Source organism: Pseudomonas sp. 1L-C-7-B-C1 (assembly GCF_057291635.1).
Map to the genome: position 1 here is coordinate 229,370 of NZ_JBXAWH010000007.1, position 57,671 is coordinate 287,040.

Sequence of the window (57,671 nt, forward strand, 5' to 3'; positions counted from 1 at the left end):
ACACCCGGCCGCTCCCGCTTTCGCTCGCCCACGCAAAAGGGTCAATGCCTGGCATCTGGTCGGCCTGCTGGCGATCTTTCTGTTTGCGGTGTTTCCGTTCTACTGGATGGTCGCCACCAGCCTCAAGACCCAGGCCGAAGCCCTCGCCTCGCCGCCGATCTGGGCCTTCACCCCGCACCTGGATAACTACGTAAAAGTGCTGTTCGAGCGCGACGTGCTGCACAGCCTTGGCAACTCGCTGATCGTCGCGGTCTGCACCACCGTGCTCGCCGTGGGCCTCGGCACACCGGCGGCCTACGCCCTGGCGCGGTTCGAATTCAAGGGCAAGGAAGACCTGTGGTTCTGGTTCATCACCAACCGCATGCTCAGTCCGATTGTCGTGGCGCTGCCGATCTTTCTGATGGCGCGCAATATGGGCCTGATCGACACCCATCTGGTGCTGATCCTGATCTACCTCACCTTCAACCTGCCCATCGTCGTGTGGATCTGCACTGACCAGTTTCGCGGCGTGCCGAAGGACCTGGACGAGGCCGCGCGACTTTCCGGCGCGTCCCGCTTTACCATCTTCTGGCGCATCGCCTTGCCGCTGGCGATGCCGGGGGTGGCGGTGTCAGCGATCTTCTCGTTCATCTTTTCCTGGAACGAGCTGCTCTATGCGCTGGTGCTGACGCGCAATACCGCCCGCACCGCGCCGGTAACCGCCACCAGTTTCATGAGCGGCTACGACTTGCCCTGGGGCGAGATCATGGCCACCGGCACACTGATCGTGTTCCCGGTGATCATTTTCGCGTTGATGGTCTCCAAGCATCTGGTACAAGGGCTGACCATGGGCGCCGTGAAATAGACGCCTCGCGTTACCGGCCACAGTAAGGACACCGCCGTGCAGAACCTTTACCCGGACACCCCCTTCACCACCGAAACGGTGAGCGCCGAGGATCAGCTCAATATCCGCATCGCCTGGTCCTACTACGTCAACAGCATGACCCAGCAGCAGATCGCCGACCGGCTGGGCATCACCCGCGTACGGGTCAACAAGGCCCTGGCGACCTGCCGGGAAACCGGGGTCGTGCAGATTCGCATCACCTCACCGCTGGCGGCCTGCATCGAACTGGAAGAGCATCTGCAGAACCGCTTCGGCCTGCGTCGCGTCACCGTCGTGCCCTCGCCGGACGATCCGTCGAGCATCTTCCGTGTGCTCGGCGTCGGCATCGCGCCAAGCATCGAGGAATACCTCGTCGACGGCAGCATCGTCGCCGTGGGTTGGGGCCGCACCCTGCGCCAGGCCGTGCGTGAACTGTCGGCGCGGGCGTTGCCGAACCTGACCGTGCTGTCGCTGCTCGGCGGCCTGCATTACGGCTCGGCCAACAACACGGTGGAGATCGCCTCAAGTTTTGCCGGGCTGTTTGGCGGCTCTTGGTACTACCTCGCCGCGCCGGTGTTCGCACCTTCAGAGCAGTACCGCGACATGTACCTCGAAGAGGCCTCGGTGCAAGCCGTGCTCGGCAAGGCGCGGCAGGCCGACCTGGCGTTGCTCACCGTCGGTGATTTGAGCGAGCGCTCACTGATGCTGGAACTGGGGCTGGTCAACGATGAGGACGCGCGCTCGCTGCGTGCCGCCGGTGCCGTCGGAGACCTGCTCGGCCGCTGGCTGGACCGCGACGGCATCGAAGTCGATCACCCGCTGAATCGTCGCGCCGTCTCCCTGGATCTCGAAGACCTGCGGCGAATCAAAAAAGTCGTGCTGGTCTCTGGCGGGCCATACAAGGCCGACATCATTCGCGCGGTGCTGCTGCGCAATTTCGTCCACGAGCTGGTCATCGACGAAAGCGCGGCCCGGCAACTGCTCGATCAGGACAAATAAATCCCCTTCTGGAGCGATCGCGATGGCCCATTATGACTTTGCCGGCAAGCGGATTCTGGTCACCGGCGCGGGCAAGGGCATTGGCCGGGAAACCGTGCAGTGGCTGGAGCGATGCGGTGCAGAGGTGATCGCCATGGGGCGCAATCCGGAGGACCTGGCCTCTTGCGCACACTCGGCGGTGGCGGATCTGGCCGACGTAAACGCCACCCGCGCGGCCGTGGCATCGGTGCTGCCCATCGACTTGTTGGTCAACTGCGCGGGGGTGGTCGAGCTGGAATCGTTTCTCGACACATCGGTCGAGACTTTCGATCACTTGATGGCGGTAAACACCCGGGCGCCCATGGTCGTGGCGCAAGTCGTCGCCCGCGACCTGATCGCCCGCGGTGTGCCGGGCGCCATCGTCAACGTCTCAAGCCTGGCGGCCGCGGTCGGTACACGGGACCATCTGGCGTATTGCGCGTCGAAAGCCGCGCTGGATGCCATGACTCGGGTAATGGCGATCGAGCTAGGGCCCCACGGCATACGGGTCAACAGCGTCAACCCTGTGGTGACATTGACGCCGATGGCGGACAAGGCCTGGAGCGACCCGGTCAAGGCCGGCGCGATGCTATCGCGGATTCCCCTGGGCCGCTTCGTTCAGCCCGGGGAAATCGCCGCGACCATCGCCTTTTTACTCAGCGACGACGCCGCCATGATCAACGGCGTGACCCTGACCGTGGATGGCGGTTTCAGCGCAGGCTGATGCCCGCGCCTAAAGCCCCGCTCAGCCCCACAATGTGCGGCCGAAGAACGTCAGCGTGCGATCCATGGCCAGTTGCGCCCAGACCGGATCGTATTGCGTGCCCGGAATCCGGCCAGGGCCGACGGCGGTTTCGTTGGCAAAGGCGTGGTGCGCCAGGTAGCGATGGAATTCGATGTCAACGCCGCCTTCGCTGAGCTTGGCTTCGAGCTGATCGACGCCGTCCGCCGGGAAGAATTCATCCTGGGTGCCCCAGTGCGCCATCACCGGCACCTTGATCGCGGCAGGGTCGAGGAATTCCAGCGGCGGCATGCCGTAGAACACCACGCCGGCGGACAGCTCGGGGATGAAGTTGAGTGCCAGCAGGGTCAGCGCGCCGCCCATGCAGAAACCGGTGACACCGACTTTCTGGCTGTGGCCCTTGAGGTACTGCACGGCGCCGCGGATGTCCTGGTTGGCGGCATCGGCGAAGTCGAGTTTGTCCATCAGATGGTGGGCTTCTTCTTCCTCGACCGTCATTTCGCCGCGATAAAGATCAGGCACCAGCGCCAGATAACCGCACGCCGCCAGCCGATCAGCCACGCCACGGATCTGATCGTTCAGGCCCCACCATTCCTGAATCACCACCACGGCCGGTGCGCCTTCGGTCTTGGCCGGGCTGGCCAGGTAGCCACTCAGTTCTTTGCCGTCCGGGCGCTTGAACGTGATGGTCTTGCCCGTTGCCTGGGTCGATGCTTGAGTCATGGGGTTCTCCGGATAGAAAATTCAGTTGGATTAGCAGCGTGAGACGACTGACCGTCAGTTCTACGACAGCAACACGCCGGTGAACAGCGTGACGCCCATGAAATTAATGACAGGTTCGGCGTGGGCGCCGTTCAACCGTTCTGCAAATCCGTGCCCATGGCAGCGCCGGTCATGTCTCGGCCACGCTCGTCACGTGGGGCGGAGCGATGCTCGCGCAACTGCCTTTTCAGGGTGGCCGCCGAGGGCGCGTAGAGAAAGCCGAACGACACACTGTTGCGTCGGCCTTTCACCGCGTGGTGCATCAAGTGCGCGTGGTAGAGGCGTTTTAGGTAGCGACTGCGCGGCCGTGGTCGCGCAGGCCAGTGGCGATGGACCATGCCGTCGTGAACCAGCACGTAGATCAGGCCGAACGCCGCGACGCCGGCGCCCATCCATTGCAATGGATCATGGCCGCTGTTGCCGGCCACGATGAGCGCGACCGCCACCAGGCCCAGCGCCAGCAGATAAAGGTCGTTCGTTTCGAACGCGCCGAGGTGTTCTTCGTGGTGGGACTTGTGCAGGAACCAGCCCCAGCCGTGCATGACGTACTTGTGGGCGAGAAAGCCGACACCTTCCATGGCGACAAGTGTGAGGAGAAAAATCGTGAAGTTGAAGATCATAGCGTCGGGAAGGCCGATGGGTCTGGGCGTCGAGGAGCAGCATACCGGGGTCACGGGAAATTTCCAGATTCACGCTCACAACGTTTGCTTTCCTGACCAACCGATGTAAAAAATGGCCCCATGGGTGAGCGTCCCGGACGTTCACTGTATTCGTGCCCTGCCCCTTCGCGGCGCCCGGCACCGCTTTCAAGGAATCAAGAATGGCTCCAAGACACGTCATCAACGCTTCGGTCAGCCCGAAAGGCAGCCTGGAAACCCTGTCGCAACGCGAAGTCCAACAGCTCAGTGCCGCAGGCTCCGGCAGCATCTACACCCTGTTCCGCCAGTGCGCCCTGGCCATCCTCAACACCGGCGCCCATGTCGATAACGCGAAAACCATTTTAGAGGCCTACCAGGACTTCGAAGTGCGCATTCACCAGCAAGACCGTGGCGTGCGCCTCGAACTGCTGAACGCCCCGGCCGACGCCTTCGTCGACGGCGAGATGATCGCCAGCACCCGGGAAATGCTCTTCAGCGCCCTGCGCGACATCGTCTACACCGAGAGCGAGCTCGACAGCCAGCGCATTGACCTGAGCAGCTCCCAGGGCATCACCGATTACGTTTTCCACCTGCTGCGCAATGCCCGCACCCTGCGCCCCGGCGTCGAACCGAAGATGGTGGTGTGCTGGGGCGGCCACTCGATCAACACCGAAGAATACAAATACACCAAGAAGGTCGGCCACGAGCTGGGCCTGCGCAAGCTGGACATCTGCACCGGCTGCGGCCCCGGCGTCATGAAAGGCCCGATGAAGGGCGCCACCATTGCCCACGCCAAGCAGCGCATCACCGGCGGCCGGTATCTGGGCCTGACCGAGCCGGGCATCATCGCGGCCGAAGCGCCGAACCCGATCGTCAACGAGCTGGTGATCCTGCCGGACATCGAAAAGCGCCTGGAAGCCTTCGTGCGGGTCGGCCACGGCATCATCATTTTCCCGGGGGGCGCAGGCACGGCGGAGGAATTCCTCTACCTGCTCGGCATCCTCATGCACCCCGACAACCAGGACCTGCCGTTCCCGGTCATTCTCACCGGCCCGAAAAGCACCGCGCCGTACCTGGAGCAATTGCACGCGTTCGTCAGCGCCACGCTGGGCGAAGAAGCGCACAAGCATTACCAGATCATCATCGACAACCCGTCGGAAGTGGCGCGGCAGATGACCCTGGGCCTTGCGTCGGTGCGCCAGTTCCGCCGCGACCGCGCCGACGCGTTCCACTTCAACTGGCTGCTGAAGATCGAAGAGAGCTTCCAGCGTCCGTTCGACCCGACCCACGCCAACATGGCCAGCCTGCAACTGCGTCGCGACCTGCCGCCCCACGAACTGGCGGCCAACCTGCGCCGCGCGTTCTCCGGGATTGTGGCGGGGAACGTCAAGGACAAGGGCATTCGCCTGATCGAGGAACACGGCCCGTATGAAATCCACGGCGACGCCGAAGTGATGCAGCCCCTGGACAAGCTGCTGCAGGCTTTCGTCGAACAGCACCGGATGAAACTGCCGGGCGGCGCGGCGTATGTGCCCTGCTATCGGGTTGTTTCATAACACTGTATCCGCCTGTGGTCATACTTCAGGCATGACACTGCACCACGCCCTGTGGGCGCCCAATTGTGGGAGCGAGCTTGCTCGCGAAGGCGGCATCACTGCCGCCAGAGATGCGCAGGCCGAACGTGCCTCTTCGCGAGCAAGCTCGCTCCCACAGGTATTCCGTTCGCTGCAGAACAACGTTGTGCCTGGAAGAGTTATTTCCACACCAGCCTCTCCCCGAAATTCCGGAACCCACCCATGATCCACATCCGCCCCATGACCGCCGACGACTTCGAGGTCTTCTGGCCCACCTTCCAGACCGTGATCCGGGCGCAGGAAACCTACGCCTACGCCCCCGACCTGACCGTCGAGCAAGCCCGGCACCTGTGGCTGGAGTACCCGCTGCACACCCTGATCGCTGAAGAAGACGGCGTGCTGCTCGGCAGTTTTTACCTCAAGGCCAACGCCGCCGGCCCTGGCGGTCATGTCAGCAATTGCGGCTACATGGTCACCCCGGCAGCGAGGGGTCGTGGCGTCGCGCGCCTGATGTGTGAGCACTCCCAGCAGTTGGCGCTGGACAGCGGCTTTTCGGCCATGCAGTTCAACTCCGTCGTTGCCACCAACGAAGTCGCCGTCGCACTCTGGCAGAAACTCGGTTTCGAGGTGGTGGGTCGCCTGCCCCGCGCTTACCGCCATGCCCGGCTCGGGCTGGTGGATTGCCTGGTGATGTACAAATGGCTGGCCGACATGCCGGCCTCGCGCAAAGCCAAAAGCCCGCTGCTGATCGGACGCAAGAACATCGAATCAGTGATCTCCCGCCCCCGGCGCAAGCCCTCTGACGGGCCTGTCTGATCTTTCCGGCATCGACTCCCCGCGCCGGCATGGCGCGTTTGGGGCGCTGCATGGCGCTTTCAAACTTGCCGGAATGCCATCTCTCGACGATTCTCTATGCACGGCCAGACGGGCCGTGCTCACAAGAAACGCGCCGGAGAGGCCAGCATGACGACCGTAGCCGAACTACTGAAGTTGAAAGACTCACACCACGCTGACGTCCATACCGTCGGGCCCGAACAGATGGTCATCGAGGCGATCAAATTGATGGCCGAGAAAAACATCGGCGCCGTGCCCGTGGTCCGGGCCGGCAAGGTGGTCGGCATCGTCAGCGAGCGGGACTACGCCCGCAAGATGGAGCTCAAGGGCCGCGCCTCGGTCGGCACGCCGGTCAGTGACATCATGACCCACGAGGTGCTGACCGTGGGTTCGCAGCACACGATCGAGCACTGCATGAACATCATGACCGACCGCCGGCTGCGCCATTTGCCGGTGGTGGACGAAGGCCGGCTGATCGGTCTGCTGTCCATTGGCGACCTGGTCAAGGCGGCCATCGCCGAGCAGGCTAGGCTGATCGAAAAAATGCAGGAATACATTCGCGGCGAAAGCTACTGAGCCCTCAGACGAAAAAGCCGGAGCTTCATGGGCTCCGGCTTTGTTTTGCGCAGTGAATGGGTCGCTGCTTAGCGAACCTTGAAGCGATCGATCATCGCCACCAGCCGCTCGTTGGAGGCCATCAGCGCGTCAACGCTCGTGTCGGTCTGCTGACCACAGCCCACCAGTTCACCGACCATGTGCCGAATGGCGATCATGTTCTGGTTGATCTCCTCGGTCACCGCGCTTTGCTCCTCCGCCGCGGTTGCAATATGCGCGCTCAGGTCATGGATGCGCAGCACCGAACCGGCCATGCCATCCAGGCCTTCGTTGACCCGCGACGTGCGGTCCGCGGTCGACTGGCAGCTGACCTTGGTTTTTTCCATGGCGCCCACGGCGGTGCTCACGCCCTGCTCCAGCCGCGCGAGCATCTCGTTGATCTCCGACGTGCTCTGCTGAGTGCGACCGGCCAGCGCCCGCACCTCATCGGCCACCACCGCAAAGCCTCGGCCCTGCTCGCCGGCCCGCGCGGCTTCGATGGCTGCGTTCAGGGCCAGCAGGTTGGTTTGCTGGGCGATGCCGCCGATGACCCCGAGCACGTCAGTGATGCGTTTGGCGTCAACCTGCATTTCCTGCACGTATTTGGTGGCGTCTTCGACTTCCGCCACCAACGCCCGCACGCTGACCGACGCTTCGTCGACGACGTCACGGGAACGCTGGGCGGCATCGTTCGCCGATTGAGTAAAGCTCGCCGTCTGCGTAGCGCTCTCGGCGACGCTGTCGGCGGTGGCGCTCATCTCGTTGATTGCGGTCACGGCCTGATCGGTTTCCGAGGCGTGACGGTTGAGGATCTGGTTGATGTTGCGCGACTGGTCCTGCAACTGCACCAGCCCGGCCGAGATCTGCTCGGTGCCGCTGCGCACCTCGACAATCATGGCTTGCTGGAAGGCAATGAACTTGTTGACCGAATGGCCGACAGCGTCGAGCTCGTCCTGGCCCTTGATGGGAATACGGCGGGTCAGGTCGGCTTCACCCGAAGACAGCGCGTCGATGTTGGTGCGCAGCACGGTCAGGCGTGCCAGCAGACGGTGGAAGGCGAAGCCCAGCACCACCAGCAGCAGAATGACCAGCGGGATCTGCAACCAGCCCAGGGTCTTCAGCACTTCGGTGCTGCTGGCGGTGAGCATGGCCGTCGGCAGCGACGTGGCGATGACCCACGGCGTGCCCGCGACCGGTCGCAGGAAGAAGGTCAGGTCACCCAGTTGCGGGTCAATGTATTCCTGGGAATACACAGCGTCGCCGGAGATCTTGCCCAGCCCCTCCTGAATGGCCTTGGCGAACATCGACTGGCCGCTGAAGCCGGAAATGTTCTTGAGGATGATTTCGCCGGGGATGCGGCTCTGGTTGGTGAGGATCTTGCCGTCACGCTCGACGATCATCACCTGACCCTGAATGTCTTTTTCCTTCTCCTGGATCAGGCCGTTGAAGAAGCCCAGGGTAACGTCGATGGTCGAAACGCCGTACAGCGCGCCGTCTTTGTAGATGCCCATCGCGCAGTTGGTGCGCGGCTGCGGGCTGGCTTCGTCCTGATAGGCAGCGGCCCAGGCGCATTTGCCTTTGGGTGCGTTCTGCCCGGCACGGTGCCACGGCTGTTCCCAGTAGTTGGGTGCAGGGTCGGAGTTCCAGAACGTGCTCACCACCAACTGGCCGCTGCCGTCGCGGTGGACAAACGAGCTGTGCTTGTTGCGCCCCGGGGTGCGCTTGTCCGGCATCGGCCAGACGCCGCCACCAAAGACTTTCTGATCGCCATATTGATCGACCAGCCCTGGCAGCACCTTGTCGATGCCATCGCTGTCCAGCAGTGGCACCGCCTGGGTGATCGCCCGGGACTGGGCCTCGACGCGGGCCAGGTCCGAGAGGATGCGCGAACCGATCTGGTCGACCTGGCTCAGCACCACCTGCTCCTGGGTCGCGCGGACCTTGGGCGTGACCAGATGCACGATGCCCTGCTCGGTGATCACCGCGATCACCACAATCAAGGCCACAAATATGACCGTGTAGCGCGCCTGCACTGTTTTAAACATCGTCGACCCCATGCCAAATATTTTGTAATTGTTTTGCGTACTCCTGATGAGCTATCGACCGGAAGTCGACAAGGATGAGGGGCTGCGGAAAGGTTTTTTCACCGCGCAGCGGGGCGTCATTGCACTGGCAGGAAGTTCAGGAACAGCAGGCTCTGGGCGTAATTCAAGCCGATGCGTCTATATCGCTCGTCGAGCATCTGGGTGAGCAGATCAAGGCGCGCCACGATCTTGCCAAATTCGGTGGCGAAGCTGAGGTTGCTGCCCTCCTCCGAAATCTCGTTGGAGAACAGCAACAGCTCGCCATTGGCGTTCTGGCGCTGGCTCAGCAGCCAGGTCGCCTTCTCGATATTGCGCGCGGCGTTGCTGACGAAGGTCGGGTTGATCTGGTCGGTCATGAAGAATTCAAAGCGCCCGCCGTGGGCCGTGACCAGCATGCTGCCAATGGCATAAATGAAGGCGCCCACGCGATCGCCGAGAAACTCCGGGCTCAGGGCGTAGCTCAGCGCCGCAAGGTCGCGCCGGGTGCCCAGCTGCGGCAACGGCTTTCGCTGCTCAATGGCCTCGCGCACGTTGCGCTCTGCGGCGGCGGCGTCAACAAAGCCGGACTTGCGCCACTCACCAGGGTTGCGCAGGTAGAGCTTGTTCATCAGCAAATAGAGGCTGTCGAGGTTATCGCGCATGGCCAGTGTTGCCATGCGGTCCACGCTGGTCTGGAAAAACTCCTGGGGGCGCGTCTCGCTGAACTGCGTGGCGACATCCTGACCGTCCTGGCGGGTACAACCTGCCGCGCCGAGCCCAAAAATGCACAGGGCGAACAGCGCTCGAAGGCGTCGGCAAACGGAAAAAACAGTGAACACGGCGAGCATCAATCCCAAGCTTCAACGAACTGGACGCCGCGTGAATCGCCGCGTCCCGGCCAAGGTCAGAACGGCTCACGGCCAAAAAGTGCAATTCAGGCGGCAAGCTTCCATAGATCGGGCGTTGGGCCGCAGCTCAATGATCAGCAAAGTCGCCATCAATCTCGCAGTGTGACTGCCGACGCCTTCCCGGCTAAAGCCGGTCCCACAAAAGCAGCGCGTGCAGTCAGCAAGCATCGCGGCGACCTCGACTGTTAGATGGATACAACCGGTGAGGGCTGTATTCAATGATCAGCAAGGTCGCCATCAATCTCGCAGTGTGACTGCCGACGCCTTCCCGGCTGAAGCCGGCCCCACTAAAAGCAGCGCGTGCAGTCAGCAAGCATCGCGGCGACCTCGACTGAGGGACCGGCTTCAGCCGGTAGGCCGTTGCCGTTGCCGTTGCCGTTGCTTTTGATCTTCATACGCAGGAAGTCCAAACGACACCCATCGCGACTTGGGTGCAGGCTGAACGGAGGTCTCGCGCAGTGGGCCGAGCCGCAGGGATGCGGCGAGAGCTGCCCCCCGCCATGGATGGCGGATGGCAGCGGGCCCACGGAGCGGGACCGGAGTGAAGGAACCCGACGAAGTCGGGCCCAACCAGGAGCAGGCACTTTTGCTTACTTTTGGTGCTTTTCAAAAGTAAGTCGCCGAAGGCGAAACAGTCTGCCCCCAGGCAGACGACTTTGATTTTAGCGATGCCATGACTGGCAAATCACCAGCGGAACGCCACAGTGCCCAGCACCGTACGCTCTTCGCCCCAATAACACCGACCCGCGTTATTGCAGCCGCTCACATACTCCTTGTCGAACAGATTCTTCGCATTCACATCCACCGACCAATGCTTATCGATGTCATACCCCACCAACGCATCCACCAGCGTCACATCACCCGTCTTCAACTTCCCGTACAGCGTCGGCGCGGTATACGCGAACGTATTATCGAAATAACGCACCCCGCCACCCACATGGAAACCGCTCATCGGACCATCCAGGAACCGATACGTCGCCCACGTACTCGCCTGATTACGCGGTATGCCGGTCAACTGATGATCCTTGAACAGAGAACCCGCTGTGTCCTTGGTCACGCGGGCATCGGTGTACGTATACGACGCCGTCAAACTGAGGTTCTTCGTCACATCACTGTTCATCTCAAGCTCGACGCCCTTGGACTCGCTCTTGCCGACCTGACGGCTGAAACCGGTGCTATCGGGCACGACGTCATCGGTTTTGGTGAGATTGAACACCGCCGCGCTGAAGGTCGTGTTCCAGCCCCTCGGCTCATACTTCAGACCCATCTCGTACTGCTCGCTCTTGATCGGATCGAACAGCCCTCCGGTCGGACTCGACGACTGCTGTGCCGGGGTAAACGCAGTGGAATAACTGACATACGGCGACAAGCCGTTTTCAAACTGGTACATCAATCCGGTTTGCCAGCTGAACTCGTTATCCCATCCATCCAGATCGGTGCCGGCAACGGCAGCACTGCCCGCACGCGCGGCGCTGGCGCGGTTACGGTATTCGCTGTGAACCCAGTCCTGGCGGCCGCCCAGCAGGAAAATCCAGTTGTCATACTTGCTTTGCAGCTGCGTGTAGGTGCCATACATGTGCTGGTCGAGTTGCGAGTTCTGCACGTATTGCGTGGTTCTCGGAGGAACCGACGAAAACACCGGATTGAAGACGTTGTAGGTTCCGCCGAGCCCTGCATTCCAGTCCTGATTGAACGAGGTGCGGTCGTAGCTCACGCCCAACAACAGGGTGTTATCCAGGGCACCGGACGTGAAGTGGCCTTCAAACTGGTTGTCTACCGAGTAAGTGACCGATTTATTGTCGCGGTCGTACGCCGTGCTGCTCAGCGTGCTGCCGAAGCCACGATTGTTCAGGTTATTCGGCCAGGTCTCGTGACGGTCCAGACGCGATTCCATGAACCGTGAGTTCTGGCGGAACTGCCAGGTGTCGTTGAGCTGGTGCTTGAACTCGTAACCCAGGGTCCAGGTTTCGCGCTCGAAGTCGTCCCAGTTCGGGTTGCCGTTGAACTGGTCCTTGCCGATCTTGCCGTTGACGTTGTTCAGCAAGGTGCCTGCGGCGGGGTAGCCGAGCAGCAGCTTGGTGCGGTCGCGCTGGTAGGACGAGAGCAGGGTCAGCGCGGTGTCTTCGTCGAAGTTGAAGGTCATCGACGGCGCGATATAAATGCGGTCGTCCGGTACTGAATCCACTTGGGTGTCGGCGTTGCGGCCGAGCATGACCACGCGGCCGAGGACGCGGTTGTCGTCGGTCAGCGGGCCGGAGACGTCGAGGGACAGCTGGCGGCGGTTGTTGCTGCCATAGGTGAATTTGGCTTCGCCCTGGGCGGTTTCGGTCGGGCGCTTGCTGACCAGGTTGACCAGCCCGCCCGGTGCGTTTTCGCCGTAAAGGATCGAGCTCGGGCCACGGAACACTTCGGTGCGCTCCAGGCCGTAGGGTTCGGTAGTGGTGTCGTAGCGGTTGCCTTGCAGACGCAGGCCGTCCTTGAGCAGGCCGTAACCGTAGTCAGTGGCGTTGTAGCCGCGAATGGAGAACAGGTCGCCGGCGAGTCCGTCGCCGACGGCGAATGGCGGGGCGAAGATGCCGGGGACATAACCGAGAATGTCGGTCAGGGTTTGCGAGCCCTGATCCTGAATGCGCTGGCGTGTCACCACTGACACCGAGCGCGGGGTTTCCGACAGCGGTGTGCTGGTCTTGGTGCCGGCCGTGCTGTTTTTCACCTGATAGCCGACGGTTTGCTCCCCTTCGGGCGCTTCCCCGGTGACCATCGAATTCTGCAGTTCGATGGTGGCGCCCTGCTCGGCCTTGGCCGGGGCATCCGCGGCCCAGGCCGCGCCATGGCAGGCGACCGTTGCGACCAGTGCTGCCAAGGCATTGACCTTGAATTGACCCTTGTTATTGCTCGCCATCCGAACTCCCCCTCCCTTTGATATCACACGGGGCAACGCCCCAAAATTGACCGCTTATGTCAAAAAAGCGTGAAAATGTAACAAAGAACGTTTCTCATTACCATTATTATTCTTCCAAATTGGCGAAAGGCCATCCCTGGCCTTTCGCGTTGTTTCACGGGTGATACAGAGAGGTTCAGCGTTGCTTGACGGCCGCTGAAACGGCGGCGGCAAAGATGTCGCCGATCTGGTCGATCTGCGCGGCGGTGACGATCAGCGGCGGCAGGAAGCGGATGACCGACGAGTGCCGCCCGCCCACTTCGATGATCAAACCGCGCTGCAGGCATTCACGCTGGATGGTCGAGGCCAGCGCACCGCTGTGGGGGAAGTGGCCAAGGGCGTCGGGACGTCCCTCGAGATCGACCATTTCCACTCCCAGCATCAAGCCCATGCCGCGCACATCGCCCATCTGCGGGAAGTCCTTCTGCAACGAGCGCAGGTGCCCGATCAGGCGCTCGCCCATGGCGGCGGCGTGCAGGTCCAGCTGCTGTTCGCGAACGATGCGCAGCGTGGTGGAACCGGCCACCATCGCCAGTTGATTGCCACGGAAGGTGCCGGCGTGGGAGCCCGGTTTCCACACGTCCAGGGACTTGTTGTAGACCACCACCGCCATCGGCTGGCTGCCGCCGATGGCTTTGGACAGCACCAGTACGTCCGGGACGATGCCCGCGTGTTCGAAAGCGAACGGCTTGCCGGTGCGGCCCACACCACACTGGATCTCGTCGAGAATCAGCGGCACCCCGGCGTCGCGGGTGATGCGGCGGATTTCCCGCAGCCAGTTCGCCGAGGTCGGCACCACGCCACCCTCCCCCTGCAGGGTTTCCAGAATCATCCCGGCCGGCGGCAACACGCCGCTCTCCGGGTCAGTCAGCTGGTTCTCGATGTAGTGCAGGCCGATGCGCTCGCCCGCTTCGCCACCGACGCCGAACGGGCAGCGGTAGTCGTAGGGAAACGGCAGGAACTGCGCGCCGCCGGCCATGCCGTCCAGGTAGGTTTTCGGCCCGAGGTTGCCCATCAGCGCCAGCGCGCCCTGGGTCATGCCGTGGTAGGCGCCGTGGTAGGCCATCAGGTTGCTGCGTCCGGTGGCGGTGCGCACCAGTTTTAGCGCCGCTTCCACCGCATCGGTGCCGGCCGGGCCGCAGAACTGAATGCGCGCGTCCTTGGCGAATTCCGCCGGCAGCAGGGCGAACAGCTCGTTGATGAAGTCGTCCTTGGCTTCGGTCATCAGGTCCAGGGTGTGCAGCGGACGCTGGCCGTCGAGGGTGGCGCGCATGGCCTGGATCACTTCGGGGTGGTTATGCCCCAGCGCGAGGGTGCCGGCGCCGGCCAGGCAATCGATGAACCAGCGCCCTTCGCTGTCCTGCACGTGAATGCCCTGGGCGCGCTTGAGTTCCAGGGGGATGCGCCGCGGGTAGCTGCGCGCGTTGGATTCCACGGCGGCCTGGCGCTCCAGTCGCGGCGTCGGCGCAAAGCGGTAGTCGGCGTTGGCCACGGCGGCGTCCGGGCTGCTCGACAGCGCCTCGCTGTGGCGGGCGGCAATCGGCGTCACGTTGTGTTGGCTATGCATGTTCGTGCTCCTGGAAATCGTGGGAATGAGGGCGTTCGTTGACCTGCGCGAGGGCCTCGGCAAGCTGAGTGATGAACAGCTGATCACGGACGATCGAAAGGTGGTCGGCGTCGATCCAGGCCGAAACCTGCAAGCGAACACCCATGCCCTGCTCCAGAAGAGCCGGTGCGTTATCGTTATTTTCCGGCGAGCGCTCGGCCCACCAGGCGTAGACCGGCACCCTGAGGGCGTGGATCTCGCGGCATTGATTGGCCAACTGGCGCATATGCCGCTCAACGCCGAGCAACTGTTGCCAGTGGGCGTCGGCTTCCAGGCCTTCATCGCCGTCAACAGCGTCAAGGGCCACGCTTTCCGGCACCGCAGGACGCGGCTGGCCGGCGCCCGGCACGTAGCCGTCGATCAGGCCGACGAACTCGACACGCTTGCCGAGTCGGGTCAGTAGCCGCGCCATTTCCAGGACCATGGTTCCGCCCATGGACCAGCCGATCAGCCGGTAGGGGCCGGACGGTTGCTGTTCAAGCAGCGCCTTGACGTAGTCCCGGGCCATTTGCTCGATGGAACTGTCGCGCCACTGGCCGTCCAGCACCTGGCGGTTCTGGATGCCCCAGACGTCCCACTGCGCGGACAGACGCCGGGCCAGTGCGTAGTAGCCGACCACCGTGCCGCTGACCGGGTGCACGCAAAACACCGGCGGCTTGTCGCTGGCGCCGCTGCTCAGGCGGATCAGCGGATTCGGCGCGCCGTCGCGGCTGACGACCACGCTTTGCGGCGCGGCAGGTTTTGATGAAGGCAAGCCGTCCAACAACGCGACCAATGCGTCGCGATACGCCGTTTGCAGGCGTTCGATGGTCTGGCGCTGGTAACGCTGACCACTGAAACGGAAGGTCAGCCCCAGTTGCCCGGCGAAGACCTGACCGTTGATTTCCAGCTCGCGGTTCAGCGGCGTGGACGGGTCCACCAGCGCCCCGGCCGACAGCTTCGACGGCGAGAAGCGGCCATCGCCCAGGTCCTGATCGAACTGACCGAGGTAGTTGAACACCACCTTGGGTTCCGGCAGCGTGGCCAGTGACTGCCGCGCCGAATCGTCGCCCAGATAGCGCAGCAGGCCGAAGCCGACGCCCTTGTCCGGTAAGCCGCGCAGGCTGTCGCGCACGTCAATGAGGGTCTGGCGGATATCGGCAGCGGCACGCACCCGCAGCGGGAACAGACTGGTGAACCAGCCCACCGTGCGGCCCACATCCAGGCCGTCAGCCAGGGCTTCGCGGCCGTGGCCCTCCAGCGCGATGAGCGTGTCGGGCTGGCCACTCCAACCCTTTAGCGCGTCGGCGAGCACCGCCAACAGGATTTCATCGGTGCGCGCCGCCAGTGCCGCCGGAGCTTCGCGCAGCAAGCGACGGGTCAGCCCGGCGTCCAGCAGCAGCTCGCACTGCTCAAGGTCCTGTTGCGTGGCGCGGCCTTTCGGGTGGTCCACCGGCCAGAGCGGCTCGGTGCTGCCGATCTGCTCCCGCCAGTGCCGCACTTCGGTTTGGCGCTCAGGCGCTTGTGCCGCGTCGACCAGATGCCGCGCCCACCGCTGGAAGCTGCTGGATTTCGGTCCGAGATCGACCGCACTGCCCGAAGCGACCTGGGCGTACGCCCGCGGCAGATCCTCCAGCAGCACCCGCCACGACACGCCATCGACCACCAGGTGATGGGCGACCAGCAACAGTTTTTGCCCTTCCGGCATCTGCGCCAGCACCACGCGCAGCAGCGGGCCGTTTTGCAGATCAAGGCTGCGCTGGGCCTGTTCGCACAGCGCAGTCATGGCGCGGTCGTCGGCCACGTCACGCAGCCAGAGGCTGTCGGCGGCAGGCGTTGCTCGGTATTGCTGCTGCCAGCGCCCGTCAGCGTGCTGATGGAAACTCAGGTTCAGGGCGTCGTGGTGACTCAGCAGCGCGGCCAGCGCCTGGCTCAACAGCGTCGCTTCCAGAGGACGCTGCACGTCCAGCAACAACGCCTGGTTGAAGTGCGCGCGGTTGGCCATCGGTTGCTCGAAGAAGTGCGCCTGAATCGGCGTCAACGGCAGCTCGCCCGTCGGCGCGTCTTCAATCAACAGCGCTGCGCTGGCCTCAATGACCGTCAAGCGCAAAGCTAGATCCTTGAGCCGCGGATGGCTGAACACGTCCTTGGGCAGCAGCTTGAAACCGACCTGACGCAAACGGGTGATCACTGCCAGCGACTGGATCGAGTCGCCGCCCAGCTCGAAGAAGCTGTCCTGCCGGCCGATGCTCTCTACGCCCAGCAACTGCTGCCAGACCCGCGCCAGCTCGACTTCGCGCTCACCTTCCGGCGCTTCGAAGGCCTGACTGCCGAGCTGCGGATCAGGCAGCGCGTTGCGATCAAGCTTGCCGTTGGGCAACTGCGGCAAGCGCGCCATGACCACGATGTGCGCCGGCACCATGTACTCCGGCAGGGTGTTTTTCAGCTGCTGCTTGAGGCTGTCTTCAGACAGGTCATTGCCGCCGACGTAGCCGAGCAACTGCTTGCCGTTGCCTTTGTCACGGACGATCACCAGCGCTTCACGCACGCCGTCGCAAGCCTTGAGCGCCGCTTCAATCTCGCCGGCCTCGATGCGGAAGCCACGGATTTTGATCTGATGGTCGATACGGCCGAGGTACTCCAGCAGCCCTTCGCTGTTCAGGCGCACGCGGTCGCCACTGCGGTAGAGGCGTTCACCGGCGCGGAACGGGTGCGGCAGGAAGCGTTCAGCCGTTGCGCCCGGACGGTCCAGATAACCCCGCGCCACGGCACCGCCGAGGTACAGCTCACCGGCAATGCCCTGGGGCAGCGGGTTCAAATCCGCGTCCATCACATAGCCCTGACGATCCCCCACCAGATCACCAATCGGCGCGTAGGCCGTAGTGAAGTCGGCGGTTTCAGCGGAGGCCAGCCATAGCGTTGGCGTGACCACGGTTTCTGTGGGTCCGTAACCGTTGATGATCCACAGCGGCTGCAAATTGCGAATCACGTCGTGGAGCATTTCGCGGCTGAAGGCTTCGCCGGCGAAGCAGTAGGTCTTCACCCCCGGCCCCTTGCCCTGCACACCGGCCCAATCGGACAGCTGACGCAAGTAACTCGGCGGGAACGAGGCCACGGTGATGCCTTCGCGAATCAGCGTGTCGTAGGTCTGCTCGACGCTCCACAATTCCTGATCGCGCAAGACCACTCGGGCGCCATAACACAGCGGCATCATCCAGCCTTCGTGGGCGCCGTCGAAGCTGATCGAGAGGAAGTGGAACTTGCGGTCTTCAGGGGTAAACCGATAACGCTCGCCGATGGTCTGGATGTGCATCGAAATGTCAGCGTGGGCGATGGCCGCGCCTTTGGGTTTGCCGGTGGAGCCCGAGGTGTAAATCAGGTACGCCAGTTGCTGCGGATGAATCACCACATCCGGCGCTGTCACCGGCTCGGACGAGCAATCGAGCTGATCGATGTTCAGCAACGGCACATCGCCGACCGGCACACGGTCCAGCGCGGCATCGTGGCTGATCAACAGCTTCACGCCGCCGTCTTCGAGCATGTAGCGCAGGCGTTCGGTCGGGTAATCCGGGTCGAGCGGGATATACGCCCCACCCGCCTTGAGTACGGCATAAAACGCCAGCCACAGATCAATCCCGCGCTCCATGGCAATCGCCACGCGCACTTCGGTGCCGATGCCCCGGGCCCGCAAGGCATGGGCCAGTTGGTTGGCGCGACGATCGAACTCGGCAAAGGTCAGGCGCTGTTCGCCATGGACCAGCGCAATGGCGTCGGGCCGAATACGCGCATGGTCGGCGATCAGCTCATGGATCGGGCGATCAACGTAAGGCGAAAACGGCGGCGTGTTCCATTGATCCAGCGCGGCCAGGTCGGTCTCGCCCAGCAGCGGCAGGTCACCGATGGCGGCGTCGGGCCGGTCGCAAATCGCCCGCAGCAGCGTGACCAGTTGCTCGAACAAACGTGCCACGGTCGAGGCGTCGAACAGGTCGGTGGCGTAATCGAGGTAGCCACTGATCGTGCCGTCGCGGTGCTCGAAGGTGCCCAGCACCAGATCGAACTGCGCGCCCTTGATGTCCCATTGGCGGGCTTCGCAGCTCAGGTCGTCGAACTGCAGCAGCGACAGGTCCGGCTGCTGCTGATGGTTGTAGCTGACCTGGAACAGCGGGTTGACGCTGAGGCTGCGCGCCGGTTGCAGCGCTTCCACCAGTTGCTCGAACGGCAGGTCCTGATGGGCATGGGCGCCGAGCAGATTGTCCTTGACCTGGGCCAGCAGCGCGGTGAACGGCTGGTCGCCGCTGACCTGGGCGCGCAGCACCAGGGTGTTGACGAAGAAGCCGATCAGGCCTTGGGTCTGTACGTCGGCGCGGCCGGCCACCGGCACGCCGATGCGCAGGTCGCGCTGGCCGCTGAGGCGATACAGCAGGGTGTCGAACGCGGCCAGGAACAGCATGAACAGCGTGGCGTCGTGGTTTTTTGCGGTCTGGCCCAGCGTGTCGGCCAGCTCTTGCGGCAGTACGAAGGCGTGGCGCCCGCCCTTGCCATCGCGTTCGGCGGGACGCGACCGGTCCGCCGGCAGTTCCAGCACCGGTTGCTCGTCGCCCAGCGCCTCCCGCCACCAGTTCAACTGGCGCTCGCGCTCGGCACCGCTCAGGTGTTCGCGCTGCCAACTGGCGTAGTCGGCGTAGTGCACGCTTAGCTCCGTAAGTTGCGGCCCAGCCAATTGCACGTCGCTGCCCTGGGCGAAGCGGCGGTACAGCGCGGCGAAGTCTTCGAGCATGACCTGCACCGACCAGCCGTCGGAGATGATGTGGTGCATGCACAGCAGCAGGCGCCATTGATCGTCCGCCACCCGCGCCAGCGCCACCCGCCACGGCGCGCGCTCGGCGTCGAGGTCGAATGGCTGGTTCATGAACCCCTCGGCCAGGGCATCGAATGCAGCGTCCGGCGTATCGCTGTCACGCAGGTCGTGGCGGGCAATGTGCACGCTGCTGACCGGCAGAATCCGTTGCTGGGGCACCGCTTCGCCGCTGTGCATCGGCGACGGGCGGAAACAGGTGCGCAGGGTTTCGTGACGGGCCGCGAGGGCATCGAAGGTATGCTGCAGGGCGTCGAGTTTCAGCGCGCCTCTGAGGTTCAGCACGCACGGGAGGTTGTACGCGACGCTCTCGGGCTCCAGCTGCGCGAGGAACCACAGGCGTTGCTGGGCGAAGGACTGCGGCGCGAACTCCCGGTCAGTGCGACGCTGCAGAACCGGCATCGCCGTGGCGAGTGCCTGGGTGTTGAGGTAGTGGGCCAAGTCGGCGAGGACCGGCGACTCGAACAACGCTCGCAGGGGCAATTCTACCTTCAGGTCGCGGCGGATCTGCGCCACCAGTTGAATGCCCATCAGCGAATGCCCGCCCAGGGCGAAGAAGTTGTCCTGACGGCCGATCTGCGCGACGCCAAGCAGGTCTTGCCACAGCGCGGCCAGCTGGGTTTCGACGCCCGCCTGCGGCGCTTCGAAGGCCCGTTGCTGGATGTGTGGGTCTGGCAGGGCTTTGCGGTCGAGCTTGCCGTTGGCCGACAGCGGCAGGCTGTCCAGGGTGACGAAGTGGGCCGGGACCATGTAGTCCGGCAGGCGTTGTTTCAGCTCGGTGCGCAGGTGTTCTTCGTCGAAGTCCTCGGCGACCAGATAGCCCACCAGTTGCATGCCGGTGGCCAGTTCGCGGGCGACAACCACCGCTTCGCTGACCGCTGGGTGATCCAGCAACGCCGCTTCGATCTCGCCGATTTCAACCCGCAGGCCGCGCAATTTGATCTGGTGATCGAGACGGCCGAGGTATTCCACCACGCCGTCGGCACGCCAGCGCGCCAGGTCACCGGTGCGATACAGCCGCTCGCCGGTGCCGAACGGGCTGGCAACGAAGCGCTCGGCGGTCAGGCCCGGACGCAAGTGGTAGCCGCGAGCGAGGCCGTCTCCGCCAATGTACAGCTCGCCGGGCACGCCGATGAGCTGAGGATTCAGGCGGCTGTCGAGGATGTGGATCTGCAGGTTGTTTATCGGGCGGCCGATGGGCACTGAAGCACCCGGTTCATCAACGCAGGTCCAGTGGGTCACGTCGATGGCCGCTTCGGTCGGGCCGTAGAGATTGAACAAACCGGCATTCGGCAGGCGCTGCAGGGTTTCCCGGGCCAGATCGGCAGGCAAGGCTTCGCCGCTGCAGACGATGCGTTTCAGGGACGCACAGCCGGTGAGATCGTCCTGAGCCATGAAGGCCCCAAGCATCGACGGCACAAAATGCAGCGTGGTGATCTGCTGCTGATCGATCAGCGTTTTCAATACCAGCGGATCGCGATGATCCCCCGGCTGGGCGACAACCAGGCGCGCACCCACCATCAACGGCCAGAAGAACTCCCAGACCGACACATCGAAACTGAACGGCGTTTTTTGCAGCACGGCGTCCGATACGTCGAGTGCGTAGGCGTCCTGCATCCAGGCCAGGCGGTTTAACAGCGCTGCGTGGGTGTTGCCCGCGCCTTTCGGTTTGCCGGTCGAGCCGGAGGTGTAAATCATGTACGCCAGTTGTTCGGGGTGCAGCTCTACGACAGGCGCCGTGACGGGGTAACCCGCCAACGCCAGATGGTCCAGATTCAGTACCCGCAGGCCTTCCACAACCGGCAAATCATTGATCACCGCGTCGTGGCTCAGCAGCAGACCGATACCGGCGTCTTCGAGCATGTAGCGCAGACGATCGGCCGGGTACTCAGGATCCAACGGCACATACGCAGCACCGGCTTTGAACACGCCGTAGAGCGCAACCACCATTTCCAGCGAACGCAACGCCGCCACGCCTACCAGCGATTCACGCCCGACACCCTGCTCGCGCAGGTAATGGGCCAACTGATTGGCCCGTTGATCCAGCTCGCGATAACTCAACACCTCCTCGCCAAAACGCAAGGCTTCCCGCTCCGGATGCTCCCGCGCCAGACCCTCAAACTGGCGATGAACAAACGGCTCATCGGCAGCCCAATCCCGCGCCGTGTCATTGACCAACGCCAGTTGCGCGCGGTCTTCAGCATCCAGCAACTCGAAGTCACCAATCGCCGCGTCCGGCCGCTCGATCAACTCGGCGAACAGTTGCTCAAAGCGGGCATGCAAACGCTCGATGCTGCCGTGATCAAACAGATCCGTGGCGTAAGTCCACGACCCACCCACCCCGCCCTCGGCGTCTTCATGGGTGTTCAGCGCCAGGTCGAACTGGCTGCTGCCGTCGTCGAGCGGCAGCACCTCGGCGCGCAGGCCGGGCAGACCTGACAGGGATTCAAAGTTCTGCTGCTGATGGTCGTAGGCCACCTGAAACAACGGGTTGTGGCTCAGGCTGCGCGCAGGTTGCAGCGCTTCGACCAATTGCTCGAACGGCAAGTCCTGATGGGCTTGCGCGCCGAGGGTCCGCGCCTTGGCCTGCTCCAGCACCTCGCAATAGCTCAGCTCGGCAGACACCTCGGCGCGCAGGACTTGGGTGCTGACGAAAAAGCCGATCAGCCCTTCGACTTCCAGCCGCGAACGGCCGGCAATCGGCACGCCAATGCGCAGGTCGTCCTGCCCGCTCAGGCGATGCAGCAACACTTGGTAGGCCGACAGAATCGCCATGAACGGCGTAACGCCCTGCTGTCTGGCGAACTCGCGCAGGCGCTGACTGAACGCGGCATCGAAGGCGAACAGCACGCGATCGCCGCGATAGCTCTGCTGGGGCGGACGCGGTCGATCGGTCGGCAGTTCCAGCACCGGATGCTCGTCGCCCAGTTGCTCGCGCCAGTAGTTCAACTGCCGCTCGCCCTCGCCCGCCGCCAGCCATTCGCGCTGCCAGGCGGCAAAGTCGGCGTATTGCACCGGCAATGGCGCCAGCTGCGGCGCGCGGTTTTCCACGGCCGCGCGGTACAACTCGCAGAATTCCTGCAGCAGCACGCGCACCGACCAACCGTCCGAAATCATGTGGTGCAGGCACAGCAGCAAGCGCTGTTCGTCGTCTGCAACACGCACCAGTGCCAGCCGCCAGACCGGGCTGCTCGACAGATCGAAGGGGCGCCTGACGAAGTTTTGGGCCAGGGTGTTGAACGCGGCGTCGACATCCCCTTCATCACGGATATCCATCCGCTCAATCTGCACGGACTGGGCGGACTCGATCTGTTGCATCGGCACGCCGTCGACCGCCAGGAACCGCGTGCGCAGCACTTCATGGCGCGCGGCCAGGCCGTCGAAGGCCGCCTGCAACGCAGCCTCGTTCAGGTCGCCGCACAAGCGCACGGCGCCCGGCAGGTTGTAGGCGTGGCCGCCGGGTTGCAGCTGGTCGAGGAACCACAAGCGCTGCTGGGAAAATGACTGCACGGCGCGGTCCTGCTGGCGTGAAGTCAGCTCAAGCTGGAGCGCATCGGAGCCTGTCAGCCCGGCGATGCGCTGGGCGAAGTCACTGAGGCGCGGCGCGTCGAACAGCGCCCGCAACGGCACGCTCAATTGATGCTCATGACGCAGACGGGAGATCAGCTGCATCGCCAGCAGCGAGTGGCCGCCGAGTTCGAAGAAGTGATCGTTGCGGCCCACGGCGTCGATGCCCAGCAACGGCTGCCACAGCGCCACCAATTGCTGTTCAAGGAGCGTTTGCGGCGCCTGATAGTCACTGGAGATCACCTGCGGGTCGGGCAGCGCGTTGCGGTCCAGTTTGCCGTTGGGCAACTGCGGCAGGCGCTCCATGACCACGATGTGCGCCGGCACCATGTATTCCGGCAGGGTGTTTTTCAGCTGCTGCTTGAGGCTGTCTTCTGCCAGGTCATTACCACCGACGTAGCCGAGCAACTGCTTGCCATTGCCTTTGTGGCGCACGATCACCAGTGCTTCACGCACGCCGTCGCAAGCCTTGAGCGCCGCTTCGATTTCACCGGCTTCGATGCGGAAGCCGCGAATCTTGATCTGGTGGTCGATACGGCCGAGGTATTCCAGCAGCCCTTCGCTGTTCAGCCGCACGCGGTCGCCGCTGCGGTAGAGGCGTTCACCCGCGCGGAACGGGTGCGGCAAGAAGCGCTCGGCGGTCGCACCGGGACGATCCAGATAACCCCGCGCCACGGCACCGCCGAGGTACAGCTCACCGGCGATGCCCTGGGGTAGCGGATTGAGGTCCGCGTCCATGACGTAGCCCTGACGATCACCCACCAGATCACCAATCGGCGCGTAGGCCGTGGTGAAATCAGCGGTCTCGGCAGACGCCAGCCACAGCGTTGGCGTGACCACGGTTTCTGTGGGTCCGTAACCGTTGATGATCCACAGCGGTTGCAAGTTGCGTATCACGTCGTGGAGCATTTCGCGGCTGAAGGCTTCGCCGGCGAAGCAGTAGGTCTTCACCCCCGGCCCCTTGCCCTGCACCCCAGCCCAGTCAGAGAGCTGACGCAGGTAGCTCGGCGGGAATGAGGCGACGGTGATGCCTTCGCGGATCAGCGTGTCGTAGGTTTGCTCGACGCTCCACAATTCCTGATCGCGGAGCACGACGCGAGCGCCGTAACACAGCGGCATCATCCAGCCTTCATGGGCGCCGTCGAAGCTGATCGAGAGGAAGTGGAACTTGCGATCCTCCGGGGTGAAGCGGTAACGCTCGCCGATGGTCTGGATGTGCATCGAGATGTCAGCGTGGGCGATGGCGGCGCCCTTGGGTTTGCCGGTCGAGCCCGAGGTGTAAATCAGGTACGCCAGTTGCTGCGGATGAATCACCACATTCGGCGCTGTCACCGGCTCGGACGAGCAGTCCAGTTCGTCGATATTGAGCAAGGGCACATCGCCCACCGGCACACGACCCAGCGCCGCATCGTGGCTGATCAGCAGCTTCACGCCGCCGTCTTCCAGCATGTAACGCAGGCGCTCGGTCGGGTAATCCGGGTCCAGCGGGATGTAGGCGCCGCCGGATTTCAGCACGGCGTAGAACGCCAGCCACAGATCAATCCCGCGCTCCATGGCAATCGCCACGCGCACTTCGGTGCCAATGCCCCGGGCGCGCAAGGCGTGGGCCAGTTGGTTGGCACGACGGTCGAACTCGGCGAAGGTCAGGCGCTGTTCGCCATGGACCAGCGCGATGGCGTCAGGTCGGATGCGCGCGTGGTCGGCGATCAGCTCATGAATCGGCCGATCCACGTAAGGCGAAAACGGCGGCGTGTTCCAGGCGTGCATGGCATTGATGTCGCCTTCGGTGAGCATCGACAGCTCGCCGATGCGCGCCTCGGGGAAGCGGCAGATCCCGTCCAGCAACGCCTGAAAATGCCCGCACAGACGCGAGATCTGTTCGGCGCTGAACACGTTGCTGTGGTAGTTGACGTGAACGTGGGCGTGCTCGCCCGCCACCACCGCCAGGCTCAGCGGGTAGTGAGTCTTGTCGCTGAGTTCGACGGAACCCAGGTTGACGCCGTTGGCCTGCTTGTCCCGCAGCACCGCGTCCACCGGGTAGTTTTCGAACACCAGCAGGCTGTCGAACAGGTCGCGACCGGCATGACCCGCGTAGCGCTGGGCCTCGAACAGCGGCGTGTGTTCGTGCTCGCGCAGCTCCAGGTTGTGGGCTTGCAGGTCATTCAGCCAGTCGCCGACCTTCTGCTGCGCTTGCGGCGCCTGCACCAGTGGCAGGGTGTTGATGAACAGCCCGAGCATGCGTTCGATGCCCGGCACTTGGGCGGAACGGCCGGACACGGTGGCGCCGAACGCGACCCGCTGCTGCCCGGTGTAGCGCTGCAACAGCAACACCCACACCGCTTGAATCAGCGTGTTGACGGTCACGCGCTGACGGCGGGCGGCGCTGTTCAGCAGTTCGCTGTTGAGGTGCATGGAAGTCACCCGCACCTGGTTCGGCAACGGCGCGCCGGTGCTCGACGTCGGCGCGGTCAGCGCTGCGGCCATCATCGTCGGCTGGTCGAAGCCGGCGAGATGGTTCTGCCAGAACATCTTGCTGCCCTCGGCGTCGCGGCTCAGCAGCCACTCCACGTAGTCGCCGTAATGCCCGGCGGGTTGCGGCGTGGCGTCGGACATTGCCGCCTGAATCACTTCGCCCAGCACTGCGGCACTGCTCCAGCCGTCCAGCAGAATGTGGTGGAAGGTCCAGACCAGTTTCCACAGCGTCTCGCTTTGGCGAACCAGCAGCACGCGCATCAGCGGCGCGGCGTGCAGGTCGAAGGGGGTTTCACGCTCGTTCGCCAATACGTCGACCAGTACCTGATCGCTGCCGCGCAGATCAAGTTCACGCACCACCAGCGCCGCATCGCGACGAATCAGTTGCACCGGCTGTTCGCTGCCGGGGACGCGCAGGAACGCCGCACGCAGGATCGGATGCCGCTGAACCGCCGCCGCCCACGCCGATTTGAAGCGGGCCACCGGCAGGTGTTCGATGTCCAGCGCCACCTGATTGATGTACAGATCGCGGGCGCTGCCGGGATCGACGACCTCGCTGCCGCTCAACTCGGTGTGAAACAGCAGGCCTTGTTGCATCGGGGTCAGCGGGTACAGTTGTTCGATGTCCCAGGCGGCGACCGGCAGTGCGTCGAGTTGCACCTGAGTCAACGCCAACGCCGGGAAGTCCGACGGGGTGACCGCAGCGTGGCGACGGCAGTGTTCGATCACCTCGTCCAGCGCTTCGCCGTAGGCATCAAGCAGGCGTTGAATCGACGCCGACTCATGGCGCTCGCCGCTGAAACTACAGGTCAGGCTGAACTGGCCGTCACGGATTCGCGCATCCATGGACAGTTCGCCATTGAGCGGCGCATCGGCGGCGCGCTGGGCACCGCTGCCCTCCTCGGCCAGGCTGAAAAGCCCGCTGCTGTTTTGCAGCCGGCCCATGTAATTGAACAGCACGCAGCCGTCCAGCGCCGGCAAGGCTTCGCCACGCAGGTGGCGCAACAGGCCATAACCGAGGCCGCCGTTGGGCACGGCTCGCAGGGTTTCTTTGGTGTGTTTGAGGGCGGCGTCGAGGTCGTCGTGGGCGTGCAGGCTGACCGGGTACAGGCTGGTGAACCAGCCGACGGTGCGCGCCGGATCAATCCCGTTGAACAGGTCTTCGCGGCCATGGCCTTCCAGAGCGATCATCACCTGTGATTCGCCGCTCCAACGCTTCATCGCGCGGACCAGTGCGGTCAACAGCAGGTCGTTGATCTGCGTGCGGTACGCCGCCGGCGCCTCGCTGATCAGCTTTTCGGTACGAGCAGCGTCCAGTTGCAAATGCAGCTGAAGCAGGTTGCCTTGTCGCGCTTCGCCCTCGGGATTGGCGCAGGGCAACGCAGGTGCTGGCGTCAGGTTGCGCCAGTAATCGGCTTCGTCCAGCACAGCGTCGCTGTAGGCGAAATCGAGCAGGCGGTTGGCCCAGCGCTGGAACGACGCGGTTTTGTCACCGAGGTCGATAGCGAGGCCCGCTTGCGCCTGGGTGTAGGCGTTTTGCAGGTCTTCCAGCAGGGTGCGCCACGACACGCCGTCGACCACCAGGTGATGCACCACCAGCAACAGACGCTCACCGCCTTCGGCCAGGGTGAAATGCACGGCGCGCAGCAACGGGCCGTCCCTCAAATCGAGGCTGGCCTGGGCTTCGTCGCCGGCTGCGGTCAGCTCGTTCAGGGGGATTTCACGCTGCCAGATCAAGCCGTTTTGGGTCTGCTCGTCCGTAGAAAGCTCTGCACGATAGCGTTGCTGCCACTGGCCGCTGTCCTGCTGCACAAAGCGCATCCGCAGGGCGTCGTGATGGTTGAGCACCGCAGCCAGGGCCTGGGTCAGCGCCGGAAGGTCCAGGGCTTCGCTCGGGTTCAACAGCAGCGACTGGTTCCAGTGACTGCGATTGCGCATTGGCTGCTGGAAGAACCAGTGCTGAATCGGGGTCAGCGGGATGTCGCGGTTCAGCTCGATGCGCTCGACAGGGGCGGCGTCCTGAATGACCACCTGCGCGACCTGAGCCAGCTCGGCGATGGTCTGGCGTTCGAACATCTGCCGCGGCGACAGCACGATGCCGGCCTTGCGGGCGCGGGAAATGATTTGCAGGCTGAGAATCGAGTCGCCGCCGAGGGCAAAGAAGTTGTCCTGGCGACCGATTTGCGCGACGCCGAGCAGGTCTTGCCACAACGCCGCCAGTTGGGTTTCGACCCCAGACAGCGGCGCTTCGAAGGCACGCTGCTGGATCTGTGGGTCGGGCAGCGCCTTGCGGTCGAGCTTGCCGTTGGCCGACAGCGGCAGGCTTTCCAGGGTGACGAAGTGCGCCGGGACCATGTAATCCGGCAGGCGTTGTTTCAGTTGGTTGCGCAGGTGTTCTTCGTCAAAATCGTCGGCGACCAGATAGCCGACCAGCTGCATGCCGGTGGCGAGTTCACGGGCGATGACCACGGCTTCGCTGACCGCCGGGTGATCCAGCAACGCCGCTTCGATCTCGCCGATTTCAACCCGCAGGCCGCGCAGTTTGATCTGGTGATCGAGACGGCCGAGGTATTCCACCACGCCGTCGGCACGCCAGCGGGCCAGGTCACCGGTGCGATACAGCCGCTCGCCGCTGCCGAACGGGCTGGCAACGAAACGCTCGGCAGTCAGCCCCGGACGCAGGTGATAGCCGCGAGCCAGACCGTCGCCGCCGATGTACAGCTCGCCCGGTACGCCGATGGGTTGCGGGTTGAGGCGGCTGTCGAGAATGTGGATCTGCAGATTGGCGATGGGGGCGCCGATGGGTACGGAAGCGCCCGGTTCATCAACGCAGGTCCAGTGGGTGACGTCGATCGCCGCTTCGGTCGGGCCATACAGATTGAACAGGCCGGCGTTGGGCAGGCGCTGCAGGGTTTCCCGCGCCAGATCGGCAGGCAACGCTTCGCCGCTGCAGACGATGCGTTTCAGGGAGGCGCAGCCGCTCAGATCGTCCTGAGCCATGAAGGCACCGAGCATCGACGGGACGAAGTGCAGCGTGGTGATCTGCTGCTGATCGATCAGCGTCTTCAACACCAGCGGATCGCGGTGATCGCCCGGTTGAGCGACCACCAGACGCGCGCCCACCATCAACGGCCAGAAGAACTCCCAGACCGACACGTCGAAACTGAACGGTGTTTTTTGCAGTACCGCGTCGGATGCGTCGAGGGCGTAAGCCTCCTGCATCCAGGCCAGGCGGTTGAACAGCGCTGCGTGGGTGTTGCCCGCGCCTTTCGGTTTGCCCGTCGAGCCGGAGGTGTAAATCATGTAGGCCAGTTGCTCGGGGTGCAGCTCTACTACGGGCGCCGTGACGGGTTGCGCGGAGAGATCAAGCTGATCCAGATTCAGCACCCGCAGCCCTTCAACAATCGGCAGGTCATTGATCACGGCATCGTGGCTCAGCAGCAAGCCAATGCCGGCGTCTTCGAGCATGTAACGCAGACGGTCCGCCGGATATTCCGGGTCCAGTGGCACATACGCAGCGGCTGCCTTGAGCACCGCATACAGCGCAACGACCATTTCCACCGAGCGCAACGCCGCTACGCCCACCAGGGATTCCCGCCCCACGCCCTGCTCACGCAGGTAATGGGCCAGCTGGTTTGCCCGCTGATCCAGCTCGCGATAACTCAATACCTCATCGCCAAAGCGCACTGCCTCCCGCTCGGGATGCACCTGCACCAAACGCTCAAAGTGGCGATGAACAAAGGGTTCGGAATCCCACTCCCGTGCCGTGTCATTGACCAACGCCAGTTGCGCGCGGTCTTCAGCATCCAGCAACTCGAAGTCGCCAACCGCTGCATCCGGCCGCTCCAGCAACTCGGCGAACAGTTGCTCAAAACGCCCATGCAGTCGCTCGATGCTGCCGTGATCAAACAGATCCGTGGCGTAATTCCAGTTACCCGCCAGTTCACCCGCCGCGTTTTCCCAGGTGTGCAGCGCCAGGTCAAACTGGGCGCTGCCGTTGTCCAGTGGCATCAGCGTCGCGTTGAGGCCGGGCATCAATTGCAGCGCTTCGTCCTGGCGTTGCTGGTGGTTGTAGAGCACCTGAAACAGCGGGTTGTGGCTCAGGCTGCGTTCCGGCGCCAGGGCGTCCACCAGTTGCTCGAACGGCAGGTCCTGATGGGCTTGTGCGCCTTGGGAGGCCAGGCGAACGCCGTCGATGATCTGGTTGAAACTGGCGTCGGCCTGGACCTCGCCGCGCAGGATCTGAGTGTTGACGAAGAAGCCGATCAGTCCCTCGGTTTCGGCGCGCTGACGCCCGGCAATCGGCACGCCGATGCGCAGATCCGTCTGCCCGCTCAGCCGTTGCAACAGCACTTGATAGGCCGCGAGCAGGACGGTGAACAGCGTCACGCCGCGCTGGCGGGCCAGTTCACGCATCCGCCCGGACAATGTGGCGTCGAAGCTGAACGGCAGGCGCGCGCCGCGGAAACTCTGGCGCGCGGGACGCGGACGGTCCGCCGGCAGTTCCAGCACCGGCGGCTCGTCGCCCAGTTGTTGCTGCCAGTAGGCGAGCTGCCGATCACCCTCGCCCGCGTCCAGGCAGGCACGCTGCCACAGGGCGACATCGGCGTAGCTGAGCGGCAGCGGTGGCAGTGAGTCAGTATCGTTTTGAATGGCGGCGCGATAGGCCTCGACGAAGTCCAGCAGCAACATTTGAATCGACCAACCGTCAGCGATGATGTGGTGCAGGCACACCAACAGCACGTGATCGTCTGCCGCGCGCTCGATCAACGCCACGCGCCACAGCGGGCCCTGGGCCAGGTCGAACGGGCGTCGGGCGAAGGCATCGGCCAGTGCCTGCACCTCGGCTTCGTCACCTGCGTGCAGCCGTTCAAATGGCAAACCTTGAGCACCGCAAATCACCTGTTCGGGCGTACCGTCTTCCGCAGTGACGAACACCGTGCGCAGGCTGGCATGTCGCTCGGCCACGCGCTCGAACGCCGTTCCCACGGCTGCAACATTCAGCTCGCCCTTCAGGCGCAACGCACCCGGCAGGTGATACGTGCTGTTGTCCGGTTCCAGTTGCTCCAGAAACCACAGCCGTTGCTGGGAAAACGACGCCGGGCTGCGCTCGCCCGCCACGCCCGGCGGCACCGGCAGCGACGACGCGTCCAGGCCCTGCTCGCGCAGCTTATTCAGAAACACCCGACGCTGAGCGCTGCCAAGGCTGAGGAAACGCGTGGCCAGGGCCAGCAGCTTGCTCTGTGAAGTCATGCTCGGTTGCGACATCAGTTGCTTTCCTCCAGCTCATTCATTAACTCGTCCAGGGCATCGAGCCGGTCGAGTGTCAGGGTCTGCCCCTGCAAGGTGTCGATCAGCGCCGCCTGGGCGGCGACGGTGGTGGCTTCGAAGGCCTGGGCCAGCGGGATGCTCACCCCGAGGCGCTCGCGAATCCGCGACAGCAGTCGCGTCGCCAGCAACGAATGGCCACCGAGTTCAAAAAAGTTGTCGTGACGACCGACCTGCTCGACCTTGAGCAGGCTCTGCCAGAGCTCGGCGAGGACTTCCTCGCGCTCGCCCTGTGGCGCTTCGAACTCGCGCTCTTCCAGGCTCGGCGCCGGCAGCGCCTTGCGGTCGAGCTTGCCGTTGGCGTTGCGCGGCATCTGCGCCAGCACGACGATGTGCGCCGGCACCATGAACGCCGGCAGCGTCTGCGACAGCGCGGTTTTCAGCACGTCGCTGGACAACGCCTGCTGCGCCTCGGCGACCACGTAGGCCACCAGTTGCGGGCCGTGGGCCGTCGGTTGCGCACTGACCACGGCGTCGTGCACCGAGGGTTGCGCCAACAGCAGGTTTTCGATTTCGCCCAGCTCGATGCGTTGGCCGCGAATCTTCACCTGGAAGTCCGCACGGCCGACGTATTCCAGCGCGCCGTCGGCGTTCCAGCGGGCCAGGTCGCCGCTGCGGTACAGCCGCGCACCGGTGTCGCCAAACGGGTCAGGCAAGAAGCGCTCGGCGGTCAGGCCAGGCCGCGCGGCATAGCCACGACCGACGCCGACGCCGCCGATGTACAGCTCGCCCACCACACCGGGCGCGGCCAGTTGCAGGTTGGAATCCAGCACGTACAGGCCGTTGTTATCGGTAGGCCGGCCAATCGGCATGTTGGCGTTGAGGGCCGGCGCGGCGGTCAGGGTGTGCAGCGCGACATCGTCGGCGCACTCCGCCGGGCCGTAGGCGTTGACCAGCGGCACTTCGGGGTAGCGCGCAAACCAGCGCGCGGCGAGGTCGGTGGTCAGCGCTTCGCCGGTCGGCAGCAGCCAGCGCAAGGCATCGAGCCGCTGGGGCGCGACCGCGAGCATGGCGTCGATCACCGCCGGCACGCATTCCAGCACGCTGACCTGATTGGCCGCGACTTCTTCCAGCAGGCGCTGCGGGTCCTGCACCACGGCGTCCGGCAGGATTTCCACGCGCCCGCCGAACAGCGGCGCGGTCAGGAACTGCCACACGGAAATGTCGAAGCCGGTGGCGGCGGTCTGGGCAATAACATCGCCCTCGCCCAGGCGCAGATACGGCAGCTTGGACATCTGGTTGTTGAGCATGCCGCGCTGGTTGACCATCACCCCTTTCGGCTCGCCGGTGGAGCCGGAGGTGTAGATGACGTAGGCCAGTTGCTCGGCCGTCGCGTAGCGGCCCGGGTTCTCATCGGCGGCCTCATCGGCGCCAGTCAACAATTCTTCGAGCACCAGCACACGGGGTTTGCGCTCAGCCAGGGCAACGATCGCCTCGACCTGAGGCAAACACTCCCGCGGCGTCAGCAACACCGGGGCGGCGCTGCTCACCAGCATGCGCGCACTGCGTCCGGCCGGATGACGTTCATCCAGCGCCAGATAGGCCGCACCGGCCTTGAACGCGCCGACGATCATGCTCAACAACGGCAGGCCGCGCGGTGCGAACAATGCCACCACATCGTCGCCCTGCACGCCCGCGGCGATCAGGCCGTGACCAACGCGGTTGGCCTGACGATTGAGTTCGCGGTAGCTCAGGCTTTGACCCTGACAGCGGGCCACTTCCTGGGCCGGATGGGCCAGCACCCGCGCCTCGAAACGCTCCAGGTAGCTGATGTCGTACCAATGCGGTTGCACCGGGCCGAGACCCTGGGCGAGCAACTGCTCGCGCTCGTTGTGCTCGAGGACCTGCAACTGGCTCAGGGTCTGCTGCGGGTTGTCGATCAACTGGGTCAGCAAGCGGCGGAAATGGCTGACCAGCGTGGCCATGTCGGCGTCGTTGAAGTGCCGGGTGTCATAGGTCAGCTGCAATTGCAGCGACTCGCCCGGCAGCAACACCACGGTCAGCGGGTAGTTGGTGTGGGTGCGGTTGGCCAGCGGATTGATGCGGTATTCGTTCACGGCCTGCTGCACCTCGGCGCCCAACGGAACGTTCTCGAAAACAAACAGGCTGTCGAACAGCGGCTGGCCGCGCGGGGTGTCGGCGAGCAGCTGAATATCGGCCAGGGACAGGTGTTCGTGCTGGCGCATGTCGGCGTTCTGCCCCTGCAATGCATTGAGCAGCTCCAGCGCCGACGCGCCCATGCCCGGCCGCCGGATGCGCAGCGGCAAAGTGTTGATGAACAGCCCCAGCGCGCCTTCGATGCCTTCCAGCTCGGTCGGACGACCGGCCACGGTGACCCCGAACAGCACTTCGTCGCGGTCGGCATGGCCCATCAGCAACAAGGCCCAGGCGGCCTGCACGAAGGTGTTGGCGGTCAGGCGATGCTGACGGGCTTGTTCGGCCAGCTTCGCAGTCTGCTCGACACCCAGCGCCAGGGTGACGTCGCGCATCTGCGTTTCACCCTGCTGGTTACGCTGCACACTGTGGCGGTACGGCAGCGGCGTGACGTCGGTGAAGCCCGCCAATGCGTTGCGCCAGTAATCGCGGCTCACCGCTTCGTCCTGCTCGGCGAGCCAGGCGAGGAAGTCGCGGTACGGCCGCGCCGGCGGCAGGCTGACCTGACGACCTTCGAGGAACCCGCGGTAATGGGCAAAGAATTCAGTGAGCATCAGGCCGCGGCACCAAGCGTCGATCAAGGCGTGGTGGTGGCTCTGAACGATGCGGAAATCCGCCTCGCCGAACTTGATCAGCCGCAGGCGCAGCAACGGCGCCCGGGCGAAATCGAAGCCCTGTTCGCGCTCGCTTTTCAGCAAGTCATCAAGCTCGGCTTCGGCGGCGGCGCGAGACAGATGACTGAGGTCGATCAGTTGCACCGGCGACGGCACGCGACGCATGACAATCTGACGCTGCACGCCGCTCTCCAGGCCGTGAAACGCCGTGCGCAACGCAGGGTGGCGCTGCACCACTTGCTGCCAGGCGAATTTGAACGCGTCGAAATCCACGTGGCTGCCGACGTCGTACTGGTCCTGCATCAGGTAGATGCCGTTGCCCTGCTCCAGCAGGCTGTGCAGCAAAATGCCCTGTTGCATCGGCGCCAGCGGCAGGATGTCTTCGATCTCCCGCGCAGGGATACCCAGCGCGTCGAGCTGCGTTTGACTCAACGCCGCGAGAGGGAAATCCGAGGGCGTCAGGCCAGCGTTGGATTCATCGCCGCAATGGGCGATCAGCTGCAGCAACTGTGCTTCATACAGCGCCACCAGTTGCTCGATGCTGTCGCGGCTGAAGCGCTTGCGGCTGAAGGTCCAGTCCAACTGCAACTGGCCGTCACGGACCTGGCCGTCGACCACCAGGGCATTGGCCAGCGGCCCTTGGGGGTCACGCAGATTCCCCGGCGTGCGGCTCGACAGGGAGAACAGCGCGCCCTCGCTGTCGTCGAAACGGCCGAGGTAGTTGAAGGTCACGCCCTGGCCGATCAGCTCGGGCAAATCGGCGCCGGCCAAGTGCTTCAGTATTCCGTAGCCGAGGCCTTTTTCCGGTACCGCGCGCACGGCTTCCTTTACCGACTTGAGTGTCGCGATTGCGTCATCCGCGGCGTCCAGCGCCAGCGGGTACAGGCTGGTGAACCAGCCGACGCTGCGGCTCAGGTCCAGGGTGCCGGTGGCGTCCTCGCGGCCGTGACCCTCGACGCTGATGACCTGCCGACGCCGACCGCTCCACTGCCACAGCGCCTGGGACAGCGCCGCCAGCAGCAGGTCGTCGATGCGCGTGCGATACGCCGCCGGCGCTTCGCTGAGCAGGCGACGGGTGTTGGCTGCGTCGAGGGTCAGGTGCAGGGTTTCACTGTCGCCGACCCGGCTTTGCACCGACGCATCGCCCGGCAGGATGGCATCGGCAGCGTTCAGCCCTTGCCAGTACGGCAGTTGCTTTTGCAGGTCCGGGCTGTGCGCCAAGGTGCTCAGCGACTGCGACCAGGCCTGGAAACTGGCGGTTTTGTCGGCCAGGGCCACGCTCTCTCTAGCCGCCAGTTGGCTGTAAGCCAGTTGCAGGTCTTCCAGCAGCACCCGCCACGACACGCCGTCCACGGCCAGGTGATGGATCGCCAGCAGCAACCGAGCCTCGCCCGACGCCAGGCGCGCATGGACCACCCGCAGCAGCGGACCGGTGTCGATGTTCAGGCTGCGCTGGGCCTCGTCGTTAAGCGAATCGAGGTCGTCTTCGCGGCTCAGTTCACAGGTCCACAGCACGCGCTCGGCACTTTCGCTGTCGCGGTAACGCTGCTGCCACTGGCCTGCATCGTTCTGATGGAAGCTCAGGCGCAAGCTATCGTGATGGGCCAGTACGGCCGCGAGGGCCTGCTGCAACCGCGCGGTGTCCAGCGCCTCGGGCACGTCGAGCAGCAACGACTGGTTCCAGTGCTGACGCTGGGCGATGGGCAGGCTGAAGAAGCGCGCCTGAATCGGCGTCAGGGCAAACTCGCGGGGTGCGACCGCCGCCGTGACGGGCGCGGCGACAGGTTTGGCTTCGGCCACCGTGGCGACCTGGGCGAGTTCGGCGATGGTCTGTTTTTCGAACAGTTGCTTGGGCGTCAGGCGAATGCCCTGACGGCGGGCGCGGGCAATGATCTGCAGGCTGAGGATCGAGTCGCCGCCGAGGGTGAAGAAGTTGTCGTGACGGCCCACCGCCTCGACGTTCAGCGCCGCTTGCCAGAGTGCGGCGAGTGCGGCTTCGACCCCTTCGTGGGGCGCTTCGAAATCGTCGGAGGTTGTGGTCGGCGTCGGCAGCGCGCCGGCGTCAAGCTTGCCGTTGGCGGTCAGCGGGAAAGCATCGAGGGTCAGGATGTGGCTCGGCACCATGTAGTCCGGCAGGCTCTGGGCCAGCTGTGTGCGCAGCGTCTCGCCGCCCACCGTTGCACCACTCGCCACCAGCGCATAAGCAATCAACTGGCCGCGATCGTCGACGCGCACATGGGCGTCACGCACGCCGTCCAGCTGGCGCAGGCGCTGGGCGATTTCACCCAGGGCCACGCGGTAGCCGCGCACTTTGACCTGATCGTCGGCGCGGCCGAGGAACTGAATCTGCCCGTTGGCCAGCAAGCGCGCGCGGTCGCCACTGCGGTACAACCGCGTGCCGTTGCCGCTCGGATCAGGAATAAACGCCGCAGCGGTCATGGCCGGACGCTGGTGATACCCGCGCGCCAGCCCCGGCCCGCCGATGTAAAGCTCACCGACGTCGCCCTGCACCACCGGCTGCAGTTGGTCGTTGAGAATCAGCGCCACGGCATTGGGCAGCGGCCGGCCGACGGGCACGCTGTCGCCCATCGACTCTTCAAACGCCTCATTGCTCAGCACGCCGACGGTGGTTTCGGTCGGGCCGTAGTGATTGATGACCCGGCAGCCGGGCTTCAGGCGTTTCACCTGCGCCACCAGCTCCCACGGCAGCGCATCACCTCCAAGGATCAGCGCGTGGTCGGGCAGCACATCGGCCGCATTCGTTGCCTGCAACAGGCCGTTCAGATGGGTCGGCACGATCTTCAGCACGCCCACCTTGTGCTCGGCCATGTAGGCGGCAAAGCGGTCGGCGTCGTTGGTGCGGTCGGGGCTGATCAGGTGCAGCGAACGCGCCGAGCACAGCGCGCCAAACAGCACGGTGTGGCCCAGGTCGGCGCCGACGGTGGAGACCATCGCCATGCTCGCCTCGGGCGCCAGATCAAGCCGTGCGAGCAAGCCCTGGACGTAATCGGCCAGGGCGCCGTGGCTGATGACAACCCCTTTCGGCGTGCCGCTGGTGCCGGAGGTGTAGATCAGGTACGCGGCCTGATCGAGGTGTACGGGCACGTCCAGTTTTGTCGCCGGCAGCGAACGCCACGCGGCATCGGCAGCCACATTGATAACGTCGCCAATGAAGTCGCCCGGCGCCGCCACATCGCTGATCAACCCGCTTGCGCCACTGTCCGCCAGCACAAACGCCTGACGTTCGGCCGGCCATTTCGGGTCCATCGGCACAAACGCGGCACCACTCTTGAGCACCGCCAGCAGGCCGACGACGAACTCCAGCGAGCGCTCCAACAGAATGCCCACGCGGCTTTCCTCGCCCACACCGGCCTGGCGCAAATGCTGCGCCAGTTGATTGGCCTGGGCATCGAGCTCGGCAAAAGTGGCGCTGCGCTGTTCGTCTTGCAGGGCCAGACAATTCGGCTGTGCATGGACGCTGGTATTCCACAGGCTCAGCACATCGGTGGCCGGGAACACCGCGGTTTCGGCAGCGATGGATGACGGCTCGGCACCGATCTGCAGATCAGCCAGATGCACCTGAGGTTGAGCCACCACTTGGGCGCAGATCCGCAGCAGATCACCCGCCAGACCGGCGATGCTCGGTTCGTCGAACAGGTCGCAAGCGTAGGTGAACACCGCCTGAATACCGTCGGCGTCGTCGGTGATGTCCAGCCCCAAATCGAAGTGCGCCGAGTAGTCGTCGAGCTGGCTGACGTCCATGCGCACGCCGGCCATTTCAACGTTCTGTGGCAGCGGGAACTGCTGGGTGAATTTCACCTGGCACAGCGGGTTGTGGCTGAGGTTGCGCGACACGCCGAGGGCTTCGACCAGTTGCTCGAACGGCAGGTCCTGATGGTGTTGCGCGCCCAGCGCGGTGTGGCGCACGGCCTCAATCAGCGTGCTGAACGACTGCTGCGGCGACAGCTCGCTGCGCAGCACCAGGGTGTTGACGAAGAGCCCGATCAGCCCTTCGGATTCGGTGCAGGTCCGCCCCGCCACCGGCACGCCGACGCGCAAATCGGTCTGGCTGCTGTAACGCTGCAACAGGGTTTTGTAGGCGGCCAGCATGACCATGAACAAGGTCGCGCCGTGGCGGCTGGCGAGGTCGCGCAGGCCTTGGCTCAAGTCACGGTCGAGGGCGATGGCGTAACGGGCGCCGCGATGGCTTTGCTGGGCCGGACGCGGGCGGTCGGCAGGCAGATTCAAAATGGTCTGGGCCTCACCCAACTGCTCACGCCAGTAGGCCAGTTGACGCTGCCCTTCCCCTCCGGCCAGACGCTCGCGCTGCCACGCGGCGAAGTCGGCGTATTGAATCGGCAGCGGCGGCAATGCCGGCTCAGCCCCTTGAATGTGAGCGCTGTACAGCGCGGCGAACTCCTTGAGCATGACCTGCACCGACCAGCCGTCAGCGATGATGTGATGCAGCACCAGCACCAGTTGCTGCCGGTCTGGGGCCAGTCGCACGTTGAGCACGCGCCACAACGGGCCGTTCTGCAAATCCATTGGCTGCTCGACGGCCGCTCTGGCCAGTTCGGCCAACGCTTGCTGCGGATCGGTGTCCTCACTCAGGTAATGGCGTTCGATCAGGACCGGGCTCGGGGCGTGAATGCGCTGCACCAGTTGTTCGTTGGCGTCGATGGCGAAGGTGGTGCGCAGGCTTTCGTGGCGGGCCGCCAGATCGTCGAAACTGCGTTGCAGGGCGGCATCATCCAGCGCGCCGTTGAGGCTCAACTGGCCGCAGAGGTGATAGGCGCTGCTGTCCGGCTCAAGCTGCGCGAGGAACCACAGGCGCTGCTGGGCAAAGGACTGCTCCGGATCGGTGTCGCGGGAAATCAGCGGTACGCCAGCAGGGCGTTCAGTGCTGCGGCCGTGGGCGGAGACGTGCGCGGTAACGTGGGCGTTGAAGGCGCCGAGGGTCGGGTGCTCGAACAAGTGGGCGGGCTCAAGCCTCAGGCCCAGCTCGCTGTTCAGGCGCGACAGCACTTGCACCACGCCCACCGAATCACCGCCACGGGCGAAGAAGTGGTCGGCGGCATTCAGGTCGCTTTTGCCGAGGATTTCCTGCCACGCGGCGACGACTTCCGGCAGCAACGGCGAAGCCTCAACCGAGACGTCCGCGCTGTCAGCATCGAGCACGCGGCCGTCCTGCCAGATCGCGAAGCTGTCGAGGCTGCCGTTCTGCCAGCCGCTGCGGCAGGCGGAACGCTGCAGTTTGCCGCTGGTGGTGCGCGGCAGAGCGCCCGGCTCCAGCAGCACGATGACTTTCGGCGCCACCAGAAACAGATCGGACACCGCGTCGCGCACCGCTTCGCAAATCATCTGCGGTTTCATCAGGCGGCGCACGTTGCGGCTGATTTCCAGGGCCAGGCCGACGCCTTCGACGCCCTGCTCGTCCGTCACCGGGAAGGCGGCGATGCGCCCGCGACGCAGCAGCTCGACGCTTTTCTCCAGCGCCTGCTCGATGTCCTGGGGGTACAGGTTCTGGCCGTTGAGGATGATCAGATCCTTCAAGCGGCCGGTGATAAACAGCTCGTTGTCGCGGGCAATGCCCAGATCGCCGCTGCGCAACCAGCGCTGGCCGTCTTTCTCGACGAAGGTCTGGGCGGTGGCTTCTGCGTTCTGCCAGTAGCCCTGGGCGACACTCGGCCCGGCAATCCAGATCTCGCCAACATTGCCCGACGCGAGGGGCTGCAGCGTGGCCGGATCGACAATCTTCAGGCCGTGATCGGGCCGACACCAGCCGCACCCCGGCAGACGACTTTTGGCGTTCTGATTGGCGAACACCGCCTCAGACGCGTCCCCGGCGGCGAGTTGGCTGCCGTCAAAATGCTTGATGCCGAACGGCCTGTCGCGCTCGGCGGCGCTCACGTACAGGGTCGCTTCGGCCAGGCCATAACTCGGCGTCAGGGCGCGGCGGTCGAAGCCGGCCGGCGCAAAATGCTCGCTGAAGGCATCCAGGGTGGCGATGCGGATCGGCTCGGAGCCGGAAAACGCCAGGCTCCAAGGGTCCAGCTTCAGGCTTTTCACGGCGCTGGGTTTGATGCGCTCGACGCACAGGCGATAGGCGAAATCCGGGCCGCCGGAGAAGGTCCCGCCGTACTGACTCATCGCTTCCAGCCAGCGCGCCGGGCGGCCGAGGAAATAGTTCGGCGACATCAGCGTCAGCGTGCCGCCGTAGTACAGCGGCAACAGCAGGCCGCACATCAGGCCCATGTCGTGGTACAGCGGCAGCCAGCTGACCCAGCTTTCCAGCCCTGAATCGGAGACAAAATGCCGGGCCATGGCGACTTCGTTGGCCATGAGGTTGTCGTGGGAGACCATCACGCCTTTCGGTGCGCTGGTGGAGCCCGAGGTGTATTGCAGGAAGGCCAGCGAGGCGGTGTCGATCAGCGGCGCCTGAAACCTTGCGTGGCCTTCGCCGATTTCTTCCACTGCAGCGAAACGCCCGCCAGCGGGCATGAAGGGTTGCAACAGGTGCTGGAATTTATCCAGGTCTTCGCGACGGCCAAGGACCATTTGCGGCGCGGCGTCCTGGAGGATGCCGGTGAGCCGATCAAGGTGGGTCTGGCGGTTGTATTCGGGGGCGAAGGCCGGCACGGCGATGACTTTGGCATACAAACAGCCGAGGAACGCCGCCGCGTAATCGGCGCCGGTCGGCAGGATCAGCACGCAACGCTCGCCGCCCTGCACGCTCAGGTGTTGCTGCAGGTGGGCGGCAATCGAGCGCGCCTTGGCATCCAGCTGGGCGTAGGTGGTCAGCCGCGGCGGCTGGTCCTCGTGGACGATGTGTCGAAGGGCAATCCGGTCCGGCTGGGTCTGCGCATAAAAGCCCACCAGTTCGGGAAAATGCGCGGCCTGATCTCGTATGGATTTCATTCTTTCACCTGTTTGTATCGGCAAGGCTCAACCCGCAGGCAGCGCAAAGGCGGCCCACAACGTTGTGAGAAAAGAGTGGGTGGCCGCTGACGACCACCGCTGTGACGGGCTTTGTTTATCGGCCCGGGCTTAGCGCGCCAGCTTCAGTGCCACGCGCGGCTCGGTCTGCGCCTGCGGCGACCCATGCCCAGAGCGCGCCGAACACGGTTGCGCCTGATCGCCGAAGATCGACTCGACGACCTCCTGGGAGCGGATCGCCAGCACCGACAACAGCGTGTCGCTCAAACCGTGGCTGTCTTCGCAGCAACCCTGGAGAAAAATGCCGGCCTCGCTGCCGGGGCTCAGGGGCAAGCGATAGTGACGGTCGACATTGGCGCCCTGGATGTATTCCTGAATGCCCGAGAGCAGTTCCAGGTGGTAGTCGCGGCGGTAACCGGTGGCGAGCACGACGACGTCGAAGGACTCGCTGTGCATCTGGTCATGGGGCGCGTCGCGCAGGAACAGCTCGATGCCGTCGGCGGCTACTTCGGCATGCACCACTTCGCGGTTGGTGAGCATGCGGTGGCGCTCTTCGCCGCGCACCTTCTGTTGGTACATGCGTTGGAAAATCGTCTCGATCAGGTCGGTGTCGACCACCGAATAGTTGGTGTTGCGAAACTCGTCGAACAGCGCGACGCGACGCTCCTGGCTGTGATTGAAGATCGTGTCGGTGAACGACGGGTTGAAGATCTGATTGACGAAGGGGCTGTCATCGGAGGGCTTCAGCGCGCTGCCTCGAATCACCAGGGTGGCCTCGACGTTGTCGAAACGCGAGGCCAGGTCTTCGAAGATTTCCGCCGCGCTCTGACCGCCGCCGACCACCGCCACGCGCACCGGGCCGGGGCGATTGGCGAGGAGCTTTTCGATGCCGCCGCGATAGCCCGCAGAGTGCAGCACGCGCGCATCTTCAAGGCCGTCGAAGGCCGCCGGCGCCTGGGGAATGCCGCCGATGCCGAACACCAGATTGCGCGCGCGGCGGCGGGAGACTTCACCGTTCGCATCGCGGGACAGCACGTCCATGGCGACAAAGCGGCCGTCTTCGAAATGCGGCTCCACCGACATCACCTCGGCGCCGTAATGGGCTTGCTCGGTGAAGTGCGAGGCCGCCCAGGTCAGGTAATCGGTGTATTCCTCGCGGGTAGGAAAGAAGGTCTTGAGGTTGATGAAGTCCTGCAGGCGGCCGCGCTCGTTGAGGTAGTTGACGAAGGTGAAACGGCTGGCCGGATTGCGCAGGGTCACCAGGTCCTTGAGGAAGGAAATCTGCATGGTAGAACCGTCGATCAGCATGCCTTCGTGCCAGTTGAACGCCGGCTTTTTCTCGAGGAAACACACGTGGGGCGCCAGACCGCTGCGCTGGGCATGCTCCTGGGTGGCGATGGCCAAAGCCAGGTTCGACGGGCCGAAACCGATGCCGATGAAGTCGTAGACGAGTTCCATGCTTCCCTCTCGTAAGGCGCGATGCGCGATCGACTCCGGCAGGCCGAACGACCAGGTCGCTGGCGCCGGATGGCCGTTCACGCGCATCAAAAATGTTTAAGACTGATTCTCATTAACATGACGACTGAGGCTGACGGCTGTTTAGTCCCGGTCGCCGAAAAACTTACAAAGCCTTTACAGTTTTCATCTGATACGCGGCGCCGATCTCTTCCACCGCGTCGCGGCTGGCGTTTTCGCGACGATCACCCTGCAGCTCGCTGAGCTGCCCCGACTCCATCTTCACCAGGCGGTCGGCGAGGTCGAAGTACTGGTCGTCGTGGCTGATGGCAAACACCGTGACGCCGGCCTTTTTGAACATCGGCAACAGCTCACGGTAGAAGAAGCGGCGGAACAACGGGTCTTGGTCGGCGGCCCATTCGTCCAGCAGCAGGATGTCGCGCTTCTCCAGCAGTGCCAGCATCAGCGCCAGGCGTTTGCGTTGCCCCTGAGAGAAGCGCGTGTCGAGCAAGTGCCCGTCGGCGAGCTGCACTTTGTGCTTCATGTGCAGTTTTTCCAGCCAGTGCTCGACGTCAGCCACATCGGCGTTTTGCCCATCGGGCCCGAGCAGTTGGGCAAACAGGTGAAAGTCCGTGAACACGCTGGCGAACAGCTGACGATAGGCCAGCCAGTCGTTCGAGCCGATGACCTGGCCATCGATCAGAATCGCCCCTGCCGACGGTCGATACAGGCCGCTGAGCAAGCGCGCCAGGCTGGATTTGCCGCTGCCGTTGCCGCCCATCAGGAACACGGTTTCGCCCCGACGCAGGGTCAGGTTGACCGGGCCGACGTCGAACCCGGGCTCGTCGCCCTGGGGCGCATAGTGGTATTCAACGTCACGCAGTTCGAGGGTCTGCCAGTGACCGGCGATGTGGCTCGGAGCGACGTCGAAGCTTTCGTGATGGTCGGCCAGGGCCAGCGACTCGACTTTATCCAGCGCCACGCGCCCGGAGATCTGCGCCGGGATCGCCGCCACCGCCAGCACCAGCGGCGTGCGCATGAACAGGACGGTCAGCGCGTAGGTGGCCGCCACTTCCGTCGGCGCCCAGCCCAGGCCGTTGGCCAGGTAAAACGCCAGGCCAATGGTGCCGAGGACCATGATGTTGGCCCAGTTGCTGGCCAGGCCGTGATAACGGTCGGCCAGGGTGAAATGCTCGCGGTAGCGCTGGGCGGCGACGTCGAAGGTTTCTTCGTACAGACGGCGCGCGCGGTCGCGGTTGAGGGTCAGCTCCTTGCGCCCGTCAATCACTCCCTGGTAGCTCTGATAGAGCTTGTCTTCGGACTCACGCAGCGCGCGGATGTGGGCGTTGAGTTTACCCACCAGCAGCCAGCCGACCCCCAACGTGAACGCCATCCAGCACAGCGTGGTGATGAACAGCGACGGCGACAGCCAGGCCAGGTAACTGAACGACGCGACGCTGAGCACCGAGCCGTAGATCAGGTCCGGCAGCTGCACAAAGGCCATGGTCACCGCGCGAATGTCGCTGGACAGGCTGGCGAAGATCTTCGCCCCGCCGATGGATTCGATGCGCTCGATGTTGGTGTCCAGCAGGCGCTTGACCATCACCCGGCGCAGGCCATAAACGAACCGGTGACCCAGCGCCGTCAGCGACAACGACGCCCCGGACGCCAGCGCCAGCAGCACGGCGAGCATCAGGCCGAATTGCCACAGCGCGGTGCCGAGGCCGTCGTGACTGCTGATCATGCGTTGGTTGACGAAGGCAATCACGCCGACGCTCAACAGCCCGCTGCTGACGCTCAGCAGCAGCACCATCGCAAGCGGCCAGCGGTATTGCTGGAAGACCAGACGAACTAATTTCATGAATGACTCCGGGCAGTGAAAACGAAAGACATGACGCGGCGATGCCTAGAGCTCGCCGAGCCGCGCGCGGCAGTGAGAGAGGGTGTCGCGCAGGAGGAAATTGACCATGGTCGGCGAGGTGCCGATGACCTTGGCCACGTCGCGCTGGGTGTAGCCCTGGATCTGGCTGAGGTCGAAGACGATGCGCATGCGCTTGGGCAATTCGTTGAGCGCCCCGACCAGTTGATCGAGGGACTCGCGGCCCGCCAATACACGCTCGGGGGACACCTCGAAACGTATCTGCTCTTCCTGCTCGGCTTCAGCGCCGTGGTTGCGTTCGAGACGCTGGCGGCGAAGACGGTCGATGGACAGATTACGCACGACGCGAAACATGTAGCGCGCAGGCTCCGCCGATGCGAGGTCGCTTTCGAGCATCTTCACGAAAGCGTCCTGCACCACGTCTTCGGCGCGAGCGCGACAGCCGAGGAATTTTGCCGCCAGCCGCAACAGCGCTTCGCGGTGGGTGTTGTAGGTGCCCATCAGCGCGTCGAGGCGCGGGTCTCTCGCGCCACGGGTGGCGCCAACACAGGGTGAGCCGACCCGGGTGGGGTGGCCCATTGCAGGGCGAAAATCCATCTTGTTCGACATCCCTGGTTACAAAGGAACGCGAAGGATAACGCAAACGATTCTCATTGCAACGTAAGAAAGTTTACCGATTGGTGAAACTTTATCGCCGTACCCCGAGTCGTTTCAGCCCTGCAGTCTTCATTTCATCAGGCGCAGCTCCAGGTATTGCAGGAGCATGATGGTCTTGCCGTCGTTGATTTCACCGCTCTCTACCATGGCGATGGCCCGCTCGAAATTCAGCTCCAGGACCTCGATGTCCTCGCCCTCCTCTTCCAGCCCGCCGCCGTCGCTGACCCGATCCCCGGGCTGGTATTCGCCGATGAAAAAGTGAATCCGCTCGGTCACCGAACCCGGGCTCATGAACGCATCGAAGATCTTCTTCACCGAACGCACGACGTAGCCGGTTTCTTCCTCGGCTTCCAGTCGAATGCGCTCTTCGGGGCTGGCATTGTCCAGCAAGCCCGCGGCGGCCTCGATCAAGTAGCCATCGTGGCCGTTGACGAAGGCCGGCATGCGGAACTGCCGGGTCAGCACCACGGTGCGGCGCTCGAGGTTGTACAACAGAATCGTCGCGCCATTACCCCGGTCGTACACCTCGCGGGTTTGCGGCTGCCAACTGCCGTCACGGCGTTGCAGCTCAAAGCTGTATTTCTTCAGCACGTACCAGTTGTCGGAGAGGAGTTGTTCGTCGGTGATGCGGATGGGGGTGGAAGGCATGGTGGTCCTTATGGGTAGGAGGTTAGCTGGATTGGGCTTGGACTGGGGCAGCTACCGAGGATTAGGCAATGACGCAAACCTTGTAGGAGTGAGCTTGCTCGCGAAGAGGCCGGTACATCCGCCACATCTTCCGCGGCTGGAATGCCATCTTCGTGAGCAAGCTCACTCCCACAAGGGCAGCGTTTGCCTTGCGAAAGCAGCGCGTCAGAAAGATGGGCTCTGCTCAATCATGACCACACCAGAGATGTATCGGTTGCCGCAAATCCTGGGGGAGCGAGCTTGCTCGCGAAGGCCTGGGTACATCCGCCGCATCTTCAGCGCCTGAAATGCCGTCTTCGCGAGCAAGCTCACTCCCACAAGGGCAGCGTTTGCCTTGCGAAAGCAGCGCGTCAGAAAGATGGGCTCTGCTCAATCATGACCACACCAGAGATGTATCGGTTGCCGCAAATCCTGGGGGAGCGAGCTTGCTCGCGAAGGCCTGGGTACATCCGCCGCATCTTCAGCGCCTGAAATGCCGTCTTCGCGAGCAAGCTCACTCCCACAAGGGCAGCGTTTGCCTTGCGAAAGCAGCGCGTCAGAAAGATGGGCTCTGCTCAATCATGACCACACCAGAGATGTAGCAGTTGCCGCAAATCCTGTGGGAGCGAGCTTGCTCGCGAAGAGGCCGGTACATCCGCCACATCTTCCGCGGCTGGAATGCCATCTTCGTGAGCAAGCTCACTCCCACAAGGGCAGCGTTTGCCTTGCGAAAGCAGCGCGTCAGAAAGATGGGCTCTGCTCAATCATGACCACACCAGAGATGTATCAGTTGCCGCAAATCCTGTGGGAGCGAGCTTGCTCGCGAAGGCCTGGGTACATCCGCCGCATCTTCAGCGCCTGAAATGCCGTCTTCGCGAGCAAGCTCACTCCCACATTACCTGCATGCGCCACTTCATCTGCGTTCCTGGCAAAACCCCGAACTATTGTTTCCATCGATTGCCAACATAGTCACGAACGCCGTTCTGTTTGCCCGTGCAAATCCGGATGATGGCGACACTGATTAACCAGACAAGGATTTGCCCGCAATGTCCATCAACATGACCATTCTGTTGACCCTCATCGTTTCGTTTTCCATCGCCCTGGCCGGTGTGGTGCATATCTGACAAGGCGTTCGCCGTGCAGTAAGCGCTGAGGCCCGATCCGGCACGCCAGACCGGGCCATCGATCGGCACTTTTTTATTCGTGAAAAGCCGCCACCGTCTCATTGCTGCCAACAAAAAAGCTGTCGGCGACGATGCGCAGCGGCTGCAGGTCCAGATCGCTTTTGCCCGCGTCGATCAGGCGCGCGAAGTGCCCGTACATGGCCGGGTACTCGCCCTCCACCGACACGCACTGCACCACGCCGTCGATGCTGACCTGCGCGCCGCCGGCGTCCAGACGCATCATGCCTTCGTCGCAGTGCAACTCAATGCTCCACTGCTCGTTGACGCTGTGATCGAAATCCAGTTCGGCAACCACCTGAACGTTCTCATCGGAGCGCATCTGCAATGACGCCGCAATTGGCGACTGGCAGTTGCTCGGCACGCTCAGGTTGGCGCTTTCAACGAACAACGCGCGGGGCAGCAATTCGGTGACGATCGACAACGCATTGATCCCCGGATCGAACACGCCCAGCCCGCCCGCCTGCCAGATCCACGCCTGGCCCGGGTGCCATTTGCGCACCTGCTCTTTCCAGTCGATCCGCACCTGCTTGAGGGTCTTGCCTTCAAGCCACTGCACCGCGTTGCGCACGCCCGGGGCGAAGCGTGAATGCCAGGCGAACAACCCGCTGACACCCGCCGAATTAACCTCATCGATCAAGGCAAGGGCTTCGCCCAGGGTCGAGCACGGCGGTTTTTCCACCAGCACGTGTTTGCCAGCCTTCAGCGCCTGTTCAACCAGCGCAAAACGCCCTTGGGGCGGGGTGCAAAAGGCGATGGCGTCCACCGCCGGGCCTTTTGTGAGCAGTTCATCCAGAGAGCTGAAATTGGGCACGCCCGGACAGTGCTGACCCAGCGTCGCCACCGCCACCAGCTCAAAGCGGTCACTGCCGTGGATGGCCGGCACGTGCTGGTCCTGGGCGATCTTGCCGTAACCCACCAGCCCTAAACGAATCGGATGCATCGATGACTCCTGTGATGTTGTCGTTGTTATGACAGACGCGTCCCAAACGGGGCGCCCTAAAGCAAATCAATGAATCGGTGCGGCTTCGCCCTGCTGAAATTCGCGGGGAGTGCAGCCGAATTCCCGGCGGAACACCGTGTGCAGGTATTGCGCGGATTTGAAGCCGCAGTTCTGCGCGATCTCGGCGATGGCCGCGTCACCGTGTTTCAGCCCTGACGCGGCGGCCGTGAGTTTGAAACTCAGAATCTCGTCGTGCACGCTGCAGCCGCGCTCCTTGCGAAAGTGCGATTCCAGCGAAGAACGGGAAATGCCGACGTAGCCCGCGACCTGGGCGGTTTTGATGCCCTGGCAGGCGTACTGGCGAATGAAGTGCAGCGCTTGCATGACGTAGGGGTTGCCCAGCGGCTGATGCAGGCTGGAGGCCTGAACGTTGATGGCCTCCGGCGGCACCAGAATCTGGCGGGCGGTCGAGGGCATGCCGTGGAGCATCTGGTGCAGCAACTGCGCCGCCGTTCGCCCCATGCTTTGCGTGCCCTGGGTCACCGAACTGAGGGGCACACGCGTGAGGGTGCGGGTCAGCGGGTCATTGTCGATGCCGATCAGCGCCACTTGCTCGGGCACCGCAATGCCCGCCGTCAGGCACGCCTGCAGCAACTGACGCGCGCGGGCGTCGCTGACGGCGATGATGCCGATGGGTTTGGGCAGGCTTTGCAGCCAGGTAATTTGCTGCTCCACGGCGCTGTCCCACATCGGCGCGCTGGTGCTCAGGCCGCGATAGACCTCGCCGTGCAAACCATCACGCTGCAACAGCCGGCGAAAGGCTTTCTCACGTTCCTGAGCCCAGCGATTGCTCTGGGCTTCCGGCAGGCTGAAACAGGCGAAGCGCGTCAGTCCGGCTTCGATCAGGTGCTCATAGGCCAGTTTGATCAGCGCGAAATTGTCCGTGGCGACATAGGGAATGTGTTTCGGATAGGCGCGCTCGTCCTCGTAGGAACCGCCCACGGCCACCACCGGCAAAGTACTTCCGGCCAGCGCCTCGCCGATCAGCGGATCATCGAAGTCGGCAATGATCCCGTCGCCCTGCCAGCGCTCGATGCCTTTGAGCCGGCACAGAAAATCTTCTTCCAGAAACAGATCCCAGGAGGCCCGGGTGCTGCTCAGGTAGTTGCCGATGCCGGTGATGATGCCGCGGTCGTAGACCTTGCCGCCGTTGAACAACAGCGCGATGCGGTGAGCGGGCGGGACGGTTTTCATTATTGTTCCCCGGGCCTGTGAAACGAGTCGGCACAGACTAGGCCTGCGCCGGGGGAATCTCAATACTCAAAATCGAACACCGAGTTGGTGATTTTCGCAATCGGCGCCGCCGGGGCCGTTGCTAGTATCGGCATCAGCCAAGAACAAAAATACGAAGAACGATAAGGAAACCCCGATGCCCTGCTTCCCCGATATCGACACCATCCGCTACGAAGGCCCCGGCAGCGAGTCACCCCTCGCCTTCCGCCATTACGACGCCGACAAAATCATCCTCGGCAAGCCCATGCGCGAACACCTGCGCATGGCCGCGTGCTACTGGCACACCTTCGTCTGGCCGGGGGCCGACATGTTCGGCGTCGGCACCTTCAAGCGGCCATGGGTCAAACCGGGGGACGCCATGGAGCTGGCGCGTTTGAAAGCCGACGCGGCCTTCGAGTTTTTCTCCAAACTGGGCATCGACTATTACAGCTTCCACGACACCGACGTCGCCCCCGAAGGCGCCAGCCTGAAAGAGTACAGCCACAACTTCGCGCAGATGGTCGACGAACTCGAGCGCCATCAGGAACAGAGCGGCATTCAGCTGCTGTGGGGCACCGCCAACTGCTTCAGCAACCCGCGCTTCGCAGCCGGTGCCGCGAGCAATCCGGACCCGGAAGTGTTCGCCTTCGCCGCCGCCCAGGTGTTCAGCGCGATGAACGCGACCCATCGGCTCAAGGGCTCGAACTACGTGCTGTGGGGCGGTCGCGAGGGTTACGAGACGCTGCTCAACACCGACCTGAAGCGCGAGCGCGAGCAACTGGGGCGCTTCATGGCCATGGTGGTCGAGCACAAACACAAGATCGGTTTTACTGGCGACCTGCTGATCGAGCCTAAACCCCAGGAGCCGACCAAGCACCAGTACGATTACGACACGGCCACGGTGTTCGGCTTTCTGCAACAGTTCGGTCTGGAGAAGGAGATCAAGGTCAATATCGAGGCCAACCACGCCACCCTCGCCGGCCACAGTTTTCACCATGAAATCGCCACGGCGGCGTCCCTCGGCATCTTCGGCAGCATCGACGCCAACCGCGGCGATCCGCAAAACGGCTGGGACACCGATCAGTTTCCCAACAGCGTTGAAGAGCTGACTTTGGCCACCTACGAGATCCTCAAGGCCGGCGGTTTCAAAAATGGCGGCTACAACTTCGATTCCAAGGTACGCCGGCAGAGTCTCGATGAGGTCGACCTGTTCTACGGCCACGTCGCGGCCATGGACGTGCTCGCGCTGTCGCTGGAACGGGCGGCGGCGATGATTCAGGACGACAAATTGCAGGCGTTCAAGGACCAGCGCTATGCGGGCTGGGACCAGCCGTTCGGGCGAGCCGTCCTGTCGGGGGATTTCAGCCTGGATGCCCTGGCGCAGCACGCCATGGACAACGAACTCAACCCGCAAGCCGTGAGCGGTCGCCAGGAAATGCTCGAAGGCGTGGTGAACCGTTTTATCTATCCCTGACAGCAGGCGCCCGCGATTCCCATGCAGGACCGGCGAGGTCATCACCAAATTCGCTGGATGGACGCGATGCTTTTCGTAGGACCGGCTTTAGCCGGGAAGAGGCCAACGCGTGCAACATCCATCTTGCGGTGTGACGCCAACAGCTTCCCGGCTAAAGCCGGTCCTACTAAGGGAATAGCGTTGGTTACATTCTCACGACAATTCCCTGCTCGCGGCGCGCGGCCAGTATCTACAGTTCCACCGGCAAACCCCTACATGCTCGAAAAGTGTCTCTAAACAAAAATAACAGGACGCAACCCCATGAAGAGTTTCAAGACCACCCTGCTCGCCAGTGCCCTGGCCCTGCTCAGCCTGCCCGTCATGGCCGATTCGGCCCATCCGAAAATCGGCTTTTCCATTGATGACCTGCGCCTCGAACGCTGGTCCCGGGACCGCGACTACTTCGTCGCAGCGGCAGAGAAAATGGACGCCAAGGTGTACGTCCAGTCCGCTGATGCCAACGAAGGCAAACAGATTTCCCAGATCGAAAACCTGATCTCCCGCGGCGTCGATGTGATCGTCATCGTGCCGTTCAACGCCACCGTGCTGACCAATGCCGTCGCCGAAGCCAAGAAGGCCGGCATCAAAGTGGTGTCTTACGACCGGCTGATCCTCAATGCCGACATCGACGCCTACATTTCCTTCGATAACGAAAAGGTCGGCGAAATGCAGGCGGCCGGCGTGCTCAAGGCCGCGCCCAAAGGCAATTACTTTCTGCTCGGCGGCGCGCCCACCGACAACAACGCCAAGGTCCTGCGCGAAGGCCAGATGAAAGTGCTGCAGCCGGCCATCGACAAGGGCGACATCAAGATCGTCGGCCAGCAATGGGTCAAGGAATGGAACCCGACCGAAGCCCTGAGCATCGTCGAAAACGCCCTGACCAAAAACAGCAACAAGATCGACGGCATCGTCGCCTCCAACGACGCCACCGCCGGCGGCGCGATTCAGGCCCTCGCCGCGCAGAAGCTGGCCGGCAAGGTGCCGATCTCCGGGCAAGACGCCGACCTGGCAGCCGTCAAACGGGTGATCGACGGCACCCAGACCATGACCGTCTACAAACCGCTGAAACTGATCGCCTCGGAAGCGGCAAAACTGTCGGTGCAACTGGCGCGCAACGAGAAGCCTACCTACAGCTCGCAGTACGACAACGGCACCAAGAAGGTCGACACTATCCTTCTGACCCCGACGCCGCTGACCAAGGACAATATCGATCTGCTGGAAAAGGACGGGTTCTACACCAAGGATCAGATCGCGGGTAAGTAAGCTCGCGGCTCAGACTGTACGAATCCCCAGCCAACACAGGCCGTGTGGGAGCGAGCTTGCTCGCGAATGCGGTGTTTCAGTCTACCTATCCGTTAAGGCTGTCTGACCTCTTCGCGAGCAAGCTCGCTCCCACCAACGCTCATCTGCCGTGAGAGCTGCTGTGTAAAAACCAGTGCGGGCGAAGCTTGATCCCTCACTGGCTTGCTTCTGCGCGAGATCCCGAAATGTCCGATTACCTGCTGCAAATGAACGGCATCGTCAAATCCTTTGGCGGCGTCAAGGCGCTCAATGGCATCGACATCAAGGTGCGGGCCGGCGAATGCGTCGGCCTGTGCGGCGAGAACGGCGCTGGCAAATCGACGCTGATGAAAGTCCTCTCGGCGGTCTATCCCCACGGCACCTGGGAGGGCGAAATCCTCTGGGACGGCCAGCCGCTGAAGGCGCAATCCATCAGCGAAACCGAGGCCGCCGGGATCGTCATCATCCACCAGGAACTCACCCTCGTCCCCGACCTGTCGGTGGCCGAAAACATTTTCATGGGCCACGAACTGACCCTGCCAGGCGGGCGCATGAATTACCCGGCGATGATCCACCGCGCCGAAGCCCTCATGCGCGAACTGAAAGTGCCGGACATGAACGTGGCCCTGCCGGTCTCGCAATACGGCGGCGGCTATCAGCAATTGGTGGAAATCGCCAAGGCGCTGAACAAACAGGCGCGCCTGCTGATCCTCGACGAGCCCTCTTCGGCCCTGACCCGCTCGGAAATCGAAGTCCTGCTGGACATCATTCGCGAGCTCAAAGCCAAGGGCGTCGCCTGCGTCTACATCTCCCACAAGCTCGATGAAGTCGCCGCCGTCTGCGACACGATCTCGGTGATCCGCGATGGCAAGCACATCGCAACCACGGCCATGTCCGACATGGACATCCCCAGAATCATCACGCAGATGGTCGGCCGCGAGATGAGCAACCTCTACCCCACCGAACCGCACGCCGTCGGCGAGGTGATTTTCGAAGCGCGCCATGTCACCTGCTACGACGTCGACAACCCGAAACGCAAGCGCGTGGATGACATTTCATTCGTGCTCAGGCGCGGGGAAATCCTCGGCATCGCTGGCCTGGTCGGCGCCGGGCGCACCGAACTGGTCTCGGCGCTGTTCGGGGCCTACCCAGGGCGCTACACCGGTGAAGTGTGGCTGGACGGCAAAGCCATCGACACCCGCACCCCGCTCAAATCCATCCGCGCAGGGCTGTGCATGGTCCCCGAGGACCGCAAGCGTCAGGGCATCATTCCCGACCTGGGCGTGGGCCAGAACATCACCCTCGCCGTGCTCGACAGCTTCGCCCACCTGACGCGCATTGACGCCGAAGCCGAGCTGGGCAGCATCGACAAGGAAATCGCGCGCATGCACCTGAAGACCGCGAGCCCGTTCCTGCCGATCACCAGCCTGTCCGGCGGCAATCAGCAGAAGGCTGTGCTAGCGAAAATGCTGCTGACTCAGCCGCGAGTGTTGATTCTCGACGAGCCCACCCGCGGCGTGGACGTTGGCGCCAAATACGAGATCTACAAACTGATGGGCGCGCTGGCGGCCAGCGGCGTGTCGATCATCATGGTGTCGTCGGAGCTGGCCGAAGTGCTGGGCGTGTCCGACCGGGTGCTGGTGATCGGCGACGGCCAGCTGCGCGGGAATTTCATCAACCAAGGCCTGACCCAGGAACAGGTGCTCGCGGCCGCACTCAGCCAGTCTGGGGACACTGCCTACAACAAAAACAATAACGACCGGCCCGATGCTGTGGGAGACGCGCGTCAATGAATCAACTCAAGCAACTGTTCACCCGCTACAAAATGCTCGCGCTGGTGATCGCCATCGCGGTCATCTGGCTGTTCTTCAGTTGGGAAACCGACGGGGGCTTTCTGACGCCGCGCAACCTGTCCAACCTGCTGCGGCAGATGTCGATTACCGGGATTCTCGCCTGCGGGATGGTGCTGGTGATCATCAGCGGTGAGATCGATCTGTCGGTGGGGTCGTTGCTCGGCCTGCTCGGCGGCGTGGCGGCGATTCTCGACGTCGTTTACCACGTGCCGCTGCCGCTGAACCTGTGCATCGTCGCCGGCTGCGGGCTGTTGATCGGTCTGGCCAACGGCTGCATGACCGCGTACCTGCGCATCCCGTCATTCATCGTCGGCCTGGGCGGCATGCTGGCGTTTCGCGGGATTCTGCTGGGGATCACCGGCGGCACCACCATCGCACCTGTGTCGCCGGAACTGGTCTACATCGGCCAAGGTTATCTGCCGCCAATGGTGGGCATCGTGCTTGGCGTGCTGCTCTTCGCCCTGACGCTGTTCCTGACCTGGCGTCAGCGCAGCAACCGCGCATTGCACGGGCTGGCCGCCCACTCGCTGGCACGGGATGCAGTGCGGGTGGTTGCCATCGGTGCCGTCCTGGCCGGGTTCGTCTACACCCTGAACAGCTACGACGGGATTCCGGTGCCGGTGCTGCTGCTGTTGGTCCTGCTTGGGGTGTTCAGCTACATCACCAGCCAGACCGTGTTCGGCCGACGCATCTACTCGGTGGGCAGCAACATGGAGGCCACGCGCCTCTCCGGCATCAACGTGCAGGCCGTGAAGTTGTGGATCTTCGGCATCATGGGTGTCATGTGCGCCCTCGCCGGCCTGGTCAACACCGCACGCCTGGCCGCGGGCTCGCCGTCGGCGGGCAACATGGGTGAGCTCGATGCCATCGCTGCCTGCTTCATCGGCGGGACCTCCATGCGAGGCGGCTCGGGCACCGTCTACGGCGCCTTGCTCGGGGCCCTCGTCATCACCAGCCTCGACAACGGTATGTCCATGCTCGACGTTGACAGCTACTGGCAGATGATCGTCAAGGGCAGCATTCTGGTGCTGGCGGTGTGGGTCGATGTCAGTACCCGGGCTGGGCGGCGTTAAGTGCAGACACCTGAATGCCTGCATTGGAAGCGAGATGGGTGGGAGCGAACAGAGGAGGCGCGTACGACCGAATGACCGCGTCGGACACGACCCTCGTGAGAGCGAGCTTGCTCGCGAAGAGGCGGATACAGTCCTGCAGTAACAGGGCTGTATCCGCCCTACCAAGCGGTTAACGCGCGGTGATTTTCCACGCGCGGTGGATCTTGCCGTTGCGCGCAAAGTCCGGGTCGACGGTGTGCTGAGTGATTTCCTCCACGGCGTAACGCTCCACCAGCGTCTCTTCGAGCTGGAATTTGCGGAAGTTGTTGGAGAAATACAGCACGCCGCCCGGCGCCAGGCGCGCCATGGCCAGGTCGATCAGTTGCACCTGATCGCGCTGCACGTCAAACACGCCTTCCATGCGCTTGGAGTTGGAGAACGTCGGCGGGTCGATGAAGATCAGGTCGTACTCTTCACGACTGGCCTCCAGCCACACCATCACGTCGCTCTGCTCCAGACGGTTCTTGTCCGAGAAGCCGTTCAGCGACAAATTGCGACGCGCCCAGTCCAGATAGGTTTTCGACAGGTCGACGCTGGTGGTGCTGCGCGCACCGCCCTTGGCCGCGTGCACGCTGGCGGTCGCGGTGTAGCAGTAAAGGTTGAGGAAGCGCTTGCCCGCTGCTTCGCGCTGGATACGCATGCGCATTGGCCGGTGATCGAGGAACAGACCGGTGTCCAGGTAATCGGTGAGGTTGACCAGCAGCTTCACGCCGCCTTCGTTGACCTCATTGAACTTGCCCTGGGCGCTCTGGCGCTCGTACTGCTTGGTGCCGCTCTGGCGTTCGCGACGCTTGACCACCACGCGGCTCTTGTCGATGCCCAGCGCCTGGGGAATGGCTGCCAGGGCGTCGAACATGCGGATCGAGGCCTTTTCCGGATCAATGGACTTCGGCGCCACGTACTCCTGGACGTGTACCCAATCGTGGTACAGGTCGATGGCCATGGCGTACTCGGGCATGTCCGCATCGTAGACGCGGTAGCAATCGATCCCCTCGCGCTTGACCCATTTGCCCAGCGCCTTGACGTTCTTCTGCAGGCGGTTGGCAAACATTTGCCCGCCTTCGCTCAGGCGCGGTTGCTCAATGACCGGCGCAGGTGCGGGCGTCGGCTTGATCGGGTTGCCGTTCTTGTTGTACTGGCGCTCCGGGGCGACGTCCGGCGTCTGGTCATAAGCGGCTTGCTCACGCTCGGCCTGGCGCTGCTCCGGGGTACGACGCTCGCCGGTCACGAACTGATCCGGCAACACTTTGATCAACAGCAGCTTGCACGGCAGTGCGCCGTTCCAGAACGCGTACTGCTTGTGGCTGCGAATGCCCATGCGCTTGCCCAGGTCAGGCGCACCGGTGAACACCGCCGCTTCCCAGTTCAGGCAGGCCTGACGCAGGCGCTCGCCGAGGTTCTGGTAGAGATACAACAGGCTGGCTTCGTCACCGAGACGCTCGCCGTACGGCGGGTTGCAGATGACCAGACCGGTCTGGTTCTGATCGGGACGCGGCTCGAAGGTTGCCACTTCGCCCTGGTAGATCTTGATCCACTCGCTCAGGCCGGCGCGCTCGACGTTGTTGCGGCCCGGCTGGATCAGACGCGGATCGGCTTCATAACCACGAATCCACAGCGGCGGCTTGGCCAGACCCGCTTGCGCACGTTCCAGCGCTTCGTCATGCAGCTTGCGCCAGATCGCCGGCACGTGGCCCAGCCAGGCCGAGAAGCCCCAGCGCTCGCGCTTGAGGTTGGGCGCGATGTCGGCAGCGATCATCGCCGCTTCGACCAGGAACGTACCCACGCCGCACATCGGGTCAGCCAGCGCGCCACCCTCAGCGGCAATGCGCGGCCAGCCCGAGCGGATGAGGATCGCGGCGGCCAGGTTTTCCTTGAGCGGCGCGGCGCCCTGCTGCAAACGGTAGCCGCGCTGGTGCAGGCTGTGGCCGGACAAGTCCAGGGACAGAATCGCTTCGCCCCGGTCCAGACGCAGGTGCACGCGCAGGTCAGGATTGAGTTTGTCGACCGAGGGGCGTACGCCGTCTGCCGTGCGCAGGCGGTCAACAATGCCGTCTTTAACCTTCAAGGCGCCGAAATGGGTGTTATCGATGCCCGAACCGTGACCGCTGAACTCAACGGCCAGCGTGCCTTCCGCCTCCAGATGGTCCGCCCACTCGATGTCGTGAACCCCGTGATAAAGGTCCTCGGCGTCTTTCATCGGGAAACGCTTGAGCACCAGCAGCACCCGGTTCGCCAGACGCGACCACAGACACAGCCGGTAGGCGGTTTCCATATCGGCGGTGCCACGGATGGCGGAAGTGTGTTCGCGGGTTTCCTCGAGACCAAGGGCGGTGGCTTCCTCAGCCAGCAAGCCTTCGAGGCCTTTTGGGCAGGTGAGGAAAAGTTCGTAACGGTCCGACATGAGTATTCCAGAGCCTTGGGCTATAGCGGCCGGACAACGCATTGTCCGGCCCGATTGCAACAGACGCCTTTCAGGGAGGACGCCTGCGCGGCACACAATTTGTGCCTGTCCCTCGCACCGATACATTTCGAGTGCGACGGTCCGCCAGCACGTGAGGGCTGACGACAAATGATTAACAAACGCTATTCAGCACGACGGCGGCGGCAATAAAAAGTCACATCGCTGACCCTTCGTCGTTTTTCCACTGACCACAAACGGCCAGCACTCTCAATTGCGAAACACTTGCACTGCCGCGTGAAAGCCCCGTTTTGAGGGGGCTCTCTGTCAAAACACCGCTGAAACGCATCAGCGCTTATGGTCGTAATGCCTGAATGGTTACGTTCTTATGACAAAACGATCATTCACAGCGTACCGCTCATTGGTTAGAAATCACCCAAGGTCATCGCCGCAACGGCGGTGGCATCAAGCCCGCGACGCCGGCAGCGGGCCGCTAACGGCAGAAGATTTTCTGCCGGACCTCAACCTGAGGTCTCCAGGGACATTACAGTCAACAAACGAGGGCAACACCCTATGAGAAGACTTAAGCGTGATCCGATGGAAAGAGCATTTTCGCGCGGATACCAGTACGGCGTATCCGGTAAATCCCGTGAGCTTTGCCCATTTACTCTACCGTCAGTGCGTCAAGCCTGGATCAATGGCTGGCGAGAAGGACGCGGCGACAACTGGGACGGTATGACCGGCACTGCGGGCATTCACAGACTCAACGAACTTCACGCGGTCGGCTGACGCAACCCTCACGTTACAGCCTGACCTAAAGCTTCTTGAACTAACGCTTTTAAAACATCTGACCGCTTCACCGTAACCACGCACGTCCCACCCGGGCGGCGGGCCAAGGCCCAAGAGGGGTTCCAGTCGGAACCCCTCTTTTCGTTTCGGATGATTACCGAGACATTGCTGCGATAGCGTCCACCGACTGGTGAATCAGCGCCGGCCCCTTGTAGATGAAGCCCGA

General features: G+C 63.5%; 27 protein-coding genes and 1 pseudogene (2 of these 28 running past the window's edge). 11 read left to right on the forward strand and 17 right to left on the reverse strand.

Annotated features, from left to right (window positions below; translation table 11 throughout):
• The 3 genes in view from AC0Z8Z_RS13295 to AC0Z8Z_RS13305 are tightly spaced (at most 36 nt apart) and all read left to right on the forward strand, a layout consistent with a single transcriptional unit that may run on beyond the window.
• Nucleotides 1–844, forward strand: partial view of a carbohydrate ABC transporter permease gene (locus AC0Z8Z_RS13295; protein ID WP_122534601.1) — the 3' portion only. Its footprint begins 23 nt before the window's first position; only the last 844 of its 867 coding nucleotides appear in the window; its start codon lies off the left edge, out of view; its stop codon occupies nt 842–844.
• Between the two features lie 36 nt (nt 845–880).
• Nucleotides 881–1,861 (forward strand): sugar-binding transcriptional regulator, encoded by a 981-nt coding sequence (locus AC0Z8Z_RS13300; protein ID WP_485619419.1) that lies wholly within the window; start codon nt 881–883, stop codon nt 1,859–1,861.
• 22 nt (nt 1,862–1,883) lie between these two features.
• Nucleotides 1,884–2,603 (forward strand): SDR family oxidoreductase, encoded by a 720-nt coding sequence (locus AC0Z8Z_RS13305; protein ID WP_485619420.1) that lies wholly within the window; start codon nt 1,884–1,886, stop codon nt 2,601–2,603.
• Nucleotides 2,604–2,624: 21 nt separating this feature from the next.
• Here AC0Z8Z_RS13305 and AC0Z8Z_RS13310 read toward each other — a convergent pair whose 3' ends face one another.
• The gene (locus tag AC0Z8Z_RS13310) at nt 2,625–3,344 is read right to left on the reverse strand and encodes a dienelactone hydrolase family protein (protein ID WP_485619421.1); all 720 of its coding nucleotides are present in this window, start codon (nt 3,342–3,344) and stop codon (nt 2,625–2,627) included.
• 131 nt (nt 3,345–3,475) lie between these two features.
• The gene (locus AC0Z8Z_RS13315) at nt 3,476–4,003 is read right to left on the reverse strand and encodes a sterol desaturase family protein (protein WP_485619457.1); all 528 of its coding nucleotides are present in this window, start codon (nt 4,001–4,003) and stop codon (nt 3,476–3,478) included.
• 200 nt (nt 4,004–4,203) lie between these two features.
• Between AC0Z8Z_RS13315 and ppnN the strand changes: the two genes are divergently transcribed.
• From ppnN to AC0Z8Z_RS13330, 3 genes are all read left to right on the forward strand, one after another.
• Nucleotides 4,204–5,577 carry a nucleotide 5'-monophosphate nucleosidase PpnN gene (gene ppnN, locus AC0Z8Z_RS13320; RefSeq protein ID WP_065991552.1) on the forward strand — a complete coding sequence of 458 codons (1,374 nt, stop codon included), beginning with the start codon at nt 4,204–4,206 and terminating at the stop codon, nt 5,575–5,577.
• Between the two features lie 240 nt (nt 5,578–5,817).
• A complete protein-coding gene (locus tag AC0Z8Z_RS13325; RefSeq protein ID WP_485619422.1) occupies nt 5,818–6,411 on the forward strand; it encodes a GNAT family N-acetyltransferase in 594 nt (197 codons plus the stop codon).
• 147 nt (nt 6,412–6,558) lie between these two features.
• Complete coding sequence (locus AC0Z8Z_RS13330; protein ID WP_485619423.1) at nt 6,559–7,005, forward strand: CBS domain-containing protein; 447 nt, start codon at nt 6,559–6,561, stop codon at nt 7,003–7,005.
• A 68-nt stretch (nt 7,006–7,073) separates the two neighbouring features.
• On the opposite strand, the gene AC0Z8Z_RS13335 is transcribed toward AC0Z8Z_RS13330, so the two are convergent.
• From AC0Z8Z_RS13335 to AC0Z8Z_RS13395, 13 genes and pseudogenes are all read right to left on the reverse strand, one after another.
• On the reverse strand, nt 7,074–7,919 hold the full coding sequence (locus AC0Z8Z_RS13335; protein WP_420793089.1) for a methyl-accepting chemotaxis protein: 846 nt from the start codon (nt 7,917–7,919) through the stop codon (nt 7,074–7,076).
• Nucleotides 7,920–7,946: 27 nt separating this feature from the next.
• Nucleotides 7,947–9,080: pseudogene (locus tag AC0Z8Z_RS13340) on the reverse strand (HAMP domain-containing protein); the annotation flags it as partial.
• A gap of 104 nt (nt 9,081–9,184) precedes the next feature.
• Entirely contained in the window at nt 9,185–9,886 is a 702-nt protein-coding gene (locus AC0Z8Z_RS13345; protein WP_122624891.1) for a hypothetical protein, read from the reverse strand.
• 793 nt (nt 9,887–10,679) lie between these two features.
• Nucleotides 10,680–12,896, reverse strand: a complete 2,217-nt coding sequence (locus AC0Z8Z_RS13350) for a TonB-dependent siderophore receptor (protein ID WP_172612615.1) — start codon at nt 12,894–12,896, stop codon at nt 10,680–10,682.
• A 175-nt stretch (nt 12,897–13,071) separates the two neighbouring features.
• Complete coding sequence (locus tag AC0Z8Z_RS13355) at nt 13,072–14,502, reverse strand: diaminobutyrate--2-oxoglutarate transaminase (protein WP_485619424.1); 1,431 nt, start codon at nt 14,500–14,502, stop codon at nt 13,072–13,074.
• Complete coding sequence (locus AC0Z8Z_RS13360) at nt 14,495–30,682, reverse strand: non-ribosomal peptide synthase/polyketide synthase (RefSeq protein WP_485619425.1); 16,188 nt, start codon at nt 30,680–30,682, stop codon at nt 14,495–14,497. Before AC0Z8Z_RS13360 ends, AC0Z8Z_RS13355 begins: the two co-directional genes overlap by 8 nt.
• Nucleotides 30,682–40,428 carry an amino acid adenylation domain-containing protein gene (locus tag AC0Z8Z_RS13365; protein ID WP_485619426.1) on the reverse strand — a complete coding sequence of 3,249 codons (9,747 nt, stop codon included), beginning with the start codon at nt 40,426–40,428 and terminating at the stop codon, nt 30,682–30,684. The genes AC0Z8Z_RS13360 and AC0Z8Z_RS13365 overlap by 1 nt, the downstream gene beginning before the upstream one ends.
• Before the next feature lie 129 nt (nt 40,429–40,557).
• Complete coding sequence (locus tag AC0Z8Z_RS13370) at nt 40,558–41,904, reverse strand: lysine N(6)-hydroxylase/L-ornithine N(5)-oxygenase family protein (RefSeq protein ID WP_485619427.1); 1,347 nt, start codon at nt 41,902–41,904, stop codon at nt 40,558–40,560.
• Between the two features lie 163 nt (nt 41,905–42,067).
• A complete protein-coding gene (locus tag AC0Z8Z_RS13375; RefSeq protein ID WP_485619428.1) occupies nt 42,068–43,762 on the reverse strand; it encodes a multidrug ABC transporter permease/ATP-binding protein in 1,695 nt (564 codons plus the stop codon).
• Nucleotides 43,763–43,807: 45 nt separating this feature from the next.
• Nucleotides 43,808–44,377: a sigma-70 family RNA polymerase sigma factor gene (locus tag AC0Z8Z_RS13380; RefSeq protein WP_272635152.1), complete on the reverse strand. Its 570-nt coding sequence runs from the start codon at nt 44,375–44,377 to the stop codon at nt 43,808–43,810.
• Nucleotides 44,378–44,506: 129 nt separating this feature from the next.
• A complete protein-coding gene (gene nudK, locus AC0Z8Z_RS13385; RefSeq protein WP_485619429.1) occupies nt 44,507–45,085 on the reverse strand; it encodes a GDP-mannose pyrophosphatase NudK in 579 nt (192 codons plus the stop codon).
• 1,215 nt (nt 45,086–46,300) lie between these two features.
• Entirely contained in the window at nt 46,301–47,227 is a 927-nt protein-coding gene (locus AC0Z8Z_RS13390) for a Gfo/Idh/MocA family protein (RefSeq protein WP_485619430.1), read from the reverse strand.
• Between the two features lie 66 nt (nt 47,228–47,293).
• Nucleotides 47,294–48,481, reverse strand: a complete 1,188-nt coding sequence (locus AC0Z8Z_RS13395; RefSeq protein WP_485619431.1) for a XylR family transcriptional regulator — start codon at nt 48,479–48,481, stop codon at nt 47,294–47,296.
• Nucleotides 48,482–48,656: 175 nt separating this feature from the next.
• Here AC0Z8Z_RS13395 and xylA point away from each other — a divergent pair, with 175 nt between their 5' ends.
• The 4 genes from xylA to AC0Z8Z_RS13415 all read left to right on the forward strand — a co-directional run bounded on the left by xylA (nt 48,657) and on the right by AC0Z8Z_RS13415 (nt 54,219).
• Nucleotides 48,657–49,973 (forward strand): xylose isomerase, encoded by a 1,317-nt coding sequence (xylA, locus tag AC0Z8Z_RS13400; protein WP_485619432.1) that lies wholly within the window; start codon nt 48,657–48,659, stop codon nt 49,971–49,973.
• A gap of 300 nt (nt 49,974–50,273) precedes the next feature.
• Complete coding sequence (gene xylF, locus AC0Z8Z_RS13405) at nt 50,274–51,275, forward strand: D-xylose ABC transporter substrate-binding protein (protein ID WP_122534585.1); 1,002 nt, start codon at nt 50,274–50,276, stop codon at nt 51,273–51,275.
• Nucleotides 51,276–51,499: 224 nt separating this feature from the next.
• Nucleotides 51,500–53,086, forward strand: coding sequence for a D-xylose ABC transporter ATP-binding protein (xylG, locus tag AC0Z8Z_RS13410; RefSeq protein ID WP_485619433.1), 1,587 nt, complete (start codon nt 51,500–51,502; stop codon nt 53,084–53,086).
• The gene (locus tag AC0Z8Z_RS13415; protein ID WP_122534584.1) at nt 53,083–54,219 is read left to right on the forward strand and encodes a sugar ABC transporter permease; all 1,137 of its coding nucleotides are present in this window, start codon (nt 53,083–53,085) and stop codon (nt 54,217–54,219) included. The genes xylG and AC0Z8Z_RS13415 overlap by 4 nt, the downstream gene beginning before the upstream one ends.
• 169 nt (nt 54,220–54,388) lie before the next feature.
• Here the strand turns inward: AC0Z8Z_RS13415 and rlmKL are convergent, their stop codons facing one another.
• Nucleotides 54,389–56,659, reverse strand: a complete 2,271-nt coding sequence (gene rlmKL / locus AC0Z8Z_RS13420) for a bifunctional 23S rRNA (guanine(2069)-N(7))-methyltransferase RlmK/23S rRNA (guanine(2445)-N(2))-methyltransferase RlmL (RefSeq protein WP_122534583.1) — start codon at nt 56,657–56,659, stop codon at nt 54,389–54,391.
• Nucleotides 56,660–57,229: 570 nt separating this feature from the next.
• Here rlmKL and rmf point away from each other — a divergent pair.
• Complete coding sequence (rmf, locus tag AC0Z8Z_RS13425) at nt 57,230–57,445, forward strand: ribosome modulation factor (protein WP_074887169.1); 216 nt, start codon at nt 57,230–57,232, stop codon at nt 57,443–57,445.
• Between the two features lie 154 nt (nt 57,446–57,599).
• Here rmf and AC0Z8Z_RS13430 read toward each other — a convergent pair whose 3' ends face one another.
• Nucleotides 57,600–57,671: the 3' end of a quinone-dependent dihydroorotate dehydrogenase gene (locus tag AC0Z8Z_RS13430; RefSeq protein WP_485619434.1), read on the reverse strand. Its footprint extends 951 nt past the window's final position; only the last 72 of its 1,023 coding nucleotides appear in the window; its start codon lies off the right edge, out of view; it ends in the stop codon at nt 57,600–57,602.

What these genes read in the sequence shown, in the direction of transcription:
- AC0Z8Z_RS13395 (WP_485619431.1), bottom strand. Translation starts at nt 48,481, where the DNA reads ATGAAAACCGTCCCGCCCGCTCACCGCATCGCGCTGTTGTTCAACGGC.
- AC0Z8Z_RS13380 (WP_272635152.1), bottom strand. Translation starts at nt 44,377, where the DNA reads ATGGATTTTCGCCCTGCAATGGGCCACCCCACCCGGGTCGGCTCACCC.
- AC0Z8Z_RS13330 (WP_485619423.1), top strand. Translation starts at nt 6,559, where the DNA reads ATGACGACCGTAGCCGAACTACTGAAGTTGAAAGACTCACACCACGCT.
- AC0Z8Z_RS13310 (WP_485619421.1), bottom strand. Translation starts at nt 3,344, where the DNA reads ATGACTCAAGCATCGACCCAGGCAACGGGCAAGACCATCACGTTCAAG.
- rlmKL (WP_122534583.1), bottom strand. Translation starts at nt 56,659, where the DNA reads ATGTCGGACCGTTACGAACTTTTCCTCACCTGCCCAAAAGGCCTCGAA.
- AC0Z8Z_RS13355 (WP_485619424.1), bottom strand. Translation starts at nt 14,502, where the DNA reads ATGCATAGCCAACACAACGTGACGCCGATTGCCGCCCGCCACAGCGAG.
- AC0Z8Z_RS13350 (WP_172612615.1), bottom strand. Translation starts at nt 12,896, where the DNA reads ATGGCGAGCAATAACAAGGGTCAATTCAAGGTCAATGCCTTGGCAGCA.
- AC0Z8Z_RS13325 (WP_485619422.1), top strand. Translation starts at nt 5,818, where the DNA reads ATGATCCACATCCGCCCCATGACCGCCGACGACTTCGAGGTCTTCTGG.
- ppnN (WP_065991552.1), top strand. Translation starts at nt 4,204, where the DNA reads ATGGCTCCAAGACACGTCATCAACGCTTCGGTCAGCCCGAAAGGCAGC.
- AC0Z8Z_RS13390 (WP_485619430.1), bottom strand. Translation starts at nt 47,227, where the DNA reads ATGCATCCGATTCGTTTAGGGCTGGTGGGTTACGGCAAGATCGCCCAG.
- rmf (WP_074887169.1), top strand. Translation starts at nt 57,230, where the DNA reads ATGAGAAGACTTAAGCGTGATCCGATGGAAAGAGCATTTTCGCGCGGA.
- xylG (WP_485619433.1), top strand. Translation starts at nt 51,500, where the DNA reads ATGTCCGATTACCTGCTGCAAATGAACGGCATCGTCAAATCCTTTGGC.
- AC0Z8Z_RS13370 (WP_485619427.1), bottom strand. Translation starts at nt 41,904, where the DNA reads ATGGAACTCGTCTACGACTTCATCGGCATCGGTTTCGGCCCGTCGAAC.
- AC0Z8Z_RS13375 (WP_485619428.1), bottom strand. Translation starts at nt 43,762, where the DNA reads ATGAAATTAGTTCGTCTGGTCTTCCAGCAATACCGCTGGCCGCTTGCG.
- AC0Z8Z_RS13315 (WP_485619457.1), bottom strand. Translation starts at nt 4,003, where the DNA reads ATGATCTTCAACTTCACGATTTTTCTCCTCACACTTGTCGCCATGGAA.
- AC0Z8Z_RS13415 (WP_122534584.1), top strand. Translation starts at nt 53,083, where the DNA reads ATGAATCAACTCAAGCAACTGTTCACCCGCTACAAAATGCTCGCGCTG.
- nudK (WP_485619429.1), bottom strand. Translation starts at nt 45,085, where the DNA reads ATGCCTTCCACCCCCATCCGCATCACCGACGAACAACTCCTCTCCGAC.
- AC0Z8Z_RS13305 (WP_485619420.1), top strand. Translation starts at nt 1,884, where the DNA reads ATGGCCCATTATGACTTTGCCGGCAAGCGGATTCTGGTCACCGGCGCG.
- xylA (WP_485619432.1), top strand. Translation starts at nt 48,657, where the DNA reads ATGCCCTGCTTCCCCGATATCGACACCATCCGCTACGAAGGCCCCGGC.
- AC0Z8Z_RS13335 (WP_420793089.1), bottom strand. Translation starts at nt 7,919, where the DNA reads ATGATTGTCGAGGTGCGCAGCGGCACCGAGCAGATCTCGGCCGGGCTG.
- xylF (WP_122534585.1), top strand. Translation starts at nt 50,274, where the DNA reads ATGAAGAGTTTCAAGACCACCCTGCTCGCCAGTGCCCTGGCCCTGCTC.
- AC0Z8Z_RS13365 (WP_485619426.1), bottom strand. Translation starts at nt 40,428, where the DNA reads ATGAAATCCATACGAGATCAGGCCGCGCATTTTCCCGAACTGGTGGGC.
- AC0Z8Z_RS13360 (WP_485619425.1), bottom strand. Translation starts at nt 30,682, where the DNA reads ATGTCGCAACCGAGCATGACTTCACAGAGCAAGCTGCTGGCCCTGGCC.